We start from the raw sequence: 56124 nt of genomic DNA, 5'->3' as shown, positions 1-56124 counted from the left end.
CTTCCTTCAATCCTCGACCACCCAGGTGTCCTTGGTTCCGCCGCCCTGGGATGAATTCACCACCAGAGAGCCTTCACGCAGGGCGACACGGGTCAAACCGCCGGGCACGACCCGGGTTTCGCGGCCGGACAATACGAACGGGCGCAGGTCGATATGGCGCGGCGCAATGCCGTTTTCGACAAAGGTCGGACAAGTCGACAGCGACAGCGTCGGTTGCGCGATGTACGCGTGGGGCTTGGCCTTGATCCGCTCGCGGAACGCATCGATTTCCGCGGTGGTCGCCGCCGGCCCCACGAGCATCCCGTAACCACCGGAGCCCTGGGTTTCCTTGACCACCAGATCCGGAAGATTGGCCAGCACGTGGGAAAGTTCAGACGGGTTGCGGCATTGCCAGGTCGGCACGTTCTTCAGGATCGGTTCTTCGTCGAGGTAGAAACGGATCATTTCGGTAACGAACGGATACACCGATTTGTCGTCCGCCACGCCGGTGCCGATAGCATTGGCCAACACTACATTGCCGGAGCGATACGACGACAGCAGCCCCGGCACGCCGAGCATCGAGTCCGGGCGGAAGGCCAAAGGATCGAGGAACGCATCGTCGAGCCGGCGGTAGATCACGTCCACCGCTTTCGGGCCGTCGGTGGTGCGCATGAAGACCTTGTCGTCGCGCACGAACAGATCCGCGCCCTCCACCAGCTCCACGCCCATTTCCCGGGCCAGGAACGCATGCTCGAAAAACGCGCTGTTGAACCGACCCGGCGTCAGCACCACCACACTCGGGTCGTCGATCGGGCTTGAGCTTTTCAGGGTGTCGAGCAGCAGGTTCGGGTAATGGTCGATGGGAGCGATGCGCTGGGCCGCGAACAGTTCGGGGAACAGGCGCATCATCATCTTGCGGTCTTCGAGCATGTAGCTCACGCCGCTTGGTGTGCGCAGGTTGTCCTCGAGCACGTAATAAGTGCCGTCGCCGTCGCGCACCAGATCGACGCCGGAGATGTGCGAATAGATATCGCGGTGCAGGTCCAGCCCCTGCATCGCCAACTGATATTGCTCGTTGGCCAGCACCTGTTCGGCGGGAATGATCCCGGCCTTGATGATGCGTTGCTCGTGGTAAAGGTCGGCGAGGAACATGTTCAGCGCCTTGACCCGCTGGATGCAGCCGCGCTCGACGATCCGCCATTCACTGGCCGGAATGCTGCGCGGAATGGTGTCGAAGGGAATCAGACGCTCTGTCCCCTGCTCGTCCCCGTAGAGCGTGAAGGTGATCCCGGCGCGATGGAACAGCAGATCGGCCTCGCGTCGCCGCTGGGCCAGCAGCTCGTCAGGCGTTTCGGCCAGCCAGCGGGCAAACTCCCGGTAATGCGGGCGGATCTGGCCGCCGGCATCGTACATCTCATCAAAATAGGTGCGGATCATGCCGTACTCCTTGTCACTCCGGACATACAGGCCTTCGCAAGGCCCGTGCCATCGGCATAAACGCTTTGATTTCAATCGGTTGGATATTCACGCCACACGTACCGCACCATTCCTGTGCGGCAAATGCCCCAACCTGATCGCCCCCGCCTCATTGCGACGCAGTCCCGTCGCCTATCACCAGCATAGTCAGAGTTGATTTCACTGCCCGTCGGCGGCTGCGGATAATCCGCGCATCCGCTGCAAAAACGTCGCTGACGAAGTACGCAGCCTCACTGTTCCGGCTTGCCCTGGCAGCCCTCCCGGCCGTAACCCTGACCGGTTTCCTCTCCTTCCGGTCTTCCCTTTCAGCCACCCCCTCAGGTGGCTTTTTTTTGCGCCGGATTCTTGTTTCAGGGTTTTGCCATGAGGCGTTCAGGGGCAGAAACGACAACGGCCGACCCGAAGGTCAGCCGTTGCTCGACGTGTTGCGAGAGTGATCAGTTCAAACGGTGCCGGTTGCGGATCTCCTGTTTCACGCCCCAGCCTTCGATGATGCCGCCCAAGGGCTCGACCACCGCCGAAAAGCCCTGCTCGAAATCGCCAATGTCGTCGTAGGTTGCGTACATCACCTTGCTCAATTCCAGAGACCAGGCGCCGTCGTCGCGCGCACTGACCTGGGCATTGATGGATTCACCGCGAAATTTGCCTGCCGCCCTGCGTGCCCGCTCCTCGTCCGGGAAAATGGCGTAGAACTCGATGGGATGGAATCGGGAAAAATCGAAACCGCCTTCTTTCATGCGGCGCAGCACGCTGCTGCTGATGTCTTCTTGATAGGCTGTGCTCATGAATCGTCCCCCTCGCATAGATGGATAGACTTTCCGTATTCCCTGCACTGGCCCACAGGGCCCGGGTGCTTACGGCAACCGCGTTGCCGGCGGGAAACAAGCATGTAGCTGACAAGACCAGACCTTAGCGATCCGTTCGCTGATCTCGCTTGCAGAGTAGCCCCAAGATAGAGCCGCTGCCAAGGCCTGGTAAGCAATGTAAAGGAAGATTCAGATTGGGGTGATGCTGCGGATTTCGATGCTGTTCTGGGTTTTCAGGCTTTTTACGCCGGCATCGGCGGTGCGCCCTTCCAGATCGTTCAGGTCAAGCTCGGCGGCGACCGGCAGCAACCGTTCCTTGATGAGGCGGGCTGCCCGTTCATGACTGGGGCATTCCTCGCACTCGAAGACTTCGTCGATCGTTTCACCATGATCGTCCACGAAAGTGACTTTCCACTTTGACATCGGAGCCTCCTCGATCAAACCCGCAAATGGGCTTACACCTATCTCGACTTTTGTCAGGATTGATCGTTCAAAAGGTTTACACCGATGCAACATGAAAAAAGCCGAGGCCGGCGTGTTTTCGCACACCGGCCTCGGCTTTTTCTGACCCGCGAATGATCAGTCGTTGCTTGGCTTGTTCACCGCTTGCAACACGTACTGCGGCAAGGCGAAAGCACCAATGTGAATTTCCGGGTTGTAGTAACGGGTAACGATGCCGCTGCCGATGAAGCGCTGTTGCAGAATTTCACGGCTCAGCTTGCGGTAGGCCGGGTTGGTCGAGCCCCAGGCAAAGGTCATCGAACCGCCGATGTAGGTCGGCACGGCTGCCTGATAGAAGTGCCAGTCCGGGAACAGGCTGCGCAGGCGACCGGCAGTGGTTTTCACTTCTTCGATCTGCATGAACGGCGTGCCGTTCTGGGTCACGAGGATGCCGCCCTCGTTCAGGCAGCGGTGGCAGGCCTGGTAGAAGTTTTCCGAGAACAGCACTTCGCCCGGACCGATCGGGTCGGTGGAGTCGGAAATGATCACGTCGAATTTTTCAGTGGTGGTGGCGACGAAACGCATGCCGTCGTCGATCACCAGGTTCAGGCGTGGATCGTCGTACGCACCGCTGGAGTGGTTCGGCAGAAACTCTTTGCACATGTCGACCACGGTGCCGTCGATCTCGACCATGGTGATGTGCTCGACGCTGGCGTGTTTGGTCACTTCGCGCAGCATGCCGCCGTCGCCGCCGCCAATGATCAGCACGCGCTTGGCGGTGCCGTGGGCGAGGATCGGCACGTGGGTGAGCATTTCGTGGTAGATGAACTCATCGGCTTCGGTGGTCTGGATCACGCCGTCCAGCGCCATCACCCGGCCCATGCGCGGGTTCTGGAAAATCACCAGGTGCTGGTGTTCGGTGCGCACTTCGTGCAGCAGTTTTTCCATGCGAAAACGCTGGCCGTAGCCTTCGTAGAGGGTTTCCAGGTATTCGCTGGTCTTGGTGACGGTCATGGTGAAGTGCTCCGATGAATGCGCGGGCGCCAATCGTCAGGTTCGATTGCCCGGGAAAGGCGCGCATTCTACGTTGCCGAAGATGACAGGTCGAACCTCAGTTCATCGGCCCGACCCGATCAGGGTGCGAACGGTCAGATCCGCACGTTGCCCCGCGGCCCGGCAATCGCCCAGATGATCAGGCCCAGCACCGGCAGCAGGATGATCAGCAGCACCCAGAGGATTTTCATCCCGGTCTCGGCGCCGCTTTTCAGCACATTGATGATCGCCCAGATGTCGAGCGCAAGAATGATCAGGCCGACCAGGCCGTTGAACGTGGAACCCATGGTGTCGCTCCAGAATAGTGGCATGCACTTTTAGGATAGACGGTCGCGCACAGGGTTCCCTTTTATTGCATTCAGACGTGAACGGCGACCTTCAGGGCTTCCAGCGACGGCGCGGCGGCAATGCCGACTTCGGCGCACAGTTCCAGCACGCGCGGCACGTCGTTGCCGTAGACCAGCACCACTTGCAGCTCGTCGTCGAGCAGCTGGCTGAAGTTCATCAGGGTGTAACCGCCGTTTTCCTTGTTCAGGCTGCTCATCTGCACCTGGATGCGGTTGAGCGCGGTCAGCGCCTCGGTCTTGGCCAGTTGCTTGGGCTTGAGGTTGAACTCGACGCCCGGGCCGAACGAAGCCACGATCTGTGCGAACAGGTCAACGTAGGTGTCCGCCTGAAACAGTACGGTCTCGGGCAGGCTGCCGACCACCACCCATTCGCCCAGCGGAATCGGGAAAGTGTCGTCGTAGTTGATGTCCGGGTTGGCGGTCAGAAAAGCATCGGCATCGGCGTAGGCCTGCGCCGCTTCGTCAGCGACCTTCAGGATCTCGTCTTCGCCCATGCAGCCGGAGCTGATTTTGCTGATGAGTTCGGCGAGTGCGGCTTTCATGGGAGCGGATCCTGTGGCGAAGAGAATTTTGAGGGCGCGAAGGATAGCGCATTCTCGCCTTCGCCACAGAACGGGTTCCGGCCAGCGGCTTCAGCCCAGCAGTTTTTCCAGCTGCGCGGTGGTGTCCACAGCGCCCATGGTGCGGGCCGCGTCCAGCGCGGTGATGCCGTTGGCATCCTTGGCTTTCGGATCGGCGCCCTGGTCGATCAGGTAGTCGACGATTTCAACCCGGTTGAACATCGCCGCCATCATCAACGCCGTGCGTCCGTCGAAAGAGGCACCTTCAATCTGCGCCCCACCTTCGACCAACGCCTTGACCACGGCCAGGTCACCCTTGAACGCCGCGCCGGCAATCGGGCTTTGGCCGTTGCCGTTACGTTGTTCCGGGTCGGCCTTGTGCTTGAGCAACACTTGCACCGCGTCCACATGCCCGTAGTAACTGGCGAGCATCAGCAGGGTGTCGCCCTTGCTGTTGGTCAGGTTCACCGGCAGACCGGCAGTGATCAGGCGATCCAGCATTACCGCATCGCCCTCACGCGCCTTGTTGAATACCTGCTCGGTGAATTCGGCGGCTTCTTCTGGGGTCATCTGGCGGCTTTGGTCGGACATGGGGCAACTCCACTTTCGGTCGATCGGAAAGCCGATAGTTTCCCGAGCGCGGCGATAGCTGTCATCCCCTTTTTTCCGAGACCGCCGATAGCCAATATCAATAACGGAACTTGCCTGCCCGGATGTCCGCAAGGATTCCATCCGAGACCTGCACGTAGGTTTCTGTCCCTGGCAGCCAGGCATAAATCGGGTCATCGCCTGTCTGGCGGGGATCGAAGCCTTCGTTTTTCAGGCGCGTCTTCTGGTATTTGAAGGTGCCGGTGGTTTCCATTTTCACCTTGACCCGTAAGAACAACGGCACCGCGTAGGCCGGCATACGCTGGCGGACGAAGGCCAACAGTTCGGCGAAATCCAGGGTCGCCAAAGACTCGGCCGGGGTGATCGCCGCCATCCCGGCGCGACCGTTGGTGTTGGGGATTTCCACACCATAGGCCACGGCTTCGGAAATGTGCGGATGTTGGAGCAGCAGGTTCTCGACCTCGGTGGTCGAGACGTTCTCTCCCTTCCAGCGGTAGGTGTCGCCGAGGCGGTCGACAAACTGTGCATGACCAAAACCGATGTTGCGCAGCAGATCGCCGGTATTGAAAAAGCGATCCCCTTTGATGAACACGTCCTGCAGCACGACTTTGGCGGTTTTCTGCGGATCGGTGTAGCCGTCCAGCGGCGCCTTGTCGTCGATCCGCGCCAGCAGCAGGCCTCGCTCGCCCCGACCGACCTTGCGCATGAACCCGTCAGCGCCACGAATCGGCTCGCCGCTGTCCTGGTCGTAGGCGACCAGTTCCCAGGCCATCAGCGAGAAGCCGATGGTGTTGTCGAAATTGAGGATGTTGGTGAAGCCAATATTGCCGTCGCTGGCCGCGTACAGCTCGCAAATGTGATCCACGCCGAAACGGGTCTTGAACTCGGCCCACGCGCCGGGCCGCAGGCCGTTGCCGATCATTTTGCGCACGTCGTGACGGCTGTCGTCGGCGCTGAGCGGCTGATCCACCAGATAACGGCACAACTCGCCGACGTAACCGATGGTGGTTGCGCGGTAGCGGCGCACGTCGCTCCAGAACTGGCGGGCGCTGAACTTGCGGCGAATCGCGAAACCCGAAGCGCCATTAACCGCCGAACCCCAACACACGCAAAGCCCGGTGGCGTGGTACAGCGGCAAGGTGCAATAGACGATGTCGTCCGGGCGCATGTCGAGGGCGATCATGCCGAAGCTCGCCGAACTGCGCATCCAGCGGCCGTGCTTGAACACGCCGGCCTTGGGCAAACCGGTGGTGCCGGAGGTGTAGATGTAGAAACAGGGGTCGTCGAAGAAAATCTGCCGGCTGCTGGCCGGGTTGTCGCCCGAGGCGTCGGCACTGGCGCTGATCAGGTTGATGTAGCCCTCGGGCGCGATGCCCGGATGGCTGAAGGTATCCTGATCGGCGACGAACCAGGCGCGCGTTGCCGGGATCGACACTTGCTCGCGTACCGCCGCAAATGCCGGCAGCAGTTCCTCACCGACGACAATCGCCGCCGGCGTCACCAGATTGATGCTGTGGATCAGCGTATCGCGGGTCTGCGAGGTATTGAGCAGCGCGCTGACGGCGCCGACCTTGGCCAGGGCCAGAATCGTCACCAGCAGTTCCGGGCGGTTCTCGATGAACACCGCCACCACATCGCCCTTGCCGATACCCTGGCCGATCAAATAGTGGGCAATGCGGTTGGCCCACTGGTTGACCTGTGAATAACTCAGCACCACCTCGCCCGACAGCAGCGCGGGGCCTTCGGGATTGCGCAGGGTCGCTTGCTCGAATGTCCAGCCCAGGCCACAGGTTTGGGTCGGATCCTTGACGTTGGCCACCTTCATGCCTTTCACCACCCGCGGGATGGCTTTGGCAATCATCGGCAGTTTGCGGAGCATCATGCCCCAGGTAATCGTGTCGCTCGGCGCGTGGCGCATGGCAGCTCCCGTTCGACCTTGACGTGCAGGCCGGATTTTTATTGTCGGGCAATCGGGTGAGGCAACCGGCGCTTCTCGAGCGGGGGTCGTGGCCGAAAATACGTCAGGGCTTCGCGGGCTGTACACGCGGTTTTTGCAATGTTTTGTATCCGCCAGCGCTATATGGCGAAGCGGGATTGCTGCCGGACGGAATGGTTCCATCGGATCGACAGCGATCCCGCAAAATGCAGGATGCACGATGGCCATTCATGCAGATTGCACGACAGCCGAAATGAGAAAATTTTATAACCTGCTGTTTTATAACGATTTTTAAAAAAATAAATACTGGCACAATCGCTGCAACTCCCTACGCATGCTTGCCATTCAAGTGCATACGGAGCTGAAAGACATGAGCCTGATCCAAGAAAAATTTACCTCCCTGTTCTCCAACTTCGACGTCACCACTGCGCCACGTCCCGATGGCGGGATCCTGCTGACACTGAAGAGTGCCGACGGCAAAGTGTTCAAACGTGCGCTGACCTATCAGCAACTGCATGCCGGCGATCAACTGTCGTGGGCGATCAGCGCGATCCGTCGTGATCTGGCAGAACAAGCCAGCGAGCTGCCGCAGATCGGCATGCTGCAAAGTCAGCAACGTTTTGCCCTGCCGACTTATCACTCGATGTAATTCGAACACCGTATAAACAGACAGGCCGTGGAGCTTTCGCTTCACGGCCTGTTTTTTTGCGCGGCGATTGTGTGAACTCAGAACGCTTCGGGTTCGATCCCAGTGAAGCTGTCGACGGTCACATGACCTTCCAGCTCCCCGCCCTCACGAGCCAGGCCGCAGGTTTGCAGGCCGGCTGACTGGGCGGCGTCGAGTTCCTGGACGATGTCGGAGAGGAACAGGATTTCCTGCGGTTCGACTCCGATGGCCTGCTGGATATTGGTATATGACTGCGGCTCGCGCTTGGGGCCCGACGTGGTGTCGAAGTAGCCACTGAACAACGGCGTCAGATCTCCTGCTTCCGAGCAGCCGAAAATCAGCTTCTGCGCCTGGATCGAACCGGACGAATAAACAAAAAGTTGATAACCGGCCTGATGCCAGCGCTGGAGCGCTTCAACAGCGTCCGGGTAAACATGGCCTTTCAACTGCCCGGCCTGATAACCCTGCTCCCAGACCATGCCTTGCAACGCTTTCAGCGGCGTGGCTTTGCGGTCTTCGGCGATCCAGGCCAGCAGAATTTCCACGACTCGCTCGACGTCAGCCTGCGGTTCGTTGCTGTCGCGGCGCACGGCATCCAGTTGCTCGGCAACGTCGGCGCGCTGGGCGTTCTGACGGACGAAGTCCGGCAGGTGTTTGGCGGCATATGGGAACAGCACGTCGAACACAAAACTCACCGCGCTGGTGGTGCCTTCGATGTCGGTGAGAATGACCTTGATCGACATCGCTCAGTCCTCCAGACGCGGGAAGCGACCGGCGATGTCTTCGCCGGTGAAGTTGGCGACCCAGCCTTCAGGGTTGTTGAACAGACGGATCGCCACGAAATGCGGGTTCTCGCCCATATCGAACCAATGCTTGGTACCGGCCGGCACCGAAATCAGGTCGTTCTTCTCGCACAGCACGGCGTAGACGTAATCGTCGATGTGCAGGGTAAACAGACCGCGACCGGCAACGAAGAAGCGTACTTCGTCTTCGCCATGCCGATGTTCTTCGAGGAACTTGGCGCGCAATTCGGCTTTTTGCGGGTGGTCGCTGTTGAGGCTGATTACGTCGACCGTGATGTAGCCGCGCTCAGTCATCAGTTTGTCGATCTGCTCTTTATAAGCACCGATCACTTCTTCCTGGCTGGCGCCGGGCTGGATCTTCGCGGCGGCTTGCCAACGGTCGAAGCGCACGCCCTGCTCGGCCAGGGTCGAAGCGATGTCTTCGAAATGGGTCAGCACCTTGTTCGGAATCTCGGGGCTGGAAACGTGATAGACGGACAGGCTGCTCATGGGGCATTCCTCGGTATCGGCCTTGCCGTCCGGTTCTTCGAGACCGGTCGGGCACTGCATTCATCGGGCAAAGGGGCTGGTTCTGGTGAAGTCAGCCTTGGCGGTTCATGACGCTGCGGGTCTTCAACTCGCATTCAAACAGGAATTCAAAGGCCTCGATCTGGCGCAACGCGTCGCTCATCTGCGCGCCCCAGGTGTAGAGGCCGTGGCCGCGAATCAGATAACCCACGCAATCGGGATGGGCCTCGAGCCAAGGCTGCACCTTGGCAGCGAGGCGTGCAATGTCCTGATCGTTGTCGAAGATCGGCACGCGCACCCGGGATTCGTGGGTCGAGACGCCGCTGAAGGCTTTTTGCAGTTCGTAGTCTTCGAACTCGATGAAGTCTTGCGGCGTCAGGCGCGACAGCACCGTGGCGTTCACCGAGTGGGTGTGCAACACCGCGCCGATTTCCGGGCGCCAGCTGTAGAGCTGGGTGTGCAGCAGGGTTTCGGCGGACGGTTTTTTGCCGGGTTCCAGGCTGTTGCCGGACAGATCGGTGGCGAGCACGTCGTCCAGGCCCAACTGGCCCTTGTGCTTGCCGGACACGGTCAGCAGCGCTTCGCTCGGCGACAGGCGCGTCGAGTAATTGCTGCTGGTGGCCGGCGACCAGCCGCGACCATAAAGAAAACGCCCGGCGTCGACAATTTGCTGGGCAAGCTGTTCACGGGTAAGGCTCATGGCCTGTCCTCTTGCATTCGAATGGCAATGATAACGGCAGCGGCGAGCGCTGCGAGACTGGCAATACTAAAGGTCAATGTCGCGCCGAGGGCATTCCAGCTGTAGCCGGAATACAACGCGCCGAACGCACCACCGGTGCCAGCCAGCGCGGCATACAACGCCTGACCCTGCCCTTGCTGACGCGCGCCGAAGCTACGTTGCACGAACGCGATGGCAGCCGCATGAAAGCTGCCGAACGTCGCCGCGTGCAGCACCTGGGCAAACAGCAAGACCCACAGGAACTCGGCGAACGAACCTAGCAGCAACCAGCGCAACGCCGCCAGCAGAAAACTCGCCATCAACACCCGCCGCAGGGAAAAACGCGCGAGGATCCGGCTCATGGCCATGAACATCAGCACTTCCGCCACCACGCCGACCGCCCAGAGCATGCCGATCACGCCGCGGCTGTAGCCCAGTCGTTCGAGGTGCAGGGTCAAAAACGTGTAATACGGCCCGTGACTCATCTGCATCAGCGCCACGCAACCGTAAAACGCCAGCACCCCGGGATTGCGCAACTGTTTGAGAAAGCCCTCGCCCGTCGGACGGTTGCCCTGAGGCGGTTGCGCATTCGGCACCCACAGACTGCTGAGGACGATGCCGGCCATGATCAACACCAGCGCCGCCGGGTAGATGTCGAGGCTGAGCCATTCGAACAGGCGACCGAGGGCGACCACGGTGATGATGAAACCGATCGAGCCCCACAGGCGAATCTGACTGTAGCGGGAGGTCTGGCCCTGCAAATGCGCCAGAGTGATGACTTCGAACTGCGGCAGCACCGCGTGCCAGAAAAACGCGTGCAAGGCCATGACCATCGCCAGCCAGGCGTAGGTCTTGCTGACGAAAATCAATGAGAACGTCAGCAGCGTGCACACCGCGCCGAAGCGCACGATGGCCAGGCGCCTGCCGGTGTAATCGCCAAGCCAACCCCAGATGTTCGGTGCTACGCAGCGCATCAGCATCGGGATCGCCACCAGTTCGCCGATCCGCGCGGCACTGAAACCGAGGTGATCGAAGTACAGCGCCAGAAACGGCGCCGTCGAACCGAGCAAGGCGAAATAGAACAGATAGAAACTGGACAGCCGCCAGTACGGGAGCGCCGCCACGGTCAGACCGCGGCGGCTTTGAGATCACCCATCAAAGCTGACCCAGCACCGGGGTGCTCACGCGCACATCGGCGTTCTGGCCACGGTGGCGCAGCAGGTGATCCATCAACACGATGGCCATCATCGCCTCGGCAATCGGCGTGGCGCGGATACCGACACATGGGTCGTGACGGCCCTTGGTAATGACATCGACCGGGTTGCCATCGATGTCGATCGAACGGCCCGGGGTGGTGATGCTCGAGGTCGGCTTCAAGGCCAGGTGCGCGACGATCGGCTGCCCCGAAGAGATCCCGCCAAGGATGCCGCCCGCGTTGTTGCTGAGGAAACCTTCCGGGGTCAGCTCGTCACGGTGTTCGGTGCCGCGCTGGGCGACGCAGGCGAAACCGGCGCCGATTTCCACACCTTTGACCGCGTTGATGCTCATCAGCGCATGGGCCAGTTCGGCATCGAGACGGTCGAAGATCGGCTCGCCCAGGCCCGGCATCACGCCTTCGGCAACCACGGTGATCTTCGCCCCGACGGAGTCTTGATCGCGGCGCAACTGATCCATATAAGCTTCCAGCTCCGGCACTTTGTCCGGGTCCGGGCTGAAGAAGGCATTCTGCTCGACCGATTCCCAGGTCTTGAACGGGATTTCGATCGGGCCGAGCTGGCTCATGTAGCCGCGAATGACGATGCCTTGGCTTGCCAGGTACTTCTTGGCGATGGCGCCAGCCGCGACGCGCATGGCGGTTTCCCGCGCGGAGCTGCGACCGCCGCCGCGATAATCGCGCTCGCCGTATTTGTGGTGGTAGGTGTAGTCGGCGTGGGCCGGGCGGAACAGGTCCTTGATCGCCGAGTAGTCCTTGGACTTCTGGTCGGTGTTGCGAATCAGCAGGCCGATGGAGCAGCCGGTGGTGCGGCCCTCGAACACGCCGGAAAGGATTTCGACTTCGTCGGCTTCCTGGCGCTGGGTGGTGTGGCGGCTGGTGCCCGGCTTGCGACGGTCGAGGTCGCGTTGCAGATCTTCAAGGGAAATCTCCAGGCCCGGCGGGCAGCCGTCGACAATGGCGACCAACGCCGGACCATGGCTTTCGCCCGCGGTGGTGACAGTGAACAGCTTGCCGTAGGTATTGCCGGACATGCAGGACGCTCCGTGAAATCGAACCCAGATTCGTGATGCGCGCCAGTATACGCAGGCTAACCGAGTAGTTCATCCTCGAACCTTAGCGGTGTGGGTGAGTCCAACCGGCACCTTGGCAAATGATGGCGTGATGATGCTGCGAGTTTTGATCTTGAGCCTTTCCCTGTTTACCGGCTTCGTCCAGGCGACTGTCCTGCAACGTCCGGTCACGTTGACGACTGACAACGGCGAACTTTTCGGCTCGCTATTGCTGCCGAAATCCGACAACCCCGTGCCGGTTGTCCTGATCCTTTCTGGCTCGGGTCCTACCGATCGTGACGGAAACAACCCCGACGGCGGGCGCAATGACAGCCTCAAGCGACTGGCCTGGGTGCTGGCCAAACACAACGTCGCCAGTGTGCGTTTCGACAAGCGCGGCGTGGCTGCCAGCCTGGCCGCAACCCCGGACGAGCGAAACCTGTCGGTGGAAGCCTACGTGGCGGACGCCGTGGCCTGGGGGCAGAAGCTGAAAGCCGATCCGCGCTTCGGTCCGTTGATTTTGCTGGGCCACAGCGAAGGTGCATTGATCGCCAGCCTGGCCGCGCCGAAGGTGGACGCCGCAGCAGTGATCTCTCTCTCTGGCACAGCCCGGCCCATTGATCAGGTACTGCGCCGCCAACTGGCCCGCAGCCTCCCTCCTCCTTTGATGCTGCGCAGCAACGAATTGCTCGACAGCCTCAAGGCCGGGCGCACCGACGACAATGTGCCGGCGCCCTTACAGGTGATTTTCCGTCCGAGTGTGCAGCCGTACCTGATTTCGCTGTTCCGTCAGGATCCGGCGGCGGCCTTCGCCCAGCTGCAAATGCCGGCGCTGATCGTGCAAGGCAGCAACGACATTCAGGTCCAGGTCGATGATGCGAAATTGCTCAAGGCCGCCAAACCGGACGCGCAACTGGCGCTGATCGAAGGCATGAACCACGTGTTGCGCATCGTGCCCAACGACGTGAAGCGGCAACTGGCCTCCTACAAGGACCCGAATTTGCCGCTGGCGGCGGAACTGGGGACACGCGTTCTTGAATTTATTGACGGACTTCGCACCCGTTAAGCGGTGTTTACCCTCTAGTCCTGGGAAAAACGGCCGATAAGCCTTTGTCGCCAGCGTACTGGCTGGCGGCAAGCAGCTTGGACAGGATCTCGCCGTTATGACCGATACCCAGACTTCACCCGACACCACCGCTGAAAAAGACGCACCGCCAGCGGTCGAGCTGCCATGGGCGGATGTCCACGTCGAGCACCACAAGATGCTCCGCCTGGCGCCGTTGCAGACCGACCGCAACACCGGCGGGCGGCCGCTGCGCTTCGTTGAATTCGGTTACGCCGAGCGCAACGGCAAAGAACACAGTCTGATGCGCATGGCGATCAAGTTGCCCGCTCAGCGCGTGCGCAAAGAGCAAAATCACCTGGACGTGTGGGTCGACCATACGACCAAACGCGTGCATTTCGGCCCGGACAGCGGTTTGCAGATCGAACCGATGAACCGTGGCATCGGCCGTTTCATGGCTGCCCAAGGCATCAACTGGGCAAAAAAACGCTGGCCCACCTACACCGTCGACGGCATGGACTTGAACAACAAGGACGCGCTGAACGAAGACACTCGCCTGCGCCGCGATCACTTTCTGCGGGTGCATGGCTTTGATGTGGTTTACGCCGACGCCCAGCATTTGAAGGGCAGCGTCAAAGAAGTGAAGGTCGGCGACCTGCTGGGTGACTGGAACAGCGAAAAGCTGCAGATCGTCGAAATTCTTGAAGCTGCGCAGATGTTGCAGCAGGCCGAGCAGAATCTGGCCGAGCAGGAAGTGAAGCTGAAGAAGCAGGAAGACAAGGTCAGCAAGTTCAAGCGCGAAGACGCCGGGCTACGTTTCACTATTACCTGTCTGGTGGCGTTTGCGGTGTTTCAGGCCGGGTTGCTGATCTGGATTGCTACGCACCGCTAAGCCAATGATCGTTCCCACAGAGGTGGGAACGATCGGTCCAGGTCAGACGCGGGAAGCGAACAGTACCTGATGGGCGCGACACTGTTCGGCGGTCAGCATGAACACGCCATGCCCGCCGCGCTCGAACTCCAGCCACGCGAAGTCGACCTCCGGATACAGCGCTTCGACGTGGACCTGGCTGTTGCCCACCTCGACAATCAGCAAACCCTTCTCGGTCAGATGATCCGCCGCTTCGGCGAGCATCCGGCGTACCAGGTTCAAGCCATCGTCGCCACAGGCAAGGCCCAGTTCCGGCTCGTGCTGGTATTCGTCCGGCATGTCGGCGAAATCTTCCGCATCGACGTAGGGCGGGTTCGACACGATCAGGTCGAAACGTTGACCCGGCAGACCATCGAAACCATCGCCCTGTACGGTGAACACCCGCTCATCGACGCCATGACGCTCGATGTTCTGGTTCGCCACTTCCAGCGCTTCGAACGACAGATCCGCCAGCACCACTTCGGCGTTCTGGAACTCGTAGGCGCACGCGATGCCGATGCAGCCGGAGCCGGTGCACAGGTCGAGAATCCGCGCCGGCTCGTCGCCGATCCATGGGGCAAAACGGTTTTCGATCAGTTCGCCAATCGGCGAGCGCGGGATCAGCACGCGCTCATCGACGATGAACGACATGCCGCAGAACCAGGCTTCGCCCAGCAGGTAAGCGGTCGGAATGCGCTCTTCGATGCGGCGCTTGAGCAGGCGCTGAAGATTGACCAGCTCGTCGTCTTCCAGTGCACAATCCAGATAGCTGTCGGCGATTTCCCATGGCAGGTGCAAGGCACCGAGCACTAGCTGCCGGGCTTCGTCCCAGGCATTGTCGGTGCCATGGCCGAAAAACAGATCCTCCCCATGGAAGCGGCTGACGGCCCAACGGATGTGGTCGCGCAGGGTACGAAGTCGGGAAGTGATCACGGGGCAGAACTCCAGAAAAAACGACTGGCGATTCTAGCAGCCAAAACGCGCCGCGACGACGCAGGAAAAATTCCGGCGCGACGGTAGGACTCTTCCGATTTTCCCCTCGGCTATTGAACAGATCGTGTAACTTGACAAGGCTGCAGGCCAGCAACGACGGTGTCTACGATGGTAGCGATTCACAGAACCGCTCAGCCAGAGGACAATGTCGCAAAAGCCCCACCCGAAGGAGCCCCAGAATGTCCGTTCCAAAAACGATGTTTCAACTCAGCGGTCGCGGTTACGCAGCGGCCACGTTGAGCCATGCCACCGTGGTCATCATCGATGCCCAGAAAGAGTACCTCAGCGGCCCGCTGGCCCTGAGCGGCATGGACGCGGCTGTCGCGAACATCAAACAACTGGTTGCCGCCGCCCGCGCAGCCGGTCGGCCGATCGTGCACGTGCGTCACCTCGGCACCGTCGGCGGTCTGTTCGACCCGCAGGGCGAACGCGGCGAGTTCATCCCCGGTCTGGAACCCCAGGGCGATGAAACCATCATCGGCAAGTTGCTGCCGAGCGCCTTTCACGGCACCGAACTCTATGATCGTCTGCAAACCATCGGCTCGCTGGACCTGATCGTCTGCGGCTTCATGAGTCACTCCAGCGTCAGCACGACTGTGCGCGCGGCGAAAAACCTGGGCTTCCGCTGCACCCTCGTCGAAGACGCCTGCGCCACCCGCGATCTGCCGTTCAAGGGCCGCGTGCTCAGCGCCGAACAGGTGCAGGAAGCGGAAATGGCAATCATGGCCGACAACTTCGCCACCCTCGCCCTGACCCAGGATCTGATCTGATCGACCGTAAATGAGCGGCTCAGCCCGCCGCTCATCTGCAAAAACCTCGCATTTGCTTCAATTACCCTAGCCTCAGGAACAACCCGGTCAACTCCCGGTCGAAGGGCCGATACCCATTGAGGAAGGTCGGAATGAAGTTATCCGATGGATTTGACGCACGCCGCTTGCGGCCCAAAGGCCAAAGCAACTGGCGATTTCGATTCGGCGCGGCGATCGCGGCCATTCTGGCCACGTTCGGCGTGCTGCTGGCGATGGCCGGGGCCGCCAGCCTGCTGGGGCGCCCGCCGGCGCTCGGCGACCTGAACGCAACACCGCTCGGCTCGGCGATCATTCTCGCGGTCGGCCTGCTGTTCCTGTATTTCGGCGTGGCCCTGTGGCGTCGTTGCCGGCGCCGCGCACGGCAATCGCGAGAATTGAACATGTCCCCGCACCTGATGAAAAAACACGATTGAATTGAGGGCCTGGCTTTTTGCCGGGCCGTTTTGTGTCCGTTTGGGTAAACTGGCCGCCCTTCGCGGAGGCTGACATGCAAGACGACGATTTTTCCCTGTTCAAAAGTGCGATTCAAGGCGTCAAGCCGATCAAGCACGACCGCGCCGACACCGGCAAACCCAAGACTGACCGTGACCGGATCGCCAAGCTGCGCCAGTCCGCCACCGTGCGCACCGACACCACCACCGTTGATGGCCTGTCCGATCAGTTCGTGATCGACGTCGGTCCCGAAGACGAGTTGATGTGGGCCCGCGACGGGGTGCAGGAAAGCCAGATGCGCAAGCTCAAGATCGGGCAGATCCCGTTCGAAGGCAGCCTCGACCTGCACGGCATGAGCGTAGAAAAAGCCCGCGAAACCCTTTGGGCGTTTCTCGCCGAAGCCACCAGATTCGAAATCCGCTGCGTACGCGTCACCCACGGCAAGGCCGTGCGTCTGGACGGCAAGCGGCCGATGATCAAAAGCCACGTCAACACCTGGCTGCGCCAGCATGCGCAAGTGCTCGGTTTCTGCTCGTGCCAGGCGAAACATGGCGGCGCCGGCGCGGTTTACGTGATGCTGAAACGCACCATGATGGAAGGCCGCGACGAATAAACCCGTCACACCGAACTTGCAGGGTCGTGTCCGCCACCGTACCCTTGCCCTTTGCGAAAATCCCCACAGGTAGTTTCATGTCCCTGGAACAGAATTACACCGCGATTCTCGGCCAACTGGGCGAGGACGTCTCCCGCGAGGGCCTGCTCGACACGCCAAAGCGTGCCGCCAAAGCCATGCAGTACCTCTGCCGCGGTTATCAACAGACGCTCGAAGAGGTCACCAACGGTGCCCTGTTCAGCTCCGACAACAGCGAAATGGTGCTGGTCAAGGACATCGAGCTCTACTCGTTGTGCGAACACCACCTGCTGCCGTTCATCGGCAAGGCCCACGTCGCGTACATCCCGAGCGGCAAAGTGCTGGGCCTGTCGAAGGTCGCGCGGATCGTCGACATGTACGCCCGCCGCCTGCAGATCCAGGAAAACCTCAGCCGCCAGATCGCCGATGCGGTCCAGCAGGTCACCGGCGCGCTGGGCGTGGCCGTGGTGATCGAGGCCAAGCACATGTGCATGATGATGCGCGGGGTGGAGAAGCAGAACTCGTCGATGATCACTTCGGTGATGCTCGGTGAGTTCCGTGAAAACGCGGCGACCCGCAGCGAGTTTCTCAGCCTGATCAAGTAATGCGTGACAGGAAAAAACCGGCGTTGATCGCCGGTTTTTTTTCGTCCGTGAAAAATCGGGTAAGCTGCGCGCCTTCTTCAATGTCCCTGTGAGGCTTGTAACGTGTTCGTCAAAGCGCTTCGTGTCGGCCTCGGCCAACTGATCATCTTCGTTGATTTCCTGACCCGTCCGGGCAAGAAACAACGCCCCGCCGCTGCCCAGGCTGAGGTTGACGCCGCCGCCAGGGACCTGACCCTGTATCAGTTCCACGCCTGCCCGTTCTGCGTGAAGACCCGCCGCAGCCTGCGTCGCCTGAATGTGCCGGTGACCCTGAAGGATGCGAAGAACAACGAGCAGGATCGTCAGACCCTGCTCGAACAAGGCGGCAAGATCAAAGTGCCGTGCCTGCGCATCGAAGAGAACGGCCAGACCACCTGGATGTATGAGTCCAACACGATCATCGAATATCTGAACCAGCGGTTCGCCGCAGTCTGAATCAAAAAAACCGGCCTGATGGCCGGTTTTTTTATGCCGCCTGCACGGCCTGTGCCTGGCGCACCACCGCCGCCAGACGCTTGAGCCCTTCATCGAGTCGTGAAGGATCGATGTGACTGAAGTTCAGGCGCAGATGACCGGGATTGCGATCCGGCTCGGGGAAGAATGGTTCGCCCGGCATGAAAGCCACATCGTCGGCCAGCGCGGTGTTCAGCAACGTGCGCGTGTCCAATGGCTGCTTCAGGGTCAACCAGAAAAACAGCCCGCCCTGCGGCGTGTTCCAGTCCGCCAGATCGGCGAAATGGGTTTCCAGCGCCGCTTGAAAGGCGTCGCGGCGCTGACGGTAGAAGCCGCGCAATTCACTCAAGTGCTGTTGATATTTCTCACTGCCAATCCACTGCAATGCCTGCCACTGACCGATGCGGTTGGTGTGCAGATCCGCCGATTGCTTGAGTTTGAGCAGATGCGGGAAAAGGTCCGGGCTGGCAATCAGGTAGCCGACTCGCAGGCCCGGCAACAGGGTTTTCGACACGGTGCCGGTGTAGATCCAGCTGGATTTCTTCAGGCGTCCGGCAATCGGTCGGGCGCTGCCGCCGCCGAAGGTCAGTTCGCGATAGGGTTCGTCTTCGATCAGGGTCACGCCGAATTCGTCGAGCAATGCCGCAACGGCTTCGCGCTTGGCTTCGCTGTAGCGCACGGCGGACGGGTTCTGGAAGGTCGGGATCAGATAGATGAACGCCGGGCGATGCTGTTCCAGACGCTGACGCAATTGCGTGAGGTTCGGGCCGTCAGCCTCCAGCGGCACGGTCAGGCAATCGGCGCCGAACAGCTGGAAGATCTGCAGGGCCGCCAGATAGGTCGGCGCTTCGAGCAGGATTTCGGTGCCCTTGTCGATGTACAGCTTGGCCGCCAGATCCAGAGTTTGCTGGGAGCCGCTGACCACCAGCACCTGACTCGCCTCACACGGCAAACCCAGCGCTCTCGCCTCTGCTGCCAGCGCTTCGCGCAGTGCCGGCTCGCCTTCGCTCATGCCGTACTGGCCGAGAGACAGTGGCATGTCGGCCCATTCAACCTTCGGCAGCATGGCTTCAGCCGGCAAACCGCCAGCAAACGACATCACTTCCGGGCGCTGGGCCGCGGCAAGGATTTCACGGATCAGAGAACTTTTGAGGCGCGAGACACGTTCGGAAAAAGCCATGGAGGTCACCGCTAGCGAGGCATGGGAAAAATGAGTCAAACTTGTTGACTGAAATTACGACAGCCTCACTGGAAACGTCAATATGCTTGACCTTAAAAACTGCGCCAGCCAGCAACAAGCCATGGAAGCGTTTTTCTTCGGTTACCAGGCGTTCACCGCCAAGGCCGATGAAATGCTCGAGCGTCGCGGCTTGTCCCGCGTGCATCAACGCATCGTGTTTTTCATCGCTCGCTATCCGAACCTGAGCGTCAAGGAATTGCTCGCGCTACTCGGCGTCAGCAAGCAGGCGCTGAACATGCCGTTGCGGCAATTGCAGGAAATGCACTTGGTGGACAGCGTGGCGTCCGAGACAGACAAGCGTAAACGCCTGCTGGAGCTGACCGTTGAAGGGGCGAAATTTGAACAGGCGCTGCGTCGGGAACAGGTGAAATTGCTTGAACGCGTCTTTGCCGAAGCCGGCGAAACGGCGGTAAACGGTTGGCTGGCGGTGAATCTGGCGCTGGGAACCAATCGCCCGAACGAGTGATATAGCTCGATCAACTGTCTTTTCGTCTACAAAACCAAAAACAATATTTGCTTTATTTGTACACAAAAGCATAATCCACAGCGTGCGAGTTCCTGACCGCATGGTCAACAAATTCGCGTATGCCTCAAAGGGCCGCTGCCACCCCTCATGGGTCCGGTCCTGGAAATAACAATAAAACTCTTGAGGAGTACTCGCTGTGGAAAGCCGCAAATCCGAAGCATCGACGCTGGAACTCTCGCCGCCCTTACGCACGGGCCTGCTTGAGCGCATCTTCAAACTCAGCTTGCATGGCACCACGGTGAAGACCGAGCTGATTGCCGGTCTGACAACCTTCATCACCATGGCCTACATCATTTTCGTCAACCCGAACATCATGGCCGATGCCGGGATCGATCACGGTGCAGCCTTCGTCGCCACCTGTATCGCCGCCGCGCTGGGCTGCCTGCTGATGGGCCTCTACGCCAACTGGCCGGTGGGCCTGGCGCCGGGCATGGGCCTCAACGCGTTCTTCACCTACACCGTCGTCGGCACTATGGGCTACAACTGGGAAACGGCCCTCGGTGCGGTGTTCGTCTCGGGCGTGCTGTTCATGATCCTGACCTTTTCGCGGATTCGCGAATGGCTGCTCAACAGCATTCCGGTCAGCCTGCGCTATGCGATGGGCGCCGGCGTGGGCCTGTTCCTCGGGCTGATCGGCCTGAAAACCGCTGGTATCGTCGTCGATAGCCCGGCCACCCTGATCAAGCTCGGCTCGCTGCGTGAACCCGGCCCGCTGCTTGCAGCCATCTGCTTCCTGATGATCGCGATCCTCAGTTATCACAAAGTGTTCGGCGCAATCCTCATCAGCATCATCACCGTGACCCTGGCAGGCTGGGGCCTGGGCATCGTGCACTATGAAGGGATAATGTCCACCCCGCCGAGCCTGGCGCCGACCTTCATGGCCATGAATGTCGCCGGCGTGTTCAACGTCAGCATGATCAGCGTGGTACTGGCTTTCCTGTTCGTACACATGTTCGACACCGCCGGCACCTTGATGGGCGTCGCACAGCGCGCCAATCTGGTGAACCCTGACGGCCGTATCGAAAACCTGTCCCGCGCCATGAAAGCAGACAGCGCCTCCAGCGTATTCGGCGCGGTCGTCGGCGTTCCGCCCGTCACCAGCTACGTGGAAAGTGCCGCTGGCGTAGCCGCTGGTGGTCGGACTGGTCTTACCGCAGTCACCGTGGGTGTGCTATTTATAGCCGCGATGTTCTTTGCACCGCTGGCCGGCATGATTCCCGCCTATGCCACCGCTGGCGCGCTGATTTACGTAGCGATGCTGATGATGGGCGGCATGGCACACATCGAATGGGACGAAGCGACCGACAGCATTCCGGCGATCGTCACCGCGATCATGATGCCGCTGACCTTCTCGGTCGCCGACGGTATCGCGCTGGGCTTCATTACCTATGTCGCGCTGAAGGCCGGCACCGGTAAATACAAAGAGATTTCCGTCAGCCTGTGGGTGCTCTGCGCGATCTTCATCGCCAAGTTCATCTTCCTGTAAGCGCTGCGCGGTTCACGCTTCAAAACAGCCTCACCCCATCGGGTGGGGCTTTTGCACATTCTTGATAACGATAAAAAGGAGCAAGTGATGAGTCTGGAAACCTGGCTGCTGTTCAGCGGCGCTGCGCTGGTGGTGATCCTGATTCCGGGGCCGCTGTCGTTGCTGATGATCAGCAACAGTCTGAACTACGGTCTGCGTCGTTCGTACCCGGCGTTTCTTGGCGGCGTGTTCGCCTCGATCTGCCTGCTCAGCGCCTCGGCGCTGGGGTTGGGCGCCCTGTTGCTGGCGTCCGAGAAACTGTTCAGTGCCCTGAAAATCATCGGTGCGATCTACCTGTTCTACCTTGCCTGGCAGAGCTGGCAGCAATCGCGTCAGCCGTCGATGGGTGCCGAAGTGCCTCAGGCCGCACCGGTTCCGAAATTCCGCGCGCTGTTCAGCCGGGCCTTCGTGCTGGGCGCGAGCAATCCGAAAGACATTTTGTTTTTCGCCGCGTTTCTGCCGCAATTTCTCAGCGCCGAGCAACCGTTCCTGCCGCAACTGCTGGTGATGATCGCCACCTGGACGCTGCTCGATCTGCTGTGCAAATTGACCTACGGCCTCGGTGCCCATGGCGCGGCGCGTTATCTGCGCAGCGGCAAGGGGCAGAGCTGGTTCAACCGCATCAGCGCCGGACTCTTCGGGGGGGCTGGTGCAGCTTCACTGCTGAGCAGCCACTGATCCGCGATCAGACTGACCGCCATTTCCAGGTGAAGTGGCGGTAGTTGTCCACCTGGAAACGTCCGGCATCAACTGTGTCACCCGATAGACATATGTACCGCACGGCAACGTGCAGGCTTGAGGATCATTGAACGCTCCCGTCATCTGGACCCCGTGAGCACAACAATCCATGAGCCCGAAGAAACCGATCCGCCCCAGAACCCCGCCCACTTCAGATCAAGGCATCCCGAGGGCCCGCGATACGTCGCCTGAAATCACCGTCAGGCAAGCGGCTCACATCGAACAGCCGCCCCTCGATCAGACGACCGATCCGCTCACCGGCCCCGGCAATCTGCCGTCCGGCTCCTCGCCTGCGCACTATCAGATCGCCGATCTGCCCCTCGGCACCCCTATCGCTCGCGTCACAAACGATCGCCCGATTGCCGGTTACTTTCTTCCACCGCGCCTGGTGGACAGATTACCCCAGCCCGACTCACTGACAGGATTTCGCAAGGCCGGGCCGTATACCTACGTCGACCTGATCGACGGCGGAACGGTTTTGCTCGGCGCGGATTTACAAAGCAATATCAGAGCCCGAATGTCGAACGAACTCTGGGCTTCCGGCCCCCGACTCGAGCAGGTGGCAGGCACCCTGCAATGGCGCACGGTGGCCTCGAACGGTTCATCGACCATCGACGCTTCGCAACTTTTTATCACCCGCGTTCCCGCACCCGCTGACGAAGCGCACGCTACACCGCCCAAACGTCCTCGTATTGCGGGTGATGAACAGCAACCGACTGACCCCTCCAGCGCGAACCGCGCGATTGCCGACGCAGAGCTGGATGCGCTGATCGATCCCTGGAAGACCTGGGGCATCATCGGCCAACCGGGCTCACCTGACGACATCAATATCAACGGATCCCGATACCGGACCCTGCCCCGCGGCCCCGCACACAACGATCCAATTGTTTACATCAAGCATCCGTATCACCTGATGTACGACTACGCCACGCTGGATCGGACACTGCGCACCGACTTCCTGCAGCAACCTCGCGGCGCCATTCGTGTTCCGCCTGCCCTGCATTGGGAAGTCGATCCGGCCCTGCCATTTCAGCGGCCGATGAAAGAAACCGTCGCCACCTATTTCCCCGAGTTGTCGGACGTCACCCTGCACAATGTCGCCAAACGGCAATTCACACTCGCCAATGGCTCCGAGCTTGCAACGGGCAGCGGTCTGACGCTGTTGCGTCAAGCGTTCAATGACTGGAAAACCGGCACCGTCAACCCGCGTCCGGAGTTGGTCGATCCGTTGTTGATGCTTGATTCACTGCCGCGATCCATAACGGAAGGCAACCAGAAGGTCGAGCTGCCCGTTGCCAACGTGAAAGCCGGTCTGCGTCGCCTGGACTTCGATCCGGCCCGGTTTCCAGAGGAATGGAGATACTTCATGCCGAGCCAGTCGGCGGTCGATATAAAACGCTTTGCGGCGGGGCTTCTGACGCGCAACGGCTACAGCGTTTTCGAACCGAGCCCTGCACAAAGCTTTGCGGCCGTTGTGTTCACACGGACAGGGCATGACTTCGTCTTTTTCCTCAGCCTGCATCGCGTCAGGGGACGCCAGATTCAGCAGCCTGCTAATCAGGATCCGAATGCCGCGAATATCAGGCTGATCGATCAGGTCGGTCAGGACGCCGCGCAAGCCGTGGAAGCGGCTCACCCGGCGAACAAGGTCGTCTGGCTCAGAGGGGGCGTGCAGACGCTCGCCCCTTATCCGGATACGTTTTTCATCATCAGGGATGATTACGCAAGGCTTTGATGCCTCACAGACGCGAGGATAAAAAAAGCCCGCAGTGTGAGCGGGCGAAAGACCAAAGAAGCTATATGCGCAGTCGCTTCCCGGCAGGAGCAGCTGCTTGGGGGTCAGCTGCCCCGATAGGTGGAATAGCTGTAAGGCGAGATCAGCAACGGTACGTGGTAGTGATCCTGTTCGGCAGAGATGCCGAACCGCAGTACCACCACGTCCAGGAATGCCGGCTCCGGCAACTGGACGCCACGGGCGCGGTAGTAATCGCCGGCGTGGAACTGAACCTGATAGACACCGGTACGGTAGTCATCGCCTTGCAGCAGTGGCGCATCGACCCGACCATCGCTGTTGGTAAGCGCACTGGCGACCAATTCCAGGTGCGAACCTTCAACGCGGTACAGCTCGACCTTGATCGAGCTGCCCGGGCAACCGTGTGCAGCGTCCAAAACGTGTGTTGTCAAACGTCCCATTGATTCTGCGTGCCTGCCTGCGTGGAGCAGTCAGACTTCGCGCCTCCCGAAGTCAGTTGAAAAGGAGACCGCACCGTTTCGGAGCACGAAAAGCTGCGGCGAGCGATTGATTAAGACACTTTTAAAAAAAATTGTACACAATAAAAACGACATTTTTCCTCTCACCCCCGCCATCCTTCGATTTCCCGGTGATTTGCCCCATAACCTCGCATTCATTGAACCCCCAATCCATTAGCTGACTGGTCAGGCAGGTTTCTTGCAGGTTCACGCCATTAACAGCAAAAGATGACGGCCGGTGAAAAATGCGAAAATTCAGGCTTACAAATTGAGAATAAAGTTGTATACAATCAGCCCATCGCTGTGACGCCAGCCTGCCATCCAAACTTCAGGGCGCCACACAATCTGTCAACGAATAAGAAGGAAGACTGCAGTGAGCGCTGACTACCCACGCGACCTGATCGGTTACGGCAGTAACCCTCCTCACCCACACTGGCCGGGCAATGCCCGGATCGCCCTGTCGTTCGTACTCAATTACGAAGAAGGCGGCGAGCGCAACATCCTGCACGGCGACAAAGAATCGGAAGCCTTCCTCTCGGAAATGGTCGCGGCCCAGCCTCTGCAAGGCGCGCGCAACATGAGCATGGAATCGCTTTACGAGTATGGCAGCCGTGCCGGCGTCTGGCGGATCCTGAAACTGTTCAAGGAATTCGACATTCCGCTGACCATCTTCGCCGTGGCCATGGCCGCCCAGCGTCACCCGGACGTGATCCGTGCGATGGTCGCGGCCGGTCACGAGATCTGCAGCCACGGTTACCGCTGGATCGACTACCAGTACATGGACGAGGCGCAGGAACGCGAGCACATGCTCGAAGCGATCCGCATCCTCACCGAACTCACCGGCGAGCGCCCGCTGGGCTGGTACACCGGGCGCACCGGCCCGAACACCCGTCGTCTGGTGATGGAAGAAGGCGGTTTCCTCTACGACTGCGACACCTATGACGACGACCTGCCCTACTGGGAACCGAACAACCCGACCGGCAAGCCGCACCTGGTGATCCCGTACACCCTGGACACCAACGACATGCGCTTCACCCAGGTCCAGGGTTTCAACAAGGGCGACGATTTCTTCGAATACCTCAAGGATGCGTTCGACGTGCTGTATGCCGAAGGCGCCGAAGCACCGAAGATGCTATCGATCGGCCTGCACTGCCGTCTGATCGGCCGTCCGGCGCGTCTGGCTTCGCTCAAGCGCTTTATCGAATACGCTAAAAGTCATGAACAGGTGTGGTTCAGCCGTCGCGTCGACATCGCACGTCACTGGCACGAAACCCACCCGTACCAAGGGGCTGCCAAATGAGCACCTTTCAAACCCTGCAACCGTCGACCCTGAGCCGCGACGCCTTCGTCAAAGCCTTCGCCGACATCTACGAACATTCGCCATGGGTGGCCGAGAAGGCCTTCGACCTGGGCCAGGACGCATCGATCGACCAGATCGAAACCCTGCACCAGCGCATGAGCGACATCCTGTTGAGCGCCGATCACGCCAGTCAGCTGGCACTGATCAACGCTCACCCGGACCTGGCCGGCAAAGCTGCCGTCCAGGGCGAGTTGACCGAAGCCAGCACCCATGAACAGGCTGGCGCCGGTATTCACCAATGCACGGCCGAAGAGTTCCAGCGCTTCACCGAGCTGAACGACGCCTACAAGGCCAAGTTCAAGTTTCCCTTCATCATGGCGGTAAAAGGCAGCAACCGGCATCAGATCCTCGCGGCGTTCGAAACGCGCATTCACAACCCGGTCGACACCGAGTTCAAATGCGCGCTGGCGGAGATCAACAAGATTGCCCTGTTCCGTTTACTGACTCTCTAGCGAAGCCTGGCCCGAGTGCATCAAACGCGGAGAGCACCCAGGGCCCTGCAAGCATCCCAAGCCACTTATTTAAAGGCAGACAAGAAGAATGAAAGCTTACGCCGTACCTTTCGAGAAGTTCGTCAACCTGGCCGATGCCCGTCTGGGCACCAAAATCATCTCGGTCACCGATGACTGGTTCGCAGACGCCAATCGTCTGTTTCAGCCGACCCCGGCCGTGTGGAAGGAGGGCGTGTTCGATGACAACGGCAAGTGGATGGACGGCTGGGAGTCCCGCCGCAAGCGCTTCGAAGGCTACGACAGCGCGGTGATCCGCCTGGGCGTACCGGGTTCGATCAAAGGCGTGGACATCGACACTTCATTCTTCACCGGCAACTTCCCGCCATCGGCCTCGCTGGAAGCCTGCTTCCTGGCGTCGGGCGAGCCGGACGAAAACACCCAGTGGACTGAAGTGCTATCGGCCGTCGAGCTGCAGGGCAACAGCCACCACTACCACGAAATCAGCAACGACAAGGCGTTCAGCCACCTGCGCTTCAACATCTACCCGGATGGCGGCGTGGCCCGTCTGCGCGTGTACGGCATTCCGTTCCGCGACTGGTCGGCTGTTGGCGACAACGAGCAAGTCGACCTGGCCGCAGCCCTCAACGGTGGCCGCGCCCTCGCCTGCTCCGACGAACACTTCGGCCGCATGAGCAACATCCTCAACCCGGGCCGTGGCATCAACATGGGCGACGGCTGGGAAACCGCACGTCGTCGCACGCCGGGCAATGACTGGGTGATCGTCGCACTGGGTCACCCGGGCGAAATCGAAAAAATCATCGTCGACACCCTGCACTTCAAGGGCAACTACCCGGACACCTGCTCGATCCAGGGCGCGTTCGTCAAGGGCGGCACCGACAGCCAGATCGAAACCCAGTCGCTGTTCTGGCGCGAACTGCTGCCAAGCCAGAAGCTGGAAATGCACGCCGAACACACCTTCGTCGAGCAGATCAAGGCACTGGGCCCGATCACCCACATCCGTCTGAACGTGTTCCCGGATGGTGGTGTGAGCCGCCTGCGCGTACTGGGCAAGGTCGCTAAATAAGCGGTGCGCCCTTCGCGAGCGAGCCCGTTCCCACAGGGGACTGTGGTGTACACAAAACCTGTGGGAGCTGGCTTGCCAGCGATGACGATAGAACCAACAACACAGAATTCGGAAAAGAACAGCATGCGCACACTGACGATTGAACCGCTGACCAAAGAAGCCTTCGCCCCTTTCGGTGACGTGATCGAAACCGACGGCAGCGAGCACTTCATGATCAACAACGGTTCGACCATGCGCTTCCACAAACTGGCGACGGTCGAAACCGCAACGCCTGAGGACAACGCGATCATCAGCATTTTCCGCGCCGACGCGCAGGACATGCCGCTGACCGTCAGCATGCTGGAACGCCATCCGCTGGGCAGCCAGGCTTTCATTCCGCTGCTCGGCAACCCCTTTCTGATCGTGGTCGCGCCACTTGGCGATGTACCTGTATCAGGCTTGGTCCGCGCCTTCGTCACCAACGGCAGGCAGGGCATCAATTACCATCGCGGCGTCTGGCACCACCCGGTGCTGACGATCGAAAAGCGGGATGACTTCCTGGTGGTTGATCGCAGTGGCACAGGCAATAACTGCGATGAGCATTTTTTCAAAGAGGATGAGCGTTTGATCCTCGCCCCCCACCAATAAGAGAAGGTCTGATCACTCGACAACAAGAGTGACAGGCGAGAGGTAAAGACTGTGGAAGCACATCTGTTGGAATGGCTGAACCTGAGCGTGCGCTGGGTTCACATGATCACTGGCGTGGCCTGGATCGGCGCGTCGTTCTACTTCGTCTGGCTGGAGAACAACCTCAACCGCGTCAATCCGAAAACCGGTCTTGCCGGTGATCTGTGGGCGATCCACGGCGGCGGTATCTATCACCTGGAAAAATACAAACTGGCCCCTCCGTCGATGCCGGAGAACCTGCACTGGTTCAAATGGGAAGCCTACTTCACCTGGATGTCGGGGATCGCGCTGCTGTGCGTGGTGTTCTACTCCAACCCCGTGCTCTACCTCGTGGCACCCGGCAGCGGCCTGACCGGCCCTGAAGGCGTGGCCATCGGCATCGGTTCGCTGATCGCCGGCTGGTTCATCTACGACTTCCTCTGCGATTCGCCCCTCGGCAAGAAACCGGCCCTGCTCGGCTTCATCCTGTTCGTGCTGATCATCGGCGCGGCGTATGGCTTCAGCAAGGTGTTCAGCGGTCGCGGTGCGTACCTGCATGTCGGCGCGATCATCGGCACCATCATGGTCGGCAACGTGTTCCGCATCATCATGCCGGCGCAGCGCGCACTGGTGGCCGCGATCGCCGAGAACCGCACCCCGGATCCGGCGCTGCCGGCCAAAGGCCTGCTGCGTTCGCGTCACAACAACTACTTCACCCTGCCAGTGCTGTTCATCATGATCAGCAACCACTTCCCGAGCACTTACGGCAGCCAGTACAACTGGCTGATCCTGGCCGGGATCGCAGTGTTGGCGGTGTTGGTGCGTCACTACTTCAACACCCGTCACGACAGCCACAAGTTTGCCTGGACCCTGCCTGTGGCAGCGGTGGGCATGATCAGTCTGGCGTACGTCACCGGCCCTGCGCCGATGTCGACCGCTCCGGACGTGGCCAAGGCCCCTGCGAAAATCGAGTACCAGCCGCTGCCGGAAACGGCTTTGGGTGGTGGCGCGAAACCGGCTGAAGCGGCACAACCGGCAGCTCCTGCTGCACCGGCCGCTGCTCCGGCTCAGGCGTCCAACGCCGGTCCTGCGTTCGACAAGGTGCACAACGTGATCCAGGAACGCTGCGCGGTCTGCCACTCGGCCAAACCGACCAGCCCGCTGTTCAGCGCTGCACCGGCCGGTGTGATGTTCGACACCCCCGAGCAGATCCGCCAGAACGCGGCACGGATCCAGGCGCAAGCCATCACCACGCAGATCATGCCACTGGGCAACATCACACAGATGACCCAGCAGGAACGTGACCTGATCGGTGCATGGATCGCCCAGGGAGCCCAGACCAACTAAGCAGTAAAAGCATCGCTGGCAAGCCAGCTCCCACAGGGTTTTGTACCGCCTGTGTGGGAGCTGGCTTGCCAGCGATTAGCCGCAACGCGGTTTACCCGATGCAAAAGAACAGCGGTGAGCAACCCGGCCGCTGTTCATCACAAGAATAAAAAAGATCCGAGGTGTTGCATGTCCGAGCTGTCCAAAGCGCGCATCCCCGACGCACCCGCCATTCAGCGTTTGCCCCTTTTGCAACTGATCCTGGTCGGTCTGCAACATGTTCTGCTGATGTATGGCGGCGCCATCGCGGTACCGCTGATCATCGGACAGGCCGCTGGCCTGAGTCGTGAAGAAATCGCTTTCCTGATCAACGCCGACCTGCTGGTCGCCGGCATCGCCACCATCGTGCAGTCCTTGGGGATCGGCCCGATGGGCATTCGCATGCCGGTGATGATGGGCGCCAGTTTCGCCGCCGTCGGCAGCATGGTCGCCATGGCCGGCATGCCCGGCATCGGTCTGCAGGGAATCTTCGGCGCCACCATCGCCGCCGGGTTCTTCGGCATGATCATCGCGCCGTTCATGTCCAAGGTCGTACGCTTCTTCCCGCCTCTGGTGACCGGCACGGTCATCACCTCGATCGGTTTATCGTTGTTCCCCGTGGCCGTGAACTGGGCCGGTGGCGGCGCTGGCGCCGCTCAATTCGGTTCACCGATTTACCTGGCCATCGCCGCACTGGTGCTGGCCACCATTCTGTTGATCCACCGCTTCATGCGTGGTTTCTGGGTCAACATTTCCGTGCTGATCGGCATGTGCCTGGGCTACGTGCTCTGCGGCGCCATCGGCATGGTCGACCTGAGCGGCATGACCAATGCGCCGTGGGTTCAGTTCGTCACCCCGCTGCATTTCGGCCTGCCGAAGTTCGAACTGGCACCGATCCTGTCGATGTGTCTGGTGGTGGTGATCATCTTCGTCGAGTCCACCGGGATGTTCCTCGCACTGGGCAAGATCACCGGCCAGGAAGTCTGCCCGCGCATGCTGCGTCGCGGCTTGCTGTGTGATGCCGGCGCGTCGTTCGTTGCCGGATTCTTCAACACCTTCACCCACTCTTCTTTCGCGCAGAACATCGGCCTGGTGCAGATGACCGGCGTGCGCTGCCGGTCGGTGACCATCGTCGCCGGCGGTTTGCTGATCGTCCTGAGCCTGCTGCCGAAAGCGGCGTTCCTGGTGGCATCGATTCCACCGGCGGTGCTGGGTGGCGCGGCGATTGCAATGTTCGGCATGGTCGCGGCCACCGGCATCAAGATCCTGCAAGAGGCCGACATCGGCGACCGTCGCAACCAATTGCTGGTAGCCGTCAGCATCGGCATGGGCCTGATCCCGGTGGTGCGTCCGGAATTTTTCGCCCACCTGCCGTTGTGGATGAGCCCGATCACCCACAGCGGGATCGCCATGGCCACCCTCAGCGCGCTGACGCTGAACCTGTTGTTCAACATCCTCGGCGGCGCCGAACGCGCCGCGATCAACGACTGCCACGCACACCAACATTAACAGCGACACAAAAATCCCCTTGTGGGAGCGGGCTTGCTCGCGAAAGGGTCATGTCAGTCACCATCACTGTTGAATGATCCTCCGCTTTCGCGAGCAAGCCAGCTCCCACAAGGGTAAGCAACGCCCTGCCTCAACAATAAAAACAAGAGGGAGCAACAGATGATCCGGACTCAAACCAATGTGTTGTTGAGCGGCGGCCTGCTGGCCGCATCGCAAGCCATGGCCGGCGATTTATTACTGTGGCAGACCAACAGCCTGAGCTACCTGTACGGCAAGAACTTCGCGATCAACCCGTCGATCCAGCAGACGGTAACGTTCGAGCACGCCGACAAGTGGAAGTACGGCGACAACTTCCTGTTCGTCGACAAGATCTTCTACAACGGCCAGGAAGACCGCAACAAAGGGCCCCACGCGTTCTACGGCGAATTCAGCCCGCGCCTGTCGTTCGGCAAGATCTTCGACAGGAAGCTGGAGTTCGGCCCGATCAAGGACGTGCTGCTGGCCATGACCTACGAGTACGGCGAAGGCGACAGCGAGGCCTATCTGATCGGCCCCGGCTTCGACCTCAAGGTGCCAGGCTTCAACTATTTCACCCTGAATTTCTACCGCCGCCAGACCGAAGGCCCACGCCCCGGCGACGGCGTCTGGCAGATCACCCCCGGCTGGTCCTACAGCATTCCCGTGGGCAATTCCGACCTGCTGATCGACGGCTATCTGGACTGGGTGGTCGACAACGATCAGAACTCACGCGGTACCTATCACGCCAACCTGCACATCAACCCGCAGATCAAATACGACCTGGGCAAAGCCCTCGGCTGGAGCCAGAAGCAACTGTATGTCGGCACCGAATACAGCTACTGGAAAAACAAATACGGCGTCGAAAGCACCCACAGTTTCGACACCAATCAGAACACTGCCAGCCTGCTGGTGAAGGTGCACTTCTAAGATGGCCCGCAACCGTGCCCCCTACCTGTCGTCGGTGCTCTGTTGCGGGGCACTTGAGGCCTGGCCGTTGAGTCAGTATTCTCCGCGGCCTCCTGAATTCGGTCTAAAAAAAAGCCCGAATTTAATTCCTGACCGAAAAGCCAACTTATCCCGGCCGCGGTCAGTACCGAGGCATCCCGAAAACACGCTCAATCGACTGTTTTTCAGCAGCCGACGGGCGTTTTTTTGCTTTTCGAAAAGCCTTGGCTCAGCTCTTGCTAACAGCATGAAAGCTGACCGGATGGATGACTTTCGCAGCAACGAAAAAAGGCGCCACACCAGAGCGCCGACTCAAAAAAACAAACGTGGAACACCTACTTTGGGAGCAACCGAATGAAACGTATGTGCACCAGCCTGATGCTTGCGGGATCGCTGCTGGCAGGGGGTCAGGCCATGGCCGACGGCCTGCTGCAATGGCAGAACAACAGCCTGACCTACCTCTATGGCAAGGACTTCCAGGTCAACCCGCGCATTCAGCAGACCGTCACCTTCGAGCACGCCGATGCCTGGAAGTACGGCGACAATTTCCTGTTCGTCGACAAGATCTTCTACAACGGCAAGGATGACGGCGGTGTGGGTTCGAACACCTACTACGGCGAAATCAGCCCGCGTCTGTCGTTCGGCAAGATCTTCGATCAGAAACTGGCTTTCGGTCCGGTCACCGACGTGCTGCTGGCCATGACTTACGAGTTCGGTGAAGGCGATACCGAGTCGTACCTGATCGGTCCGGGCTTCGACCTGGCAATCCCGGGCTTCGACTACTTCCAGCTGAACTTCTACCAACGCCACACTGAAGGTTCCCGCGCCGGTGACAACGTCTGGCAGATCACCCCGGTCTGGTCCTACACGATTCCGGTCGGTGACTCGAACATCCTGATCGACGGTTTCATGGACTGGGTGGTCGACAACGACTCCAACTCCAAAGGCGATTACCACGCCAACCTGCACTTCAATCCACAAATCAAATACGACCTGGGCAAAGCGCTGAGCATTGGCGAGAAGCAGTTGTATGTGGGTGTCGAGTACGACTACTGGTCGGACAAGTACGGGATCAAGGACAGCCAGTATTTCAAAACCGATCAGAGCACCACGAGCTTCCTGGTGAAGTTCCACTTCTGATCCTGGTGTCAGTGGCGTCTGAAAGGACGCCTTCGCGAGCAAGCCCGCTCCCACACTCGTTTCGTGTCGTTCACAAAACCAATGTGGGAGCGGGCTTGCTCGCGAATGGCGGCGCAACACATCTCAAGCGGGAGCCAGCGCCTCGTCAATCCCGAGAAACCGGCACAACTCATCGCGCTTGGCCAAGGCATCGCGCCTGCCCAGATCGATCAATTCGCTGCAATACCCCGCCTCGAACAGCAAGTAACTCAACACCCCTGCCCCGCTCGTCTTGGTCGCACCCGGCCCACGCAGAAACAGCCGTAACGCCGTCGGCAATTCCTGGCGATGCCGCGCCGCGATTTCATCGATCGGCTGGCTGGGTGAAATCACCAGCACGTCCACCGGCGCCACACCCAACGCGCGGGTCGGCGTACCTTCAGGCATCAGACGGCTGAACTGGTTCAGACGCTGAAGCAACTCGATGTCGCTTTCCAGGCTGTCAATGAAGGTACTGTTGAGCATGTGCCCGCCGATCTGCGCCAGCGTCGGCTGCTGCCCGGTGTAAGTGCGCTCCAGCGGTTGCGCCGGATCAAAACCGCGCGGGTTGCCGCTGACACCCACCACCAGCACCCGGCTCGCGCCCAGGTGCAGCGCCGGGCTGATCGGCGCCGATTGCCGCACCGCGCCATCGCCGAAATATTCATCGCCGATCTTCACTGGCGCGAACAACAGCGGGATCGCCGAACTGGCCAGCAAGTGCTCCACCGACAACTGCGTCGGCACACCGATGCGCCGGTGACGCAGCCAGGAATCGATGGTGCCGCCGCCCTGATAGAAGGTCACCGCCTGTCCCGACTCGTAGCCGAACGCCGTGACCGCCACCGCGTGCAATTGCTTGCGCGCGATGGACTCGGCGATGCCGGGCATGTGCAGTTTTTCATTGAGCAGATGGCGTAGCGGCGAACTGTTGAGCAGCGCCACCGGCATTTGCCGGCCCATGCCCAACAGGCTATGGGTGACAAAACGACTGGCCTGGTGGATCACTCCCGGCCAGTCGCTGCGCAACACGCGATGGCTGCGAAAGCCTTGCCAGAACAGCGTCAGACGTTCGATGGCGGCGCGAAAGTCCGTAGCACCGCTGGCGAGGCTGACCGCGTTGATCGCCCCGGCCGACGTGCCGACGATCACCGGAAAGGGATTGTCCGCCCCCAATGGCAGCAATTCAGCAATTGCCGCCAGTACCCCCACCTGATACGCCGCCCGAGCCCCGCCGCCGGAAAGAATCAAACCTGTGACCGGTTCAGCTGGGCTCATCGCAACGCTCCGTGGTGCTTATGGGAATGGGTCAATCAACCGCGTTTGGCGTACAGCTTAGGCTCGCCTGGCGGACGACTCTTGAAGCGCCGGTGTGCCCACAAGTATTGCTCGGGGCACTCACGCAACACGCCTTCGACCCACTGATTGATGCGGATGCAATCTTCCTCTTCGGTCTCGCCCGGGAAGCCTTCCAGCGGCGGATGAATCACCAGACGATAACCGCTGCCGTCAGCCAGACGTTCCTGGGTGAACGGCACCACCAGCGCCTTGCCCAGCCGGGCGAACTTGCTGGTGGCGGTGACTGTCGCGGCCTGAATGCCGAATAGCGGCACGAAGATGCTTTGCTTGGCGCCGTAGTCCTGATCCGGTGCGTACCAGATTGCCCGGCCTGCGCGCAGCAACTTGAGCATGCCGCGCACGTCGTCACGTTCCACCGCCAGCGAGTCGAGATTGTGCCGCTCGCGGCCCTGACGCTGGACGAAGTCGAACAGCGGGTTCTTGTGCTCGCGGTACATGCCGTCGATGGTGTGTTGCTGGCCAAGCAGCGCCGCGCCGATTTCCAGGGTGGTGAAATGCACCGCCATCAGAATCACGCCCTTGCCTTCAAGCTGGGCCTTTTGCAAATGCTCCAGGCCTTCGACGTGAGCCAGTTTCGCCAGACGCTGACGCGACCACCACCAGCTCATGGCCATTTCAAAGAAGGCGATGCCGGTGGAGGCAAAGTTTTCCTTGAGCAGGCGCTTGCGCTCGGCGGCGGACTTTTCCGGGAAACACAGTTCCAGATTGCGCTTGGCGATGCGCCGTCGGTCGCCGGCGAAGCGATACATCAGGGCACCGAGAAAACGGCCGATGGCGAGCAATGCCGGATAAGGCAACTGCACGATCAGCCACAACAGCCCGAGGCCGCACCAGAGCGGCCAGAAGCGTGGGGCAAGAAATGCTTTTCGAAAACGCGGGCGATCCATTAAAGCTTCCGTAAATACAGTGGCCGCGCATTCTACATCGTTCGACCCGGCTTGCGGCCTGCGGGCGTTCTCGTTATAAGTCTCGGCACTTTTAGTGACAAGCCGTTGTATGCCGACATGAGCCAAACCGAACCGAAAGACCAAGATCCCGTGTTCCAGCTGAAGGGCAGCATGCTCGCCATTACAGTGCTGGAGCTGTCCCGCAACGACCTGGACAGCCTCGATCGGCAATTGGCCGCCAAAGTCGCCCAGGCACCGAATTTCTTCAGCAACGCGCCTCTGGTTCTGGCGCTGGACAAACTGCCGCCAAGCGAAGGCGCCGTCGATTTGCCGGGCCTGATGCGCGTGTGCCGTCAGCACGGCCTGCGCACCCTGGCGATCCGCGCCAGCCGCATCGAAGACATCGCCGCCGCCATCGCCATCGACATTCCGGTGCTGCCGCCGTCCGGCGCCCGCGAGCGACCGCTGGAAAGCGCCGAACCCGTCGCACCGAAGAAGCCGGAAAAACCGCCGGAGCCGGCCGTCAAACCGACCCGAGTCATCACCACGCCAGTACGTGGTGGCCAACAGATATATGCACAGGGTGGCGATCTGGTGGTGGTTTCCTCGGTCAGTCCGGGGGCGGAACTTCTCGCCGATGGCAACATCCATGTATACGGCCCGATGCGCGGTCGTGCGCTGGCCGGGGTCAAGGGCGACACCAAGGCGCGGATTTTCTGTCAGCAACTGAGCGCTGAACTGATCTCCATCGCAGGCCATTACAAGGTTTCCGAGGACCTGCGTCGCGATCCGATGTGGGGTTCGGGCGTACAGGTCAGCCTGTCGGGCGACGTGTTGAACATCATTCGGCTTTAACGGATACTGCCGCATTTTCCAAGCATCTCTAAAACGTAGCGAAAACGGCTCAAACGAAGTAGGAAAAAGGCCAAAAGCCGAATTCCAGCCAAGGCTGTCCGACTGCAGTAGTTTTCTAGAGATGTTTTTCAGGGGCTGAACAGTCCTTCTTCCTTAGGGGTGAAACACCTTGGCCAAGATTCTCGTGGTTACATCCGGCAAGGGTGGTGTGGGTAAGACCACCACCAGCGCCGCTATCGGTACCGGCCTCGCTCTGCGCGGCCACAAAACAGTGATCGTCGACTTCGACGTGGGCTTGCGTAACCTTGACCTGATCATGGGTTGCGAGCGCCGCGTGGTGTATGACTTCGTCAATGTGGTGAACGGCGAAGCCAACCTGCAACAGGCCCTGATCAAAGACAAACGCCTGGAAAACCTCTACGTGCTGGCTGCCAGCCAGACCCGCGACAAAGACGCGCTGACCCAGGAAGGCGTGGAAAAAGTCCTGATGGAGCTCAAGGAACAATTCGAGTTCGTCGTCTGCGACTCCCCGGCGGGTATCGAAAAAGGCGCGCACCTGGCCATGTACTTCGCTGACGAAGCGATCGTCGTGACCAACCCGGAAGTGTCCTCGGTACGTGACTCGGACCGCATGCTCGGCCTGCTGGCCAGCAAGTCCCGTCGCGCCGAGCGCGGTGAAGAGCCGATCCAGGAACACCTGCTGATCACCCGCTATCACCCGGAGCGCGTCGAAAAAGGCGAAATGCTCGGCGTCGAAGACGTCAAGGAAATCCTCGCCGTACGCCTGCTGGGCGTCATTCCGGAATCCCAGGCCGTGCTCAAGGCCTCCAACCAGGGCGTACCTGTGATCCTCGATGATCAGAGCGACGCCGGCCAGGCCTACAGCGATACCGTTGATCGCCTGCTGGGCAAGGAAAAAGAACACCGGTTCCTGAATGTCGAGAAGAAGGGATTCTTCGAGCGTCTGTTTGGAGGTAGGTAATGAACCTTTTTGACTTCTTTCGTGCCAACAAAAAGCCAAGTACCGCCTCGGTCGCGAAAGAGCGTCTACAGATCATCGTGGCGCATGAACGCGGCCAGCGCAGCACCCCGGACTACCTGCCATCCTTGCAGAAGGAACTGGTGGAAGTGATCCGCAAGTACGTCAACATCGGCAACGACGACGTGCACGTGGCACTGGAGAGCCAGGGCAGCTGCTCGATTCTGGAACTCAACATCACCCTGCCAGACCGCTGAGTCGATCCGGCAGGAACGACGGCGGCTCAGGGCCCTTCCGACACCGGAGGGGCCCTGAGCCGCCGTTGGCATTTGTTACGAGGCTGTTTTAATGCCGTTGTCCAACGTCCAAATCATTCATCAGGACGCCGCCGTTCTGGTGGTGAACAAACCGACCCTGTTGCTCTCCGTCCCTGGCCGGGCCGACGACAACAAGGACTGCCTGATCACCCGCCTGCAGGAAAACGGCTACCCCGAAGCACGTATCGTCCATCGTCTGGACTGGGAAACATCGGGGATCATTCTGCTCGCCCGTGATGCCGACACCCACCGTGAACTGTCGCGCCAGTTTCACGATCGTGAAACAGAGAAAGCCTACACTGCGCTCTGCTGGGGTCAGCCGGAACTGGACAGCGGCAGCATCGATCTGCCCCTGCGCTACGATCCGCCGACCAAGCCGCGCCACGTGGTCGATCACGAACTCGGCAAACACGCCCTGACCTTCTGGCGCGTGCTGGAGCGCTGCGGCGACTGGTGCCGCGTCGAGCTCACACCAATCACCGGCCGCTCGCACCAGTTGCGCGTGCACATGCTGTCCATCGGTCACCCGTTGCTTGGTGACGGCCTCTACGCCCACGAGCAAGCCCTGGCCGCCTGGCCTCGTCTGTGCCTGCACGCGAGCATGCTCAGCTTCACCCATCCCCAGTCCGGCGAACGCTTGCGTTTCGAATGCCCGGCACCGTTTTAAGCACTGTCGGACCGACAGCTGCCCGATTTATAGGATTTTGTTCCGGATGAGTTGTACTGATTCCCTGGCAACACCCGTCAAGAAGACCCGTCATCAACTGCTTTATCTGATTTACGGCAATCAGGATGCCTACCGGCGCGAAGCCAAGTTCAGCATCCTGACCGCCTTGTCCCACGCCAGAAACGGCAAGCGCCCGGCGATCAGGATTCTGACTGACCGACCGCAAGACTACGTAGGCTGGCCGGTCGACACCGTGTTGCTCGACGACGCGACCCTGACCCGCTGGCAAGGACAGAACGGTTACCACCACCGGCGCAAGGCCTGCGCGATTGCCGCCGGCTTGCAACTGGCCGAGAAAACCCTGTTCGTCGACACCGACACCCTGTTCACCAGCCACCCGAGCAGCCTGTTCCAATACATCGATGCGAATCAGTCGGTAATGGATCGCTTCGAATACGACTGGGAAGACGTTTTCGAACGGCCGGACTACCTGAAGCTCGCTCGCGACCTCAGTGTCCACGGTGTTTCCCCGCAGAACGGTTTCAAGCTCTACAACAGCGGCCTGTGCGGTATCACCGACCGCGACTCGGCATTGTTCGAAGAGTCGATCAGGCTGATCGACGAGTGGACGGCCGACGGGTTCGAGATTCACACCATCGAGCAAATCGCCCTGTCCTACGCGATGCGCGAACGGCCGGTGGTGGAAGCGCGCAAACACATCTACCACTACTTCGCGGAAAAACGCTTCTTCCACGCGATGCAGGCGTTTTTCTTCGCCCAGCACGGCGAGAAATTCAGCCAGCGACTGGTGGACCTGTGTGCCGATGTGCCGCGCGTCAAACCCTTTCCGTCCGCCTGGCAGCGCCTGAAGATCAAATGGAAGCTGCGCAACCAGAGCGGTGCCATGCGCAAGGTCGGCCGGGACCTTTTGTACGGCAGCGCCGCGCCGGATCATCCGTACTACAGCGCCTGTCGCCATGAGTGGTGGGAATGCGCCTCGCGGGAGATCCTGCGCTGGGACGAGAGCCGCCAGAAAAAGCTTCTGGAACAGAGCCGCTGGCCCAAGCAGCTGCCTCGCCCGGACAAGCCTGAAGACGAAAAAGCGATCATGAACTACTTGAAAAAACGCGTGGCCGCCGCTCGTTGACGCGAGCGGCACATGCCAAGTCCCAAGCATCAGGCCGATGCGTTAAACTCCCGCCCATTGCTGTCTGGAGCTTCTTATGCGCGAAGAGTTGAACCAAGGCCTGATCGACTTCCTCAAGGCCTCCCCTACCCCGTTCCACGCCACCGCCAGCCTTGTTCAACGCCTGGAGGCCGCCGGTTATGTGCGCCTCGACGAGCGCGAAACCTGGCACACCGAAGCCAATGGTCGTTACTACGTCACCCGTAACGACTCCTCGATCGTCGCGATCAAGATGGGCCGCAACTCGCCGCTGCACGACGGCATCCGCCTGGTCGGCGCCCACACCGACAGCCCGTGCCTTCGGGTCAAGCCACAACCTGAATTGCAACGCCAGGGCTTCTGGCAGCTCGGCGTCGAAGTCTACGGCGGTGCGCTGCTGGCGCCATGGTTCGACCGCGACCTGTCGCTGGCCGGCCGCGTCACTTTCCGCCGCGACGGCAAAGTCGAAAGCCAGCTGATCGACTTCAAGGCCCCGATCGCGATCATTCCCAACCTGGCCATCCACCTCAACCGTGAAGCCAACCAGGGCTGGGCCATCAACGCCCAGACCGAACTGCCACCGATTCTCGCCCAGTTCGCCGGTGACGAGCGCGTGGACTTCCGCGCGGTGCTCACCGATCAACTGGCCCGCGAACACGGCCTCAACGCCGACGTGGTGCTGGATTACGAGCTGAGTTTCTACGACACCCAGAGCGCTGCGGTCATCGGCCTGCACGGTGATTTCATCGCCGGCGCGCGCCTGGACAACCTGCTGTCGTGCTATGCCGGCCTGCAAGCCCTGCTGACCGCCGACACCGAAGAAACCTGCGTGCTGGTGTGCAACGACCACGAAGAAGTCGGCTCCTGCTCGGCCTGCGGCGCCGACGGCCCGATGCTCGAACAGACCCTGCGCCGTCTGCTGCCGGAAGGTGATGAATTCGTACGCACCATCCAGAAGTCCCTGCTGGTTTCTGCCGACAACGCCCACGGCGTGCACCCGAACTACGCCGAGAAGCACGACGCCAACCACGGCCCGAAACTCAACGCCGGCCCGGTGATCAAGGTCAACAGCAACCAGCGCTACGCCACCAACAGCGAAACCGCCGGTTTCTTCCGCCATCTGTGCATGGCCGAAGAAGTGCCGGTGCAAAGCTTCGTCGTGCGCAGCGACATGGGTTGCGGCTCGACCATCGGCCCGATCACCGCCAGCCATCTGGGCGTGCGCACGGTCGACATCGGCCTGCCGACCTTCGCCATGCACTCGATCCGCGAACTGTGCGGCAGCCATGACCTGGCCCACCTGGTCAAAGTGCTGAGCGCGTTCTACGCCAGCCGCGAACTTCCGTAGAACACAGCCGGGATCGCAGCCTCGAGCTGCGGTCCCCCGGCCCGTAAAACCGGCTCATTTCTGATACACATCAGCACCGTCCATCGAAAACCCACCTAGACTTGAACAATCCCTTTCGACAAGGCTGTCGCCATGATCTCGATGTCTGCGTTCCACTCCATGCTCATTCCCATCCTGTGCGGAATGATTCTGCTGGCCATCGGCTTCAACTTCCGTGACAAGAACGCCGGTGTGTTCGCCATGTGGATCGGCATGCTGATGATCCTGGCCACCGTGGTCTACAAGATCCTGGCCAAACTCAACGAATAAATCCGCGCCCGGCTCGCATTGAATCTGGCGGGCTCGTACACTCGCCCGATCCGCCCCTTGCGAGGTTGACCGCCTAGTGTTCGCTCGTCTTTTTGCCCTGCCCTGCCTGTTTCTCGTCTGCCTGATGACCCTGACGTCGCCGGCACCTGCCGACGCCGCCGGTCTGCCGGGACTGCTCACAGGTTCCGGCAAGGCTCAGCCCGAAGCTCAGGAACCGCTCGGCCAGTCGCTGGACGAGGTCATCAAGTCGCTGGAAAACGACAAGCAACGTGCCCAGTTGCTGACCGACCTGAAAAAACTGCGCGATGCCACGAAAAAAGCCCAGGCCACCCCGGAAGAAGGGGTACTGGGACTGATCGGCGGCACCCTCGCCACTTTCGAAAAACAATTCTCTGGCGCCGACAGTCCGCTCAATCGCTGGTCCGCTGAATTCGACATGGCCCAGGACGAACTGAAAGGCCTGATGCTGCCGGCCAGCGAATGGCTGCCGATCATCTTCGCCTTCGCCGTGATCCTCGCGGTCTGGAGCCTGCTCGCCGCCGCACTGATCTGGCTCGGTCACCGGGTACGCATGCGCTTCGGCCTGACCGAAGAACTGCCGCAACATCCCCGAGCCCTCGACATGCTGCGCTTCGCCCTGCGCAAGCTCGGGCCGTGGATGATCGCCCTGGTCATCACGGTGTACATGAGTTACGCACTGCCCTCGTCGCTGGGCAAAAGCCTGGCGATGGTACTGGCTTATGCGCTGGTGGTCGGCACCTGTTTCTCGGCCATCTGCGTGATCGCCTTCTCCGTACTCGACGGTCCGCACCGTCATCGCGCGCTGTACATCCTGCGTCACCAGGCCTTTCGGCCGCTGTGGCTGATCGGCAGCTTCGCCGCGTTCGGTGAAGCCCTGAGCGATCCGCGACTGGTGGCCGGTCTCGGCGTGCACCTGGCCCACACCGCCGCTACAGTCGCCAACGTCCTCGCGGCGCTGTCGACCGGTCTGTTCATCCTGCGTTTCCGCCGGCCGATCGCCCACCTGATCCGCAACCAACCGCTGTCCCGCCGCCTGACCCGCCGCGCCCTGAGCGACACCATCGAAATCCTCGGCACCTTCTGGTACGTCCCGGCGCTGGTGCTGGTGGGTATTTCGCTGTTCGCCACCTTCGTCTCCGCCGGCGACACCAGCACCGCCCTGCGCCAGTCGCTGATTTGCACCGTGCTGCTGGTGTTGTGCATGGTCATCAACGGCCTCGTCCGCCGCCACGCCCTCAAACCCCAACGCGGGCCGAAACGCCACGCGCTGTATTCCGAGCGCCTGAAAAGCTTCTTCTACACCCTCGCCCATTTGCTGGTGTGGCTGGCCTTCATCGAACTCGGCCTGCGGGTGTGGGGCATGTCGCTGATCGGCTTCACCGAAGGCGAAGGCCACGACGTCAGCGTCAAACTGTTCAGTTTGATCGGCACGCTGATCTTCGCGTGGCTGATCTGGATCCTCAGCGACACCGCCGTGCACCACGCCCTCACCCGTTCTCGCAAAGGCCTGGCCAACGCCCGCGCGCAAACCATGATGCCGCTGATCCGCAACGTACTGTTCGTGGCGATCTTCATCATCGCCCTGATCGTCGCCCTGGCGAACATGGGCATGAACGTCACGCCCCTGCTGGCCGGTGCCGGCGTGATCGGCCTAGCGATCGGCTTCGGCGCCCAGTCACTCGTAGCAGACCTGATCACCGGCCTGTTCATCATCATCGAAGACTCTCTGGCCATCGACGATTACGTCGACGTCGGCGGCCACCTCGGCACCGTCGAAGGCCTGACCATCCGCACCGTACGCCTGCGGGACATCGACGGCATCGTCCACACCATCCCGTTCAGCGAAATCAAAAGCATAAAAAACTACTCCCGCGAATTCGGCTACGCCATCTTCCGCGTCGCCGTGCCGTTCAACATGAGCATCGACGAAGCCATCAAACTGATGCGCGACGTCGGCCAGAAAATGCGCACAGATCCACTGCAGCGGCGCAACATCTGGTCACCGCTGGAATTTCAGGGCGTGGAAAGTTTCGAGTCCGGCAACGCGATATTGCGTGCAAGATTCAAGACCGCACCGATCAAACAATGGGAAGTTTCACGGGCATTCAACCTGTCGCTGAAACGGCATCTGGACGAGGCCGGACTGGACTTGGCGACGCCAAGGATGAATGTGCAAGTGATCACCGCAGGCGGTGGTGGCCAAACTCAAGAATAGACCCGAAGAATCGGGCCAACTTCAAGGCCCTCATCGCTGGCAAGCCAGCTCCCACCACTCACCACGATGAGCGTTAGCTCGAGTACCGCTCTTGACGTGCCGGCCCCATCGGCCGGCTGAGTGGAGGGATTCATCCGGGGGTGGGAGCGCAGCGACCGTGCGGCGCAGCCGCATGCATCGAGAGGAGGTGCAGCGAAGCAAACCGTAGGCGATGCCCCCGGATGAATCCCGGAACGAAGGAACACCGAGCCTCAGCGAGGTGCCGAACGCAGGGGCCCAGCGTTTTGGTTACTTTGGGGCGTTTGCCAAAGTGACTCGCCGTAAGGGCGAAACCGTCAGCGGCAGCACCCGAAGCAACGGATATTCACCCAAAACAACCCAAAACCTGGTCGGCCCAGAGGCCGCCAAGGTCAAACCACATCAACCCCCACGTGAATCGCATCATGCCGCCAAAACTCCAGATCACAATCAATCAACCGCCCAAACTGATCATAATTAACCCGAGCAATCCTCAACCCCGGACTCCCCACCGACACCCGCAACGCCGCCGCCGCATCGACCGATAAAGACGTAGGCACAATCTCGAACCGCACCCGCCCATAGTGCAAATCGTAATGCCGCGCATACAGCTCGGTAATCGACTGATTCAGATCAAACTCGAGAATCCCCGGAAAAAACTGCGGATTCAGATAATGCTCCACATACAACACCAGCCGCCCATCGATCCGCCGCGACCGGCAAATCTGAATCACGCTCGACAACGCCGGCAACTGCAACCACGCACAGACCGCCGCTGAAGCCGGCTGCAACCGCGCCGAAATCACCTCGGTCGACGGCACCCGCCCCTGCGCACTGACCATCGCGTGAAAGTGACTGCGCTGCATCAGGTTGTAAGCCAGACGCGGCGGCGACACGAACCAGCCCCGACGCTCCTCGCGATAAATCTGGCCCTGCGCCTCCAGCTGCAACAAGGCTTCACGCACCGTAATCCGGGTCGTGCCGAACAACTCGCTGAGCTTGCGCTCCGCTGGCAGTTTGCTCCCCGCTGCGAGCAACCCATGGTCGAGTTGTTCCTGAAGGATCTGGCCAATGGCTGTCACCGCTTTTGTTGCCTCATCGCGCATCAACGTTACCTATCTGGACTAGACCAGCACTGTTTCGGGGCAAAAACCGCACAGCGATAGCGCCGCTTGGTCGTGTTGCAAGCCTAGGCAGTGCAGATGACCGAGAGATGACAAAACTACCGAACGGTCGCTCTGACAACTTGCAATACATCGGCCAAGTCCCTTGTCCACCGGGACTTTGCGGGTGGTCTACGCTTAGCGGGCAGCCTTCGATACCGGAGAAATAAAACACGGGGCGGGCAACCGCCGACATCAAAGTGTCATCCAGCCCCCCTACATTGGCTCAGGTATTGCTGACCTAGACCAACACCAACCGCAATCGCAGCGTTGAACACGACCAAGGAGCTTCGGAATGAAACAGCTTTTCCTGGCAACACTGTTAGGCTCGACCATTGCCATGTGCACCGCCGCCATGGCGGCTGATGATCTGAAAACCCTCGAAGCCGCTGCGAAAGCGGAAGGTGCCGTCAACAGCGTCGGCATGCCCGATGACTGGGCCAACTGGAAAGGTACCTGGGAAGACCTGGCTAAGAAATACGGCCTGAAACACATCGACACCGACATGAGTTCGGCCCAGGAAATCGCCAAGTTCGCCGCCGAAAAAGACAACGCCACCGCCGACATCGGCGACGTCGGCGCGGCCTTCGGCCCGATCGCGGTCAAGCAAGGCGTGGTGCAACCGTACAAGCCGAGCACCTGGGATCAAGTGCCGGACTGGGCCAAGGACAAGGACGGCAACTGGGCGCTGGCCTACACCGGCACCATCGCCTTCATCGTCAACAAGAAGCTGCTGCACGGTTCCGAAGTGCCGACCAAATGGGCTGACCTCAAGGGCGGCAAATACAAGGTTTCCATCGGTGACGTAAGCACTGCCGCACAAGCTGCCAACGGCGTGCTCGCCGCAGCGCTGGCCAACGGCGGCGACGAGAAAAACCTCCAGCCTGCCCTGCTGCTGTTCGCAGACATCGCCAAGCAGGGTCGCCTGTCGATGGCCAACCCGACCATCGCCACCATGGAAAAAGGCGAGATCGAAGTCGGCGTGGTCTGGGACTTCAACGGCCTGAGCTACAAGGCGAAGATGGCCAACCCGGATGACTACGTGGTGCTGATCCCGTCCGACGGTTCGGTGATTTCCGGCTACACCACCATCATCAACAAATACGCGAAGAACCCGAACGCTGCCAAGCTGACCCGCGAATACATCTTCAGCGATGCCGGCCAGACCAACCTCGCCCGCGGCAACGCTCGCCCGATCCGCGCCGAGCACCTGCAACTGCCGGAAGACGTGAAAGCCAAGCTGCTGCCGAACGAGCAGTACAAGAAGGTCACGCCGATCAAGGACGCCGATGCCTGGGAAAAAACCTCCAAGGCCCTGCCGCAGAAGTGGAACGAAGAAGTCATCGTAGAAATGAAGTAAGCCCGTAAACCCAACAGGGTTTGACGCAAAACTCTGTGGGAGCGGGCTTGCCCGCGATGGCAATTTCACATTCAACAAATGTGTTGAATTGCATGACGCCTTCGCGGGCAAGCCCGCTCCCACAGGATCCGTGTTGATTTCGAGTTTTCCGATTTATTGTTTCGCGGAGTTTTTGCCCCTATGAAGCACACCGTCATCCTTGTCGTGCTCGACGGCCTCAACTACGAGGTCGCGCGTCACGCCATGGGGCATCTGCAGGCTTACGTTGGCGCAGGACGCGCCGCGCTCTACCAGTTGGAGTGCGAGTTGCCGGCCCTGTCCCGACCGCTTTACGAATGCATCCTCACGGGCGTACCGCCGATCGACAGCGGCATCGTCCACAACAACGTCTCGCGCCTGTCCAATCAGCGCAGCATCTATCACTACGCCCGCGATGCCGGTCTGAAAACCGCCGCCGCGGCCTACCACTGGGTCAGCGAGCTGTACAACCGCTCGCCGTTCGTGGCGGCACGGGATCGGCATACCGATGACCCGACGCTACCGATCCAGCATGGCCACTTCTACTGGAACGATCACTACCCGGATTCGCACCTGTTCGCCGACGCCGAAAACCTGCGCCTGCGCCATGCCCCGGATTTTCTTCTGATCCATCCGATGAACATCGACGACGCCGGCCACAAGCACGGCCTCGACACCCCGCAATACCGCAACAGTGCACGCAGCGCCGACATCATCCTCGCCGACTACCTGCAAGGCTGGCTCGACGCCGGTTGCCAGGTGCTGGTGACCGCCGACCACGGCATGAACAACGACCGCTCGCACAACGGCCTGCTGCCGGAAGAACGCCAGGTACCGTTGTTTGTACTCGGTGACGCCTTCAGTTTAAACACCGACGCCATGCCGAAGCAGACCGACATCTGCGGCACCGTCTGCGAGCTGCTCGGCGTACCTCACGACAAACCTGTGTGCCGGGAGTTGCTCAAGTGAACTCAATGACTCGCGGCAAATGGCTGGCCGCCCTGTGCCTGGTGCCTTTCGCACTGTTCTTTATCGTGTTCGAAATCGCCCCGCTGATCTGGGTGATGATCAACAGCCTGCAATCGGAAGAATTCGGTTGGGGCTTTGCCAACTTCAGCAAGATCTTCAATTCGAAGTTCTATCTGCAGGCGATCCAGTACAGCCTCGAAATCAGTTTCTGGTCGAGTGTGTTCGGGATCATCATCGCGGTGCTGGGCGCCTACTCCCTGCGCCGGGTCGATTCAAAACTGCGCAACTTCGTCAACGCCTTCGCCAACATGACCAGCAACTTCGCCGGCGTGCCCCTGGCGTTTGCGTTCATCATCCTGCTCGGTTTCAACGGCAGCATCACCATCATGCTGAAGCAGGCCGGGATCATCGAGGACTTCAACCTGTATTCGAAAACCGGGTTGATCATCCTCTACACCTACTTCCAGATTCCCCTCGGCGTGTTGCTGCTGTACCCGGCATTCGACGCCCTGCGTGAAGACTGGCGCGAATCCGCGGCACTGCTCGGCGCCGACAGCTGGCAGTTCTGGCGCCACATCGGCCTGCCGGTACTGACCCCGGCCCTGCTCGGCACCTTCGTGATCCTGCTGGCCAACGCCCTCGGCGCCTACGCCACGGTCTACGCCCTGACCACCGGCAACTTCAACGTATTGCCGATCCGGATTGCGGCGATGGTCTCCGGCGACATTTCCCTCGACCCGAACCTGGCCAGCGCCCTGGCCGTGGTGCTGGTGGCGCTGATGACCCTGGTGACTGTCGTGCATCAACTGCTGTTGAAGAGGAGCTACCATGTCTCGCGCTGAATCCGGCCCGGCCGGCGTCTACCACCGCGTCGTGGTCTATCTGTTGTTCGCAATCCTGCTGCTGCCGTTGCTGGGCACCTTGATCTACTCGATCGCCAGCAGTTGGTCGGCGACCGTGTTGCCCAGCGGTTTCACCTTCAAGTGGTACATCCAGTTGTGGAGCGATCCGCGCTTCCTGCACGCCTTCGGCCAGTCGCTGCTGGTGTGCGTCGGCGCGCTGATCCTGTCCGTGGTGCTGATCCTGCCGCTGCTGTTCGTGGTGCATTACCACTTCCCGAAACTCGATGCGCTGATGAACATCCTGATCCTGCTGCCCTTCGCAGTGCCGCCGGTGGTGTCGTCGGTGGGGCTGTTGCAGCTCTACGGTTCCGGGCCGATGGCGATGGTTGGCACACCGTGGATTCTGATCGGCTGCTACTTCACCGTGGCACTGCCGTTCATGTACCGGGCGATCACCAACAACCTGCAGGCGATCAACCTGCGCGACCTGATGGACGCCGCCCAACTGCTCGGCGCCAGCACCTTTCAGGCAGCTTTCCTGGTGGTGCTGCCGAACCTGCGCAAGGGCCTGATGATCGCATTGCTGTTGTCGTTCTCGTTCCTGTTCGGTGAGTTCGTGTTCGCCAACATCCTGGTCGGCACCCGCTACGAAACCCTGCAGGTCTACCTCAACAACATGCGCAACAGCAGCGGCCACTTCACCAGTGCGCTGGTGATTTCCTACTTCTTTTTCGTGCTGGTCCTGACCTGGGTCGCCAACATCTTGAACAAGGACAAAAGCGAATGAGCTATGTCAGCGTCCAACACCTTCAGAAAAACTACGCCGGCACCACCGTGTTCAGCGACATCAACTGCGAAATCCAGAAGGGCGAATTCGTCACCCTGCTCGGCCCGTCCGGTTGTGGCAAATCCACCCTGCTGCGCTGCATCGCCGGCCTGACGCCGGTGGATGGCGGCAAGATTCTGCTCGATGGTGTCGACATCGTGCCGCTCACCCCGCAGAAACGCGGGATCGGCATGGTGTTCCAGAGCTATGCGCTGTTCCCCAACATGACCGTCGAACAGAACGTCGCCTTCGGTTTGCGCATGCAAAAGGTCAATGCCGACGACAGCCACAAGCGGGTTGCCGAGGTGTTGAAATTGGTTGAACTCAACGATTTCGCCAGCCGCTATCCGCATCAGCTGTCCGGCGGTCAGTGCCAGCGTGTCGCCCTCGCCCGTTCGCTGGTCACCCGTCCGCGCCTGTTGCTGCTGGATGAACCGCTGTCGGCCCTCGATGCACGGATTCGCAAACACTTGCGCGAACAGATCCGTCAGATCCAGCGCGAACTCGGCCTGACCACGATTTTCGTCACTCACGATCAGGAAGAAGCCCTGACCATGTCTGACCGGATTTTCCTGATGAATCAGGGAAAGATCGTACAAAGCGGCGACGCCGAAACCCTCTACACCGCCCCGGTCGACGTATTCGCCGCCGGCTTCATCGGCAACTACAACCTGCTGGATGCGGAGAGTGCGTCGAAACTGTTGCAGCGGCCGATCAACCACCGCATCGCGATCCGCCCGGAGGCCATCGAATTGAGCCTCAGCGGCGAGCCCGATGCGCAGATTCGCAGCCACAGCCTGCTGGGCAACGTGATTCGCTACCGCGTCGAAGCCCGGGGCGTGGAACTGGTGGTGGATGTGCTCAACCGCTCGGCGGCGGATCTGCATCCCGACGGTCAGCGCCTGTCACTTTCCATCGATCCCACCGCCCTGTGTGAGGTAGCCTGATGACTTTGCTGACACCCAAGAGGGAACTGAACTGATGGCCCTGGCAATTTTTGATCTGGACGAAACCCTGATCCACGGCGACTGCGCCACCCTCTGGAGCGAGCAGATGGGGCGCCTGGGCTGGGTCGATCCCGAGTCGTTCATGCGCCGGAACAACGAGCTGATGGACGCCTACAGCCATGGCAAGTTGCGCATGGAAGACTACATGGACTTCAGCCTCGAACCGCTGATCGGTCGCACCCCGGAGGAAGTCGAGCACTTGGTTGGCCCATGGGTTGAAGATTTCATCGAGCCGATCATCTTCAGCGACGCCACCAAAACCATCGCCGCCCATCGCAAGGCCGGTGACCGGATTCTGGTGATCTCGGCCTCGGGCACGCACCTGGTCAAACCGATTGCCGATCGGCTGGGCATCGACGAGGTGCTGGGAATCGAACTGGAAGTGGCGCATGGCGTGTACAGCGGCCGCACCGTGGGCACGCTGACCTACCGCGAAGGCAAGATCACCCGCTTGCTGGAATGGCTGGATGCCGAAGAGGAAAATCTTGAGGGCGCGAGTTTCTATTCCGACTCACGCAATGACCTGCCGCTGCTGCTGAAGGTGGATTACCCGCATGTGGTCAATCCGGATCCGGTGTTGCTGGCAGAGGCCGAGAAGTCCGGCTGGCCGATCCACCTCTGGAAGTAAGCGATGGTCTTGTGGGAGCAGACCTGCTCCCACAAGCAATGATGATCAGCTCAGGCTTTCGTCGATCACCAGCACCAGCTTCCCTGCCACGGTGTTGCTCGCCAGCTCTGCAAACGCAGCCTCGGCATCCTTGATCGGGAACGCCTTGGCCAGTTGCGGCTTCAGGCGCCCTTCGGAAAACAGCGGCCACACGTGCTGGCTCAGATCGCTGAACAGATCGGCCTTGAACTGATCGTCACGGCTGCGCAGGGTCGAGCCCAGCAGTTGCACGCGCTTGGCCAGCACTTGGGCCAGATCCAGTTTTGCCTCACGGCCGCCCATCAGGCCGATCAGCACCCAGCGTCCGTCCTGGGCCAGCAACTTCAGATTCAACGCCGAATAATTGCCGCCCACCGGATCGAGGATCACATCGAACGGCCCGAAATCCCGCAGGCTTTCCAGATCGTCGGTGCGCACCACCCCGCCCTGGGCACCCAGCGATTCGCAGTACGCCAGCCGCTCAGCCGAGCCAACGCTGACCCAGCACGGATTGCCGAAAGCCTTGCACAGTTGAATGGCGGCTGAGCCGATGCCACTGGCTCCGGCGTGCAGAAGAACTTTCTCACCCGGTTTGAGCGCAGCGAGTTGAAACACATTCAGCCAGACGGTCGCGTAAACCTCGGGCAACGCCGCCGCTTCAATCAGCGACACGCCTTCCGGAACCGGCAGCACATGCCGTCCGTCGACGACCACCTCTTGCGCCATCCCGCCCCCGGCCAGCAAGGCGCAGACCCGGTCACCGACCTGCCAGGACGAGCCCGCGCCGACCTCGCTGATCACCCCGGAGCATTCAAGACCCAGCACGTGGCTGGCACCTGGAGGGGGTGGATAAAGTCCGGCTTTCTGTAATAAATCCGCGCGATTGAGGCCCGCTGCCGCCACCCGGATGCGAACTTGTCCTACATCACATGTAGGACTTGGTTCATCAACCCATGCCACTTGACCTTCAACGCCTTGCAATGCCTTCACAGTGCCTCCATAGTGAGTCTGGACTGAGCCCGAAGCTGTAGCGCCGGGCTTTTTGCATTATGCGACCGGCCCTGGGGTCTGAACGAACGCTGAACAGCAGTTATCGTACAGAGCGTAGAGGTACCGGCGACTTCAAAGACGGCCTAATATGCGTTATCAATTGTCCCCGCGTCGAATCAGCATGAAGCATCTGCTCCCCAGCACCGCCCTCGCTCTTTTCATCGGTATCGGTCTGTTGCCGGTGTCGGGCACCACATTCGCAGCCAACAGCTGGGACAAGTTACAGCCTGATCGCGACGAAGTGATCGCCAGTCTGAACGTCGTCGAGTTGCTCAAGCGTCACCACTACAGCAAGCCGCCGCTCGACGATGCGCGCTCGGTGATCATCTACGACAGCTACATCAAGCTGCTCGACCCGTCGCGCAGCTATTTCATGGCCAGCGACATCGCCGAATTCGACAAGTGGAAGACCCAGTTCGACGACTTCCTCAAGAGCGGCGACCTCAACGCCGGGTTCACCATCTACAAGCGCTATCTGGATCGCGTGAAGGCGCGTCTGGACTTCGCCCTTGCCGAGCTGAACAAAGGCGTCGACAAGATGGACTTCACCACCAAGGAAACCTTGCTGATCGATCGCAAGGACGCTCCGTGGCTCAAGTCCACCGCCGAACTCGATGACCTGTGGCGCAAACGCGTCAAGGACGAAGTGCTGCGGCAGAAGATCGCCGGCAAAGAGCCGAAGCAGATCCAGGAAACCCTGACCAAACGCTACAAGAATCAACTGGCGCGTCTGGACCAGACCCGCGCCGAAGACATCTTCCAGGCGTACATCAACACCTTCGCCATGTCTTACGATCCGCACACCAACTATCTGTCGCCGGATAACGCGGAGAACTTCGACATCAACATGAGCCTTTCCCTCGAGGGCATCGGCGCCGTGTTGCAGAGCGACAACGATCAGGTGAAAGTCGTGCGTCTGGTGCCGGCAGGCCCGGCCGACAAGACCAAGCAGGTTGCTCCTGCCGACAAGATCATCGGCGTTGCCCAGGGCAACAAAGAGATGGTCGACGTGGTCGGCTGGCGTCTGGACGAAGTGGTCAAGCTGATCCGTGGCCCGAAAGGCACCGTGGTCCGTCTGGAAGTCATCCCGGCCAGCAATGCGCCGAACGACCAGACCAGCAAGATCGTGCCGATCACCCGCGAAGCGGTGAAGCTCGAAGACCAGGCCGTGAAGAAGTCCGTGCTTAACCTGAAACAGGACGGCAAGGACTACAAGCTCGGCGTGATCGAGATTCCGGCGTTTTACCTCGACTTCAAGGCCTTCCGTGCTGGCGATCCGGACTACAAGAGCACCACTCGCGACGTCAAGAAACTGCTGACCGAGCTGCAGAAAGAGAAAGTCGACGGCGTGGTCATCGACCTGCGCAACAACGGCGGCGGTTCCCTGCAGGAAGCCACCGAGCTGACCAGCCTGTTCATCGACAAGGGCCCAACCGTGCTCGTGCGTAACGCCGATGGCCGGGTCGATGTACTTGAAGATGAAAACCCGGGCGCGTTCTACAAAGGCCCGATGGCGCTGCTGGTCAACCGCCTGTCCGCCTCGGCTTCGGAGATCTTCGCCGGCGCCATGCAGGACTACCACCGTGCGCTGATCATCGGTGGCCAGACCTTCGGCAAAGGCACCGTGCAGACCATTCAGCCGCTGAACCATGGCGAACTGAAACTGACTCTGGCCAAGTTCTACCGGGTTTCCGGTCAGAGCACCCAGCATCAGGGCGTACTGCCGGACATCGATTACCCGTCGATCATCGACACCAAGGAAATCGGCGAAAGCGCCCTGCCGGAAGCCATGCCGTGGGACACCATCCGTGCGGCGATCAAACCGGCGAGCGATCCGTTCAAGCCGTACCTGGCCCAGCTGAAATCCGAGCATGACACCCGTTCCGCCAAGGACGCGGAGTTCGTGTTCATCCGCGACAAGCTGGCCCTGGCGCAGAAGCTGCTGGAAGAGAAAACCGTCAGCCTCAATGAAGCCGAACGCCGTGCCCAGCACGCCGACATCGACGCCAAGCAACTGGCGATGGAGAACATCCGTCGCAAGGCCAAAGGCGAAGAACCGCTCAAAGAGCTGAAAAAAGAAGACGACGACGCCCTGGCAGCCGCCGAGCCGGACAAGGTCAAACCGGAAGACGACGCCTACCTGAGCGAGACCGGGCGCGTACTGCTGGATTACCTGAAGCTGAGCAATCAGGTCGCAAAGAAGTAAGGTGATGGCAATTTAATGCTGACGATCCCCGGATCGTCATCAAACAGTCATCATTCTGTCGTGCAATAAAGGACTGGGAGCTGTTCTCTTCATCGAGAACGCTCCCAGTCCTTTTTTTATCGCCAGAGATTGCCATGACCACGACCGAACAGCTGAGTGCCTTGAGCTCGATCCTGACTCAAAGCGGATTACACAGCCTGTTCCAGCCGATCATTTGCCTCTCCGAACGGCGCATTCTCGGCTACGAAGCCCTGACTCGCGGCCCTTCCAACAGCCCGCTGCACTCCCCCATCGCCCTGTTCGCCGTGGCCCGCCAGGCCGGACGCTTGAGCGAACTGGAAATCGCCTGCCGGCAAAGCGCCTGTCGTCGTTTCAACGAACAGCAGTTGCCGGGCAAGCTGTTTCTCAACGTCTCTCCCGAATCCTTGCTCGAAGCCGCGCACCAGCCGGGGCGTACGCTGCAATTGCTGCAGGATTTTGGAATTCCGCCGAGCCAAGTGGTGATCGAACTCACCGAACAGACGCCGATCGACGACTTTCAGTTGCTGCAAACAGCACTGCATCACTATCGAGCCATGGGGTTTTCAATTGCCCTCGACGACCTTGGCGCGGGTTATTCAAGCCTGCGCCTGTGGTCGGAGCTGCGACCGGATTACGTGAAGATCGACCGGCACTTCATCGACGGCATCCATCAGGACGCGTTGAAGCGAGAGTTCGTCGGATCGATCCTGCAAATCGCCAAGGCCTCGCGAGCTCAGGTGATTGCCGAAGGCATCGAGTTGCCGGAAGAGTTGGCGGTGCTGACCGAGATGGGTGTCGATCTGGTGCAGGGCTATCTGCTCGGCCGTCCTCAGGAACACCCACCGCGCGATGCCCGCGCCTTGATGCCCAAGCACGACAGCAGCGCCGTTGCACTAAACGATGAAGGCAGCGATCTCAGCGCCCTACTCAACGATCAACCGGCCGTGAATCGCGACACACCGACCGCTACCGTACTGGAAGCCTTCCGCCGCCAGGCCAACCTGAACTCACTGGCGGTGCTCGACGAACAGGGCCAGCCGTGCGGCATCGTTCATCGTCACTCGTTGTCCGATGCGCTGCTCAAACCGTTCGCCACCGACCTGTTCGCCCGCAAACCGATCAGCCGCCTGATGAACGACGACTTCCTCGCCGTGGAAATGAGCCAGTCGCTGCAACAGGTCAGCCGCCTGATCACCAGCCGCGCCCGGCAACGCATCGAAGAAGATTTCATCATCACCCTCAACGGCAGCTACCTGGGTCTGGGTCGGGTGATTGACGTGCTCAAACTGATTACCGAACTGAAAATCCAGCAGGCCCGCTATGCCAATCCGCTGACCTTGCTGCCGGGGAATGTGCCGATTCAGCAGTGCCTGACACGGTTGCTGCAACAGGGACGGGAGTCGGTCATTTGTTATGTCGACATCGACAGTTTCAAACCCTTTAACGATATCTATGGGTATGGTCGTGGGGATGAGGTGTTGTTGTGCCTGGCGCAATGCCTCAACGAACGTGTCGACCCATCCCGCGATTTCGTCGGGCATATCGGCGGGGATGATTTCCTGTTGGTGCTCGGCCCGGAGGATTGGCGCAAACGGCTGAATCAATTGCTTGATGATTTCCAGAGCCAATGCCGACGGTTTTATCGTCCCGAACATCTTGAGGCTGGGTGTTTTGTTGCGCCGAACCGCCAGGGTATTCGTCAGGAGTTTCCGTTGCTGTCATTGTCCATTGGCGTGGTGCATTTGCATCCTGAAGCATGTGCGCAGCTGGATGCGAGTCAGTTGGCAGAGATGGCTTCGCAGGCGAAGCATCATGCGAAGAATGTTCCAGGGTATAGCGTGCATTTGATTGATAGCCTTTCCCTGTCTAACCTCCATCAATTAAAGACAATCGAGCAGTTCTGACCTCTTCAAATGCACGAAACGGCTAAACCAATAAAACTCACCATTGATCTTGATCTTCAAGGCTCGCCCGAAGTAAATCTTCCCTCCACGACCTAGTAACTATTTCATATATATGTTCAAAAAAACCACGAGGATCTATTATTTCCGTTTTGTCCCATGCAAGCACTCTCGGATTATCAAAGTCGCTCTGAAACTCTCCCGAAAAATCAAAACCAGCATCCTGCAAATGGCTTTCAAGGATTTTATAAATCAAAAACCTATGGCGATAGGTTAGATAATCAAATTCAGGAACAATAAAATTCTTAATTATTTCTTGTTGATCCTCATACTTATTAGGGTCATAAACCCACAATGCCTTACCAAGCGTCTCTTCCCGATCATAAATCGATATCCCACTCAACAAGTGAGAGAGCCGGGGTTCATATGGAAATTCCGTAAATGGTTGCATCAACATAACTTCACCTATCTTGGAAAGCCAGTAAATGGCCGTGTAATATCTCGTTTATCAAATTTCACTTCCGCCCCATCCAAGCTATCTATATAACGAGGATTGCTTAGATCTCTTTCATTAGGTTTATAGCCACGACCTGCTCCTGGCAGTTTCATCCTAACAATAGGATTTTGGTCAGCATCATACCCTGTAGGCTCAGGAACTTTTTTATGCATCCTGGATAAAGCAAAATGCAACGCTCGAAACTGCATCATCCAACTACGGAATTGAGAACTCGGCCCCACCATCCCTCTAACGCCTTTTTTTGTTGGATGTGAGCCATCTATTGACCTCTGCTTTAAAGCTGCATCGTCAATTTCTGGCCCATGTTTTTCTACAGAGTGCATTCTGTATTGTCTGTTCCAAGCTAATACCTGACGTTTAGCTTCAGCTTCATTTTTTGGCCCATCTTTACCAACCGCCGGAACGATAGGCAACCCTTGATTTACGTTAGGTTTGTTAGCCTGAATTGGTACTGAGCACTTCTGGATCTTATTGTTTTTGGGCGGCGGACAGTTGGACGTCAACCCCAACGGATCCACCCACCCCGTCGGATTCGGCACGT

Annotated in this window: 57 protein-coding genes and 1 pseudogene; 36 read left to right on the top strand and 22 right to left on the bottom strand. The window is 60.0% G+C overall.

The window, feature by feature from the left end:
• Positions 1–6: 6 nt before the first annotated feature.
• From ACODTD_RS27075 to ACODTD_RS27040, 8 genes are all read right to left on the bottom strand, one after another.
• Positions 7–1416: a circularly permuted type 2 ATP-grasp protein gene (locus ACODTD_RS27075; protein ID WP_039769936.1), complete on the bottom strand. Its 1410-nt coding sequence runs from the start codon at positions 1414–1416 to the stop codon at positions 7–9.
• A gap of 476 nt (positions 1417–1892) precedes the next feature.
• On the bottom strand, positions 1893–2240 hold the full coding sequence (locus ACODTD_RS27070) for a ribonuclease E inhibitor RraB (protein WP_007959978.1): 348 nt from the start codon (positions 2238–2240) through the stop codon (positions 1893–1895).
• A 210-nt stretch (positions 2241–2450) separates the two neighbouring features.
• Entirely contained in the window at positions 2451–2684 is a 234-nt protein-coding gene (locus ACODTD_RS27065; protein WP_007959980.1) for a hypothetical protein, read from the bottom strand.
• Between the two features lie 156 nt (positions 2685–2840).
• Entirely contained in the window at positions 2841–3716 is an 876-nt protein-coding gene (gene speE / locus ACODTD_RS27060) for a polyamine aminopropyltransferase (RefSeq protein WP_285354610.1), read from the bottom strand.
• Between the two features lie 134 nt (positions 3717–3850).
• Positions 3851–4042 carry a PLDc N-terminal domain-containing protein gene (locus ACODTD_RS27055; protein ID WP_007959984.1) on the bottom strand — a complete coding sequence of 64 codons (192 nt, stop codon included), beginning with the start codon at positions 4040–4042 and terminating at the stop codon, positions 3851–3853.
• Positions 4043–4113: 71 nt separating this feature from the next.
• Positions 4114–4644 carry a hypothetical protein gene (locus tag ACODTD_RS27050; RefSeq protein ID WP_011333215.1) on the bottom strand — a complete coding sequence of 177 codons (531 nt, stop codon included), beginning with the start codon at positions 4642–4644 and terminating at the stop codon, positions 4114–4116.
• A 90-nt stretch (positions 4645–4734) separates the two neighbouring features.
• Positions 4735–5253 (bottom strand): ankyrin repeat domain-containing protein, encoded by a 519-nt coding sequence (locus tag ACODTD_RS27045; protein WP_011333214.1) that lies wholly within the window; start codon positions 5251–5253, stop codon positions 4735–4737.
• 97 nt (positions 5254–5350) lie between these two features.
• Entirely contained in the window at positions 5351–7189 is a 1839-nt protein-coding gene (locus tag ACODTD_RS27040; RefSeq protein ID WP_011333213.1) for a long-chain-acyl-CoA synthetase, read from the bottom strand.
• Positions 7190–7577: 388 nt separating this feature from the next.
• Here ACODTD_RS27040 and ACODTD_RS27035 point away from each other — a divergent pair, with 388 nt between their 5' ends.
• Entirely contained in the window at positions 7578–7856 is a 279-nt protein-coding gene (locus tag ACODTD_RS27035) for a DUF3509 domain-containing protein (protein WP_041475181.1), read from the top strand.
• A gap of 77 nt (positions 7857–7933) precedes the next feature.
• Here ACODTD_RS27035 and mtnC read toward each other — a convergent pair whose 3' ends face one another.
• From mtnC to aroC, 5 genes are all read right to left on the bottom strand, one after another.
• Positions 7934–8617, bottom strand: a complete 684-nt coding sequence (mtnC, locus tag ACODTD_RS27030) for an acireductone synthase (RefSeq protein ID WP_011333211.1) — start codon at positions 8615–8617, stop codon at positions 7934–7936.
• A 3-nt stretch (positions 8618–8620) separates the two neighbouring features.
• Entirely contained in the window at positions 8621–9166 is a 546-nt protein-coding gene (locus tag ACODTD_RS27025; RefSeq protein ID WP_039770173.1) for a 1,2-dihydroxy-3-keto-5-methylthiopentene dioxygenase, read from the bottom strand.
• 91 nt (positions 9167–9257) lie between these two features.
• On the bottom strand, positions 9258–9884 hold the full coding sequence (locus tag ACODTD_RS27020) for a methylthioribulose 1-phosphate dehydratase (RefSeq protein WP_011333209.1): 627 nt from the start codon (positions 9882–9884) through the stop codon (positions 9258–9260).
• Positions 9881–11026 carry an MFS transporter gene (locus ACODTD_RS27015; RefSeq protein WP_285354609.1) on the bottom strand — a complete coding sequence of 382 codons (1146 nt, stop codon included), beginning with the start codon at positions 11024–11026 and terminating at the stop codon, positions 9881–9883. The genes ACODTD_RS27020 and ACODTD_RS27015 overlap by 4 nt, the downstream gene beginning before the upstream one ends.
• Before the next feature lie 31 nt (positions 11027–11057).
• Positions 11058–12149, bottom strand: coding sequence for a chorismate synthase (gene aroC / locus ACODTD_RS27010; RefSeq protein WP_011333207.1), 1092 nt, complete (start codon positions 12147–12149; stop codon positions 11058–11060).
• A gap of 130 nt (positions 12150–12279) precedes the next feature.
• Here aroC and ACODTD_RS27005 point away from each other — a divergent pair, with 130 nt between their 5' ends.
• The gene (locus ACODTD_RS27005) at positions 12280–13233 is read left to right on the top strand and encodes an alpha/beta hydrolase (RefSeq protein ID WP_489105380.1); all 954 of its coding nucleotides are present in this window, start codon (positions 12280–12282) and stop codon (positions 13231–13233) included.
• A 97-nt stretch (positions 13234–13330) separates the two neighbouring features.
• Positions 13331–14122, top strand: a complete 792-nt coding sequence (locus tag ACODTD_RS27000) for a hypothetical protein (protein WP_085649374.1) — start codon at positions 13331–13333, stop codon at positions 14120–14122.
• 42 nt (positions 14123–14164) lie between these two features.
• On the opposite strand, the gene prmB is transcribed toward ACODTD_RS27000, so the two are convergent.
• Complete coding sequence (gene prmB, locus ACODTD_RS26995) at positions 14165–15073, bottom strand: 50S ribosomal protein L3 N(5)-glutamine methyltransferase (protein ID WP_489105379.1); 909 nt, start codon at positions 15071–15073, stop codon at positions 14165–14167.
• A 239-nt stretch (positions 15074–15312) separates the two neighbouring features.
• On the opposite strand from prmB, the gene ACODTD_RS26990 reads away from it, so the two are divergent.
• From ACODTD_RS26990 to ACODTD_RS26970, 5 genes are all read left to right on the top strand, one after another.
• Positions 15313–15903 carry a cysteine hydrolase family protein gene (locus ACODTD_RS26990; RefSeq protein ID WP_011333204.1) on the top strand — a complete coding sequence of 197 codons (591 nt, stop codon included), beginning with the start codon at positions 15313–15315 and terminating at the stop codon, positions 15901–15903.
• A 131-nt stretch (positions 15904–16034) separates the two neighbouring features.
• Positions 16035–16355, top strand: a complete 321-nt coding sequence (locus tag ACODTD_RS26985) for a hypothetical protein (protein WP_007960009.1) — start codon at positions 16035–16037, stop codon at positions 16353–16355.
• A gap of 74 nt (positions 16356–16429) precedes the next feature.
• On the top strand, positions 16430–16987 hold the full coding sequence (locus ACODTD_RS26980) for a Smr/MutS family protein (protein WP_011333203.1): 558 nt from the start codon (positions 16430–16432) through the stop codon (positions 16985–16987).
• Positions 16988–17064: 77 nt separating this feature from the next.
• Positions 17065–17610 carry a GTP cyclohydrolase I FolE gene (gene folE, locus ACODTD_RS26975; protein ID WP_011333202.1) on the top strand — a complete coding sequence of 182 codons (546 nt, stop codon included), beginning with the start codon at positions 17065–17067 and terminating at the stop codon, positions 17608–17610.
• A 102-nt stretch (positions 17611–17712) separates the two neighbouring features.
• On the top strand, positions 17713–18084 hold the full coding sequence (locus ACODTD_RS26970) for a glutaredoxin family protein (protein ID WP_221616118.1): 372 nt from the start codon (positions 17713–17715) through the stop codon (positions 18082–18084).
• Positions 18085–18115: 31 nt separating this feature from the next.
• Here ACODTD_RS26970 and ACODTD_RS26965 read toward each other — a convergent pair whose 3' ends face one another.
• Positions 18116–19282, bottom strand: a complete 1167-nt coding sequence (locus ACODTD_RS26965) for an aminotransferase-like domain-containing protein (RefSeq protein WP_489105378.1) — start codon at positions 19280–19282, stop codon at positions 18116–18118.
• An 82-nt stretch (positions 19283–19364) separates the two neighbouring features.
• Here ACODTD_RS26965 and ACODTD_RS26960 point away from each other — a divergent pair, with 82 nt between their 5' ends.
• The 4 genes from ACODTD_RS26960 to ACODTD_RS26945 all read left to right on the top strand — a co-directional run bounded on the left by ACODTD_RS26960 (position 19365) and on the right by ACODTD_RS26945 (position 23866).
• Complete coding sequence (locus tag ACODTD_RS26960; RefSeq protein WP_011333199.1) at positions 19365–19808, top strand: MarR family winged helix-turn-helix transcriptional regulator; 444 nt, start codon at positions 19365–19367, stop codon at positions 19806–19808.
• 196 nt (positions 19809–20004) lie between these two features.
• Positions 20005–21354 carry an NCS2 family permease gene (locus ACODTD_RS26955; RefSeq protein ID WP_011333198.1) on the top strand — a complete coding sequence of 450 codons (1350 nt, stop codon included), beginning with the start codon at positions 20005–20007 and terminating at the stop codon, positions 21352–21354.
• An 87-nt stretch (positions 21355–21441) separates the two neighbouring features.
• On the top strand, positions 21442–22071 hold the full coding sequence (locus tag ACODTD_RS26950; protein ID WP_011333197.1) for a LysE family translocator: 630 nt from the start codon (positions 21442–21444) through the stop codon (positions 22069–22071).
• Between the two features lie 169 nt (positions 22072–22240).
• Positions 22241–23866, top strand: a complete 1626-nt coding sequence (locus ACODTD_RS26945; RefSeq protein ID WP_285354606.1) for a hypothetical protein — start codon at positions 22241–22243, stop codon at positions 23864–23866.
• Between the two features lie 104 nt (positions 23867–23970).
• On the opposite strand, the gene uraH is transcribed toward ACODTD_RS26945, so the two are convergent.
• Entirely contained in the window at positions 23971–24324 is a 354-nt protein-coding gene (gene uraH / locus ACODTD_RS26940) for a hydroxyisourate hydrolase (protein ID WP_011333195.1), read from the bottom strand.
• Between the two features lie 430 nt (positions 24325–24754).
• On the opposite strand from uraH, the gene puuE reads away from it, so the two are divergent.
• From puuE to ACODTD_RS26900, 8 genes are all read left to right on the top strand, one after another.
• Positions 24755–25681 carry an allantoinase PuuE gene (gene puuE / locus ACODTD_RS26935; RefSeq protein ID WP_064594599.1) on the top strand — a complete coding sequence of 309 codons (927 nt, stop codon included), beginning with the start codon at positions 24755–24757 and terminating at the stop codon, positions 25679–25681.
• Positions 25678–26193, top strand: coding sequence for a 2-oxo-4-hydroxy-4-carboxy-5-ureidoimidazoline decarboxylase (gene uraD, locus ACODTD_RS26930; RefSeq protein WP_064594598.1), 516 nt, complete (start codon positions 25678–25680; stop codon positions 26191–26193). Before puuE ends, uraD begins: the two co-directional genes overlap by 4 nt.
• Positions 26194–26281: 88 nt before the next feature.
• Positions 26282–27277, top strand: a complete 996-nt coding sequence (gene alc / locus ACODTD_RS26925; protein ID WP_007960036.1) for an allantoicase — start codon at positions 26282–26284, stop codon at positions 27275–27277.
• A 123-nt stretch (positions 27278–27400) separates the two neighbouring features.
• The gene (locus ACODTD_RS26920) at positions 27401–27904 is read left to right on the top strand and encodes an ureidoglycolate lyase (protein WP_489105384.1); all 504 of its coding nucleotides are present in this window, start codon (positions 27401–27403) and stop codon (positions 27902–27904) included.
• Positions 27905–27955: 51 nt separating this feature from the next.
• Positions 27956–29269 (top strand): urate hydroxylase PuuD, encoded by a 1314-nt coding sequence (locus ACODTD_RS26915; RefSeq protein WP_064378710.1) that lies wholly within the window; start codon positions 27956–27958, stop codon positions 29267–29269.
• 168 nt (positions 29270–29437) lie between these two features.
• Positions 29438–30796 (top strand): nucleobase:cation symporter-2 family protein, encoded by a 1359-nt coding sequence (locus tag ACODTD_RS26910; RefSeq protein WP_489105377.1) that lies wholly within the window; start codon positions 29438–29440, stop codon positions 30794–30796.
• A gap of 159 nt (positions 30797–30955) precedes the next feature.
• Complete coding sequence (locus ACODTD_RS26905; RefSeq protein ID WP_489105376.1) at positions 30956–31741, top strand: outer membrane protein OmpK; 786 nt, start codon at positions 30956–30958, stop codon at positions 31739–31741.
• Positions 31742–32113: 372 nt separating this feature from the next.
• A complete protein-coding gene (locus tag ACODTD_RS26900) occupies positions 32114–32899 on the top strand; it encodes an outer membrane protein OmpK (RefSeq protein ID WP_011333185.1) in 786 nt (261 codons plus the stop codon).
• Positions 32900–33022: 123 nt separating this feature from the next.
• Here the strand turns inward: ACODTD_RS26900 and ACODTD_RS26895 are convergent, their stop codons facing one another.
• Both ACODTD_RS26895 and ACODTD_RS26890 read right to left on the bottom strand, forming a co-directional pair.
• Positions 33023–34195: a patatin-like phospholipase family protein gene (locus ACODTD_RS26895; RefSeq protein ID WP_285354605.1), complete on the bottom strand. Its 1173-nt coding sequence runs from the start codon at positions 34193–34195 to the stop codon at positions 33023–33025.
• Between the two features lie 35 nt (positions 34196–34230).
• On the bottom strand, positions 34231–35163 hold the full coding sequence (locus ACODTD_RS26890) for a lipid A biosynthesis lauroyl acyltransferase (RefSeq protein WP_285354604.1): 933 nt from the start codon (positions 35161–35163) through the stop codon (positions 34231–34233).
• A 117-nt stretch (positions 35164–35280) separates the two neighbouring features.
• On the opposite strand from ACODTD_RS26890, the gene minC reads away from it, so the two are divergent.
• The 8 genes from minC to ACODTD_RS26850 all read left to right on the top strand — a co-directional run bounded on the left by minC (position 35281) and on the right by ACODTD_RS26850 (position 43039).
• Positions 35281–36018 carry a septum site-determining protein MinC gene (gene minC, locus ACODTD_RS26885; RefSeq protein WP_007960063.1) on the top strand — a complete coding sequence of 246 codons (738 nt, stop codon included), beginning with the start codon at positions 35281–35283 and terminating at the stop codon, positions 36016–36018.
• 169 nt (positions 36019–36187) lie between these two features.
• Positions 36188–37000 carry a septum site-determining protein MinD gene (minD, locus tag ACODTD_RS26880; protein WP_064378705.1) on the top strand — a complete coding sequence of 271 codons (813 nt, stop codon included), beginning with the start codon at positions 36188–36190 and terminating at the stop codon, positions 36998–37000.
• Positions 37000–37254 carry a cell division topological specificity factor MinE gene (minE, locus tag ACODTD_RS26875; RefSeq protein ID WP_007960071.1) on the top strand — a complete coding sequence of 85 codons (255 nt, stop codon included), beginning with the start codon at positions 37000–37002 and terminating at the stop codon, positions 37252–37254. The genes minD and minE overlap by 1 nt, the downstream gene beginning before the upstream one ends.
• Before the next feature lie 91 nt (positions 37255–37345).
• Positions 37346–37981 carry an RluA family pseudouridine synthase gene (locus ACODTD_RS26870; protein WP_007960072.1) on the top strand — a complete coding sequence of 212 codons (636 nt, stop codon included), beginning with the start codon at positions 37346–37348 and terminating at the stop codon, positions 37979–37981.
• Positions 37982–38027: 46 nt separating this feature from the next.
• On the top strand, positions 38028–39128 hold the full coding sequence (locus ACODTD_RS26865; RefSeq protein WP_011333181.1) for a hypothetical protein: 1101 nt from the start codon (positions 38028–38030) through the stop codon (positions 39126–39128).
• 76 nt (positions 39129–39204) lie between these two features.
• Positions 39205–40494, top strand: a complete 1290-nt coding sequence (locus ACODTD_RS26860) for a M18 family aminopeptidase (RefSeq protein WP_007960074.1) — start codon at positions 39205–39207, stop codon at positions 40492–40494.
• A 132-nt stretch (positions 40495–40626) separates the two neighbouring features.
• On the top strand, positions 40627–40803 hold the full coding sequence (locus tag ACODTD_RS26855) for a hypothetical protein (protein ID WP_007960078.1): 177 nt from the start codon (positions 40627–40629) through the stop codon (positions 40801–40803).
• Between the two features lie 76 nt (positions 40804–40879).
• Positions 40880–43039, top strand: coding sequence for a mechanosensitive ion channel family protein (locus ACODTD_RS26850; protein ID WP_285354603.1), 2160 nt, complete (start codon positions 40880–40882; stop codon positions 43037–43039).
• A gap of 410 nt (positions 43040–43449) precedes the next feature.
• On the opposite strand, the gene ACODTD_RS26845 is transcribed toward ACODTD_RS26850, so the two are convergent.
• Positions 43450–44163: a UTRA domain-containing protein gene (locus ACODTD_RS26845; protein ID WP_011333178.1), complete on the bottom strand. Its 714-nt coding sequence runs from the start codon at positions 44161–44163 to the stop codon at positions 43450–43452.
• 352 nt (positions 44164–44515) lie between these two features.
• Here ACODTD_RS26845 and ACODTD_RS26840 point away from each other — a divergent pair, with 352 nt between their 5' ends.
• From ACODTD_RS26840 to ACODTD_RS26815, 6 genes are all read left to right on the top strand, one after another.
• Complete coding sequence (locus tag ACODTD_RS26840; RefSeq protein ID WP_134023264.1) at positions 44516–45580, top strand: ABC transporter substrate-binding protein; 1065 nt, start codon at positions 44516–44518, stop codon at positions 45578–45580.
• Positions 45581–45760: 180 nt separating this feature from the next.
• The gene (locus ACODTD_RS26835; RefSeq protein WP_285354602.1) at positions 45761–46567 is read left to right on the top strand and encodes an alkaline phosphatase family protein; all 807 of its coding nucleotides are present in this window, start codon (positions 45761–45763) and stop codon (positions 46565–46567) included.
• A gap of 5 nt (positions 46568–46572) precedes the next feature.
• On the top strand, positions 46573–47409 hold the full coding sequence (locus ACODTD_RS26830; RefSeq protein ID WP_011333175.1) for an ABC transporter permease: 837 nt from the start codon (positions 46573–46575) through the stop codon (positions 47407–47409).
• Complete coding sequence (locus tag ACODTD_RS26825; protein WP_201820439.1) at positions 47396–48196, top strand: ABC transporter permease; 801 nt, start codon at positions 47396–47398, stop codon at positions 48194–48196. Before ACODTD_RS26830 ends, ACODTD_RS26825 begins: the two co-directional genes overlap by 14 nt.
• Positions 48193–49182, top strand: a complete 990-nt coding sequence (locus ACODTD_RS26820; protein ID WP_011333173.1) for an ABC transporter ATP-binding protein — start codon at positions 48193–48195, stop codon at positions 49180–49182. Before ACODTD_RS26825 ends, ACODTD_RS26820 begins: the two co-directional genes overlap by 4 nt.
• Positions 49183–49216: 34 nt before the next feature.
• A complete protein-coding gene (locus ACODTD_RS26815) occupies positions 49217–49870 on the top strand; it encodes an HAD family hydrolase (RefSeq protein ID WP_064378699.1) in 654 nt (217 codons plus the stop codon).
• A 45-nt stretch (positions 49871–49915) separates the two neighbouring features.
• Here ACODTD_RS26815 and ACODTD_RS26810 read toward each other — a convergent pair whose 3' ends face one another.
• Positions 49916–50878 carry a zinc-binding dehydrogenase gene (locus ACODTD_RS26810; protein WP_011333171.1) on the bottom strand — a complete coding sequence of 321 codons (963 nt, stop codon included), beginning with the start codon at positions 50876–50878 and terminating at the stop codon, positions 49916–49918.
• A gap of 181 nt (positions 50879–51059) precedes the next feature.
• On the opposite strand from ACODTD_RS26810, the gene ACODTD_RS26805 reads away from it, so the two are divergent.
• Together ACODTD_RS26805 and ACODTD_RS26800 are read left to right on the top strand one after the other, a co-directional pair.
• Positions 51060–53144 (top strand): carboxy terminal-processing peptidase, encoded by a 2085-nt coding sequence (locus tag ACODTD_RS26805; protein ID WP_170929008.1) that lies wholly within the window; start codon positions 51060–51062, stop codon positions 53142–53144.
• 134 nt (positions 53145–53278) lie between these two features.
• Positions 53279–55069, top strand: a complete 1791-nt coding sequence (locus ACODTD_RS26800) for a bifunctional diguanylate cyclase/phosphodiesterase (RefSeq protein ID WP_085608822.1) — start codon at positions 53279–53281, stop codon at positions 55067–55069.
• Between the two features lie 37 nt (positions 55070–55106).
• On the opposite strand, the gene ACODTD_RS26795 is transcribed toward ACODTD_RS26800, so the two are convergent.
• Both ACODTD_RS26795 and ACODTD_RS26790 read right to left on the bottom strand, forming a co-directional pair.
• Positions 55107–55523 (bottom strand): hypothetical protein, encoded by a 417-nt coding sequence (locus ACODTD_RS26795; RefSeq protein WP_489105375.1) that lies wholly within the window; start codon positions 55521–55523, stop codon positions 55107–55109.
• An 8-nt stretch (positions 55524–55531) separates the two neighbouring features.
• Positions 55532–56124: pseudogene (locus tag ACODTD_RS26790) on the bottom strand (type IV secretion protein Rhs); the annotation flags it as partial.

The sequence above is a fragment of the Pseudomonas sp. FG35 genome (assembly GCF_057809295.1).
This window is presented reverse-complemented; position numbering and strand designations above follow the sequence as displayed.

What these genes read in the sequence shown, in the direction of transcription:
- ACODTD_RS26905 (WP_489105376.1), top strand. Translation starts at nt 30,956, where the DNA reads ATGATCCGGACTCAAACCAATGTGTTGTTGAGCGGCGGCCTGCTGGCC.
- ACODTD_RS26985 (WP_007960009.1), top strand. Translation starts at nt 16,035, where the DNA reads ATGAAGTTATCCGATGGATTTGACGCACGCCGCTTGCGGCCCAAAGGC.
- uraD (WP_064594598.1), top strand. Translation starts at nt 25,678, where the DNA reads ATGAGCACCTTTCAAACCCTGCAACCGTCGACCCTGAGCCGCGACGCC.
- ACODTD_RS26870 (WP_007960072.1), top strand. Translation starts at nt 37,346, where the DNA reads ATGCCGTTGTCCAACGTCCAAATCATTCATCAGGACGCCGCCGTTCTG.
- mtnC (WP_011333211.1), bottom strand. Translation starts at nt 8,617, where the DNA reads ATGTCGATCAAGGTCATTCTCACCGACATCGAAGGCACCACCAGCGCG.
- ACODTD_RS27055 (WP_007959984.1), bottom strand. Translation starts at nt 4,042, where the DNA reads ATGGGTTCCACGTTCAACGGCCTGGTCGGCCTGATCATTCTTGCGCTC.
- ACODTD_RS26825 (WP_201820439.1), top strand. Translation starts at nt 47,396, where the DNA reads ATGTCTCGCGCTGAATCCGGCCCGGCCGGCGTCTACCACCGCGTCGTG.
- ACODTD_RS26900 (WP_011333185.1), top strand. Translation starts at nt 32,114, where the DNA reads ATGAAACGTATGTGCACCAGCCTGATGCTTGCGGGATCGCTGCTGGCA.
- ACODTD_RS26965 (WP_489105378.1), bottom strand. Translation starts at nt 19,282, where the DNA reads ATGGCTTTTTCCGAACGTGTCTCGCGCCTCAAAAGTTCTCTGATCCGT.
- ACODTD_RS26990 (WP_011333204.1), top strand. Translation starts at nt 15,313, where the DNA reads ATGTCCGTTCCAAAAACGATGTTTCAACTCAGCGGTCGCGGTTACGCA.
- ACODTD_RS26910 (WP_489105377.1), top strand. Translation starts at nt 29,438, where the DNA reads ATGTCCGAGCTGTCCAAAGCGCGCATCCCCGACGCACCCGCCATTCAG.
- ACODTD_RS26840 (WP_134023264.1), top strand. Translation starts at nt 44,516, where the DNA reads ATGAAACAGCTTTTCCTGGCAACACTGTTAGGCTCGACCATTGCCATG.
- ACODTD_RS27040 (WP_011333213.1), bottom strand. Translation starts at nt 7,189, where the DNA reads ATGCGCCACGCGCCGAGCGACACGATTACCTGGGGCATGATGCTCCGC.
- ACODTD_RS27045 (WP_011333214.1), bottom strand. Translation starts at nt 5,253, where the DNA reads ATGTCCGACCAAAGCCGCCAGATGACCCCAGAAGAAGCCGCCGAATTC.
- ACODTD_RS27005 (WP_489105380.1), top strand. Translation starts at nt 12,280, where the DNA reads ATGATGCTGCGAGTTTTGATCTTGAGCCTTTCCCTGTTTACCGGCTTC.
- ACODTD_RS27035 (WP_041475181.1), top strand. Translation starts at nt 7,578, where the DNA reads ATGAGCCTGATCCAAGAAAAATTTACCTCCCTGTTCTCCAACTTCGAC.
- ACODTD_RS26920 (WP_489105384.1), top strand. Translation starts at nt 27,401, where the DNA reads ATGCGCACACTGACGATTGAACCGCTGACCAAAGAAGCCTTCGCCCCT.
- ACODTD_RS26895 (WP_285354605.1), bottom strand. Translation starts at nt 34,195, where the DNA reads ATGAGCCCAGCTGAACCGGTCACAGGTTTGATTCTTTCCGGCGGCGGG.
- ACODTD_RS26805 (WP_170929008.1), top strand. Translation starts at nt 51,060, where the DNA reads ATGAAGCATCTGCTCCCCAGCACCGCCCTCGCTCTTTTCATCGGTATC.
- ACODTD_RS26865 (WP_011333181.1), top strand. Translation starts at nt 38,028, where the DNA reads ATGAGTTGTACTGATTCCCTGGCAACACCCGTCAAGAAGACCCGTCAT.
- minC (WP_007960063.1), top strand. Translation starts at nt 35,281, where the DNA reads ATGAGCCAAACCGAACCGAAAGACCAAGATCCCGTGTTCCAGCTGAAG.
- uraH (WP_011333195.1), bottom strand. Translation starts at nt 24,324, where the DNA reads ATGGGACGTTTGACAACACACGTTTTGGACGCTGCACACGGTTGCCCG.
- ACODTD_RS26855 (WP_007960078.1), top strand. Translation starts at nt 40,627, where the DNA reads ATGATCTCGATGTCTGCGTTCCACTCCATGCTCATTCCCATCCTGTGC.
- speE (WP_285354610.1), bottom strand. Translation starts at nt 3,716, where the DNA reads ATGACCGTCACCAAGACCAGCGAATACCTGGAAACCCTCTACGAAGGC.
- ACODTD_RS27025 (WP_039770173.1), bottom strand. Translation starts at nt 9,166, where the DNA reads ATGAGCAGCCTGTCCGTCTATCACGTTTCCAGCCCCGAGATTCCGAAC.
- ACODTD_RS26860 (WP_007960074.1), top strand. Translation starts at nt 39,205, where the DNA reads ATGCGCGAAGAGTTGAACCAAGGCCTGATCGACTTCCTCAAGGCCTCC.
- ACODTD_RS26795 (WP_489105375.1), bottom strand. Translation starts at nt 55,523, where the DNA reads ATGTTGATGCAACCATTTACGGAATTTCCATATGAACCCCGGCTCTCT.
- ACODTD_RS26815 (WP_064378699.1), top strand. Translation starts at nt 49,217, where the DNA reads ATGGCCCTGGCAATTTTTGATCTGGACGAAACCCTGATCCACGGCGAC.
- folE (WP_011333202.1), top strand. Translation starts at nt 17,065, where the DNA reads ATGTCCCTGGAACAGAATTACACCGCGATTCTCGGCCAACTGGGCGAG.
- ACODTD_RS26830 (WP_011333175.1), top strand. Translation starts at nt 46,573, where the DNA reads ATGACTCGCGGCAAATGGCTGGCCGCCCTGTGCCTGGTGCCTTTCGCA.
- ACODTD_RS26960 (WP_011333199.1), top strand. Translation starts at nt 19,365, where the DNA reads ATGCTTGACCTTAAAAACTGCGCCAGCCAGCAACAAGCCATGGAAGCG.
- aroC (WP_011333207.1), bottom strand. Translation starts at nt 12,149, where the DNA reads ATGTCCGGCAATACCTACGGCAAGCTGTTCACTGTCACCACCGCGGGC.
- ACODTD_RS27050 (WP_011333215.1), bottom strand. Translation starts at nt 4,644, where the DNA reads ATGAAAGCCGCACTCGCCGAACTCATCAGCAAAATCAGCTCCGGCTGC.
- ACODTD_RS26890 (WP_285354604.1), bottom strand. Translation starts at nt 35,163, where the DNA reads ATGGATCGCCCGCGTTTTCGAAAAGCATTTCTTGCCCCACGCTTCTGG.
- ACODTD_RS26820 (WP_011333173.1), top strand. Translation starts at nt 48,193, where the DNA reads ATGAGCTATGTCAGCGTCCAACACCTTCAGAAAAACTACGCCGGCACC.
- ACODTD_RS26800 (WP_085608822.1), top strand. Translation starts at nt 53,279, where the DNA reads ATGACCACGACCGAACAGCTGAGTGCCTTGAGCTCGATCCTGACTCAA.
- ACODTD_RS26980 (WP_011333203.1), top strand. Translation starts at nt 16,430, where the DNA reads ATGCAAGACGACGATTTTTCCCTGTTCAAAAGTGCGATTCAAGGCGTC.
- ACODTD_RS26945 (WP_285354606.1), top strand. Translation starts at nt 22,241, where the DNA reads ATGAGCCCGAAGAAACCGATCCGCCCCAGAACCCCGCCCACTTCAGAT.
- ACODTD_RS27070 (WP_007959978.1), bottom strand. Translation starts at nt 2,240, where the DNA reads ATGAGCACAGCCTATCAAGAAGACATCAGCAGCAGCGTGCTGCGCCGC.
- ACODTD_RS27075 (WP_039769936.1), bottom strand. Translation starts at nt 1,416, where the DNA reads ATGATCCGCACCTATTTTGATGAGATGTACGATGCCGGCGGCCAGATC.
- alc (WP_007960036.1), top strand. Translation starts at nt 26,282, where the DNA reads ATGAAAGCTTACGCCGTACCTTTCGAGAAGTTCGTCAACCTGGCCGAT.
- ACODTD_RS27000 (WP_085649374.1), top strand. Translation starts at nt 13,331, where the DNA reads ATGACCGATACCCAGACTTCACCCGACACCACCGCTGAAAAAGACGCA.
- ACODTD_RS26950 (WP_011333197.1), top strand. Translation starts at nt 21,442, where the DNA reads ATGAGTCTGGAAACCTGGCTGCTGTTCAGCGGCGCTGCGCTGGTGGTG.
- ACODTD_RS27065 (WP_007959980.1), bottom strand. Translation starts at nt 2,684, where the DNA reads ATGTCAAAGTGGAAAGTCACTTTCGTGGACGATCATGGTGAAACGATC.
- ACODTD_RS26835 (WP_285354602.1), top strand. Translation starts at nt 45,761, where the DNA reads ATGAAGCACACCGTCATCCTTGTCGTGCTCGACGGCCTCAACTACGAG.
- minE (WP_007960071.1), top strand. Translation starts at nt 37,000, where the DNA reads ATGAACCTTTTTGACTTCTTTCGTGCCAACAAAAAGCCAAGTACCGCC.
- ACODTD_RS27020 (WP_011333209.1), bottom strand. Translation starts at nt 9,884, where the DNA reads ATGAGCCTTACCCGTGAACAGCTTGCCCAGCAAATTGTCGACGCCGGG.
- ACODTD_RS26845 (WP_011333178.1), bottom strand. Translation starts at nt 44,163, where the DNA reads ATGCGCGATGAGGCAACAAAAGCGGTGACAGCCATTGGCCAGATCCTT.